The organism is Photorhabdus cinerea, from assembly GCF_011189575.1.
In the GTDB taxonomy this organism is placed as follows: domain Bacteria; phylum Pseudomonadota; class Gammaproteobacteria; order Enterobacterales; family Enterobacteriaceae; genus Photorhabdus; species Photorhabdus cinerea.
This window is the reverse complement of the sequence record NZ_PUJW01000024.1, coordinates 1-57,671: the sequence shown is the minus strand read 5'-3', so window position 1 is coordinate 57,671 and position 57,671 is coordinate 1. Positions and strand designations below refer to the sequence as shown.

Genomic DNA, 57,671 nt, shown 5'->3' with positions numbered 1-57,671 from the left:
TCGTCCCTGATGCTTTGCTTCACTTAATAGCTATTCCGGGTAACCATTTCAGCTTATTGGAGGATAACGAGAATAAAGTCATTTTAGTTAAAGCCCTTAATATGACACTGGCAATCAACGGTAACGGGGAGGTTTTGCCATACTAATATATTAAGAAATACTGAATAATTTAGCGTTGGTGTGATAATCCGGTATATATTGCTTATACCGGATTTTTTCTTTATTAAAATAGTATAAGGAAAGTGATAATTGCGACAGAATAACTTTCCCCACATAGGACCTGATCTGTTTATCTAATTCAGATAAATCATTGAGATAAGGCATGATGCGATCAATTTTTTATAAATAATCTGACCAGGAGGTAATGCCGTTATTATTTGTAATATAAGAAAGTTTAGATATCGCTAATCTTCTGAGTTGGAAGTTAATTTTGTATTAAGTGACAGTCAGATTGTTCACTTATTTTGTTATTTTGTTGATAGAACTAGCTTGGTGATTACAAAATCAGAACCCGTCAAATTTTATTTCACATTCAAGTAGGTCAATTTCAAACGTTATTGATGAATAATTATTTACTTATTCTTTTCATCTATATGCAGCAGGTTTAGTTTATTCACCATTTATTCCTTTGTTATTCACATTGAGTGCATAAACTGCGCATAAAAATACTTTTTGGAATTTTGAACGAGATCAAAAAGTATTTTTTTGTTTATAACTTGTGTTGACTTTGTTAAGCGCGAGCAACAGTATCTGTCCAATGACTGAGGGATTGTTTTTCGAAAATACTGATAAGAATTATAATATTAACGAAATCATGTAATCTTATTTATCTTTAAATCTTTTTAGAATTCAACTTAGTAAACCTTTCCCTCAGTATTTATTAATTAGTTATATCAGTACGAGCTGAAAAGTAGCGAAAGTTATATTTTTCTTTCGTCCAGACGCTCTCTATTTTAAGGGGAAATGATCCATGTTAGAAAATATTCAGAGAAGTTGGTTTGATCACTATATGGTACCTTGTTTCTCTCCTGCTAAGTTCATCCCTGTTCAGGCCAAAGGCTCGAAAGTATGGGATCAGGATGGAAAGGAATATATTGATTTTGCTGGTGGGATTGCGGTTAATTCATTAGGGCATGCCCATCCTGAATTAAAAGATGAGCTAATTTCTCAGATTGAGAAAATATGGCATATAGGAAATGGTTACACGAATGAGCCAGTTCTTAAATTAGCGAAGAGACTTGTGGCAAATACTTTTGCTGATAAAGTATTTTTCTGTAATTCAGGCGCAGAAGCTAACGAGGCAGCATTAAAGTTAGCCAGGAAATATGCTGCTGATAAGTATGGAAAAAATAAAAATGAGATTATCTCATTTAACGATTCTTTTCATGGCAGGACATTATTTACCGTTACAGTTGGAGGGCAACCAAAATATTCACAAGATTATGCACCTCTTCCTCAAGAAATTACTCATCTTCCTTATAATGACTTGTCTGCGATCAGGGAGCACATCTCTGAAAATACTTGTGCGATTATTGTTGAACCTATTATTGGGGAGGGTGGAGTTATTCCCGCAGATCCTGAATTTTTGCAGGGATTGCGTACCTTATGTGATCGCTTTCAGGCACTACTCATTTTCGATGAAATCCAAACTGGAGTAGGTCGTACCGGATATCTTTATGCTTATCAGGGGTATGGCGTGGAGCCTGATATTCTGACCAGTGCAAAAGGTCTTGGTGGGGGTTTTCCTATTGGTGCTATGTTGACGAAACAACATATTGCAGAAGCCTTTCAACCCGGCACGCATGGGACAACTTTTGGTGGTAATCCTCTGGCAGCGGCAGTCGCTAATAAAGTGCTTTCCATTGTTAATCAGACAGAACTTCTTACCGGAGTGCAACAGCGTCATGATTATTTTATGGATAGATTATCGAAACTCAATCAGCGTTATCAAATATTCAGTTGCTTGCGGGGCAAAGGGCTGCTTCTGGGGGCTGAATTACATAAGAATTGGCAAGGTAAGGCGAAGCAGTTGACCAATACTGCAGCAGAAGAGGGGTTGATTGTATTGATTGCCGGGCCGGATGTATTGCGCTTTGCGCCTGCATTAAACATTGAATTTGCTGATATTGATGAAGGTCTGGTTCGTCTTGAAAGTGCCATTATGCGGTTTGTCGGTTAATAGCAGATTGAAGGTGATCTTATGATGCTTTTCCGAACTGTCCAGAATAGTGATTTAAAGGGGATTCAGGCTTTATCCGAACGAGCTGGTATAGGTCTGACATCTTTGCCAAATAACCTGGATCAATTACGTTCACGTATTACACGTAGCGTCGATACTTTTGAAGGAAGATTGACCAGATCTCAACAAGGATTCTTTTTTGTGCTGGAAGATACCAGTGCGAATCGCGTAGTAGGCGTTAGTGCTATAGAAGCGGCGGTAGGATTGGAGGAACCGTTTTATAACTTTCGGGTACAAAAAACGATTCGCTCATCACGTGAGTTGGGCGTTTATAAAGCTATTGAAGCTTTAACTTTAGAACAAGATCAGACGGGTAACAGTGAATTATGTACCTTGTTCCTAGACCCGGAATATCAGAAAGGAAAAAATGGCACATTTCTCTCTAAAGCGCGTTTTCTCTTTATCGCCGCATTTAGGGATCTGTTTTCTAAAATAATATTCGCTGAAATGCGTGGCGTTGCTGATGAGCAAGGGAATTCGCCTTTCTGGAACGCATTGGGACAACATTTTTTTGGCATTCCTTTTTCTCAGGCAGATTACTTAACTGGTATTGGATCAAAAACTTTTATTGCGGAACTCATGCCTCTGCATCCGGTTTATATATCCTTATTATCTCCCGAGGCGCAGAAGGTGATTGGACAGGTTCATGAAAAAACTGTCCCAGCCCGTGCGATTCTTGAGAAAGAAGGTTTTTCCTATCAAGGCCATATCGATATTTTTGACGCAGGTGCTTTACTACAGGCTGAGATCGACCGGATACGCGCAGTAAAAGAGAGTCAGCTTGTTACTGTCAGCAAAGCTAAGTCAGTTATCCGCAATGATGGAATTCCTTGCATCGTTGCCAATCAGTACTTTAGTGAATTTCGAGCGCTTTTACTGAATATTGCGTATGACGGCGAGGAACTTTCTCTAACACCCGTTGAAATGGATGCACTTCAGATCAGTGATGGGGAGCAGGTGCGACTCGTCAGTCTCTTTCCAGAGGAAAACTAATTATGATGAATCATAAAGCACATTACATTGGGGGAAGATGGGTAGAGGGGCAGGGTGAATCGATAACCAAATTCTCTCCAATAGATCAACAGATCCTGTGGCAAGCTAACAGCGCCGATGCCTCTCAAGTCAGCGCTGCTTGTCAGTCTGCCCGCGAGGCGTTTTATTCTTGGTCACATTTGCCAGTCAGTGAGCGAATTAATGTCGTCCAGAAGTTTGTAGTTTTGTTGAATGAAGAGAAAGAAGTTCTCGCCCGTGTTATCAGTCAAGAAACCAGTAAACCATTATGGGAAACACGTACTGAAATACAATCCATGATAGGTAAAGCGGCTATTTCCATTGAAGCATGGGAACAGCGTACAGGAGAATCAGAAACCATTATGCCAGATGGTCGGGCGTTATTGCGTCATCGTCCCCATGGTGTGATGGCGGTTTTTGGTCCGTATAACTTTCCTGGTCATTTACCCAATGGTCATATTATTCCCGCACTGATCGCGGGTAATACGCTGGTGTTTAAACCCAGTGAGCTGACACCGATGACCGCTGAAGAAACCGTAAAACTGTGGGAAAAAGCGGGCTTGCCCGCAGGGGTGCTTAATTTGGTTCAAGGTGCGCGTAATACAGGGACCGTATTGCTGGAGGATAAGCAGCTCGATGGTGTGCTGTTTACAGGGAGTGCTAATACTGGCTTTCACTTTCACCGCGTGTTTGGCGGTCATCCAGAAAAAATGTTGGCACTTGAAATGGGAGGAAATAATGCACTGATCGTTGATGCCTGTGATGATATTGATGCCGCTGTTTATACCATTGTGCAGTCAGCATTTATCTCCGCGGGTCAACGTTGCACCTGCGCTCGCAGATTGTTGGTAAAAAATGGTGCACATGGAGACGCAGTAATTAAACGTTTGGTGGAAGTGACTAAACAGATTGTTCCATCCCATTGGGATGCACAACCTCAACCTTTTATTGGTGGAGTCATTTCTCTACAGGCTGTTCAGAATTTGTTGGAAGCGCAAGATCGGCTACAAAAACTTGGTGGGATTTCTTTGGTTTCGTTGGAGCAACTCGCTCCTCAATCAACGTTGCTGACACCAGGGATTATTGATGTTAGTCAGATAGTCGATCAACCTGATGAAGAGTATTTCGGGCCGCTGCTCATGTTGATGCGTTATGACACATTTGATGAAGCGTTAGCTATCGCCAATAACACCCGGTTCGGGCTGGCTGTTGGTTTAATTTCGCCAGATGCTGCACTGTTTCAGCGCTTATCAGAAGATGCGAGAGCGGGGATTGTGAACTGGAATAAGCCGTTGACTGGGGCTTCCAGTAAAGCACCTTTCGGTGGTATTGGTGCATCAGGAAACTTCCGGCCCAGTGCTTATTATGCTGCTGATTACTGTGCCTGGCCGATGGCATCCCTTGTTTCCGATGAACTTTTTTTACCTGAAACGCTGGCACCGGGAATTCATTTCCCTGATTAACTTAATACCATTTTTCCAGAGGTATCTATGTCTGGTTTTGAAGCAAATTTTGATGGGTTGGTCGGTCTGACCCATCATTACGCTGGGCTTTCAGTGGGTAATAAGGCATCTATCTATAATAGGGATAGTGTGTCTAACCCACGCAAAGCTGCGCTGCAAGGGTTGATGAAAATGAAGTCGCTGGCTGATGTAGGGTTTATTCAGGGAGTGCTTCCACCGCAACAACGTCCTAATATTCCCGCGTTGCGTAATTTAGGTTTTGCAGGCAGTGATGAGCAAGTACTCCAGAAAGCGGCTCAATATTCTCCTGTGTTGTTATCAAAGCTGAGTTCTGCGTCATCAATGTGGACAGCAAACGCGGCGACAGTGTCACCTTCAGCAGATAGTGCTGACCAGAGAGTGCATTTCACGGTAGCAAATTTAAATAACAAATTGCATCGTTCGCTGGAAACAGAAACGACGGCAGCCGCGTTAAAAGCCACTTTTGCTAATCAAAACTATTTTGTTCATCATCATGCTCTGCCACAACATGAGGATTTCGGTGATGAAGGGGCGGCAAACCATAATCGTCTCTGTGGTGACTATCATACGCCGGGCGTACAGGTATTTGTTTATGGGCGTAGCGTGCTGCGTGGTGGTCCGATGCCCCAGCTTTACCCCGCGCGGCAAACACGGGAAGCCAGTGAAGCTGTTGCACGGCTGCATCAGCTTAATCCGGCACAAACCGTCTTTGTGCAGCAAAAACCTGTCGCCATTGACAGTGGTGTTTTCCACAATGATGTCATTGCAGTGAGCAACCGAAATGTCCTCTTTCATCATCAATATGCTTACCTTAATCAGGCTCAGGCTCTCGCTGAAATTAAGGAAAAAATGGCGGTGTTGGGACATGATTTTGTCGCGATTGAAGTGCCTTCAGAGCGGGTAAGTATTAAAGATGTGGTTGATTCTTATCTCTTTAATAGTCAGTTACTGAGTAAAACTGATGGAAAAATGATGATCGTTGTTCCTGAAGAGTGCCGTCAAAATGCTGTCGTCTGGGATTATTTACAGTCATTGATTGCGCAAACTTCTTCACCCATTAATGAAGTCTGCGTTTTTGATCTTCGGGAAAGTATGCGTAATGGCGGCGGACCAGCATGTTTACGCCTGAGGGTTGTGTTAAATGATGCTGAATTCAGTGCTGTCAATCCTGCAACACTGATGAATACTCAGCTTTATGATCGTCTGACCAAATGGATAGAACAGCATTATCGTGATCAATTATGTTCCAGTGATCTGGCTGATCCCCAATTACTTCGTGAATTTTATACCGCTCTGGATGAGCTTACGCAAATCCTAAATTTAGGATCGATCTATGAATTTCAACGCTAAATTGGAGTGGATATGGATCTGTTAACGTTATTGCTTGAAAAGAAACTTGCTAATCATTTGACGTTTCCGGAAACAATCAGTGCGAGTTGGTTGGCAGAAGGGGTATTGCAACTTATTCCTTGTGAAGGGAAAAATCGATCTCTGGTGATTTCTGCGGGTATTCATGGTAATGAAACGGCACCTATTGAAATATTGATTCAGTTATTGGCACAGTTGGCTGATGGTACGCTAACACTAGAAAATAACTTGTTGATCATCTTCGGTAACCTGCCTGCTATGCGTGCGAATCGGCGTTACTTGCATAATGATTTGAACCGAATGTTTGGTGGTCGTTATCTGGATTTCCCGCAGGGAAATGAGCGGTCACGTGCGGCTGAACTGGAAAATGTTGTGAGTCGTTTTTTTGCTGAACCTTCGGTGTCTTCTACAAATATTCGCTGGCATATTGACTTGCATACAGCGATACGGGCTTCTCATCATGAGCAATTTGCGTTATTACCTGCTCAGGGCCGTCCTTTTTCTGCTGAGTTTATGCAATGGTTGAGTGATAGTGATATTGAAGCACTGGTTTATCACAAAGAAAAAGGAGGGACTTTCAGCCACTTCCTGGGAGAAAAATTTGGCGCAGACAGTTGCACGATGGAAATTGGCAAAGTAATGCCTTTTGGTAAAAATGATTTAAAAAGATTTCAGAAAATCATTGAGGCTCTTCATGGTTTAATCCCTTATTCGCAAATAACTGCACGCATTAAACCTGAGCTGAAACATTACCAAATAGTTGATTCGATTATTAAGAGTGATGACAGTTTTCAACTTCATATACCTGCCGATACCATGAATTTCACTGAGTTGCCTGAAGGATTTGAAATTGCCAGCCAACAGGATCGCTATTGGAAAATTACCTCCCCAGCAAAATTTATATTATTTCCTAATGCTGAGGTTGCTAATGGATTACGGGCGGGATTGTTACTTGCTCTAAATGAAAAAAATAACTAAATAAAATATTACGACATTTTCTTTCTGAAGCAGTGGCACTTTCTTCTTCAGAAAGAATTCCGCAATGTGCTTCTTCGCTTTAATGACGGACGGGTATTATCATGATAAAAAATAATAAAACTCAACAAAACCTTTCGACAGAGAAATTTACTGATTCGCAAGAGCTGCATAGAGGATTGAGTGCACGTCATATTCAAATGATTTCTATTGGCGGTGCTATTGGTACCGGTTTATTTATGGGGTCGGGCAAAACTATTGCCGTATCCGGAACATCAATCATTATTACCTATGCCATTGTCGGTTTTTTTGTGTATATGGTGATGCGAGCTATGGGAGAATTACTGCTCACTAAATTGAATTATCGCTCTTTTGCTGATTTCGTGTCTGATTATTTAGGGACGAAAGCGAGTTTTTTTCTCGGCTGGACTTACTGGATGAGTTGGATTGTATCCTGTATTGCTGATGTGGTGGTTTGTGGAGGATATATTCAATATTGGTTTCCCGGCGTTTCTCTTTGGGTGCCTGCGTTTTTAACCTTGGGTTTACTTTGTACTTGCAATTTGTTGTCTGTCCGGTTATTTGGTGAAGCTGAATTTTGGTTTGCGATTATTAAAGTCATTGCGATTTTAGCGCTAATTATTGTGGGTATCGGTATGGTGATGATAGGCTGGAAATCACCAGATGGTATGACGGCATCCATTAATAATCTGACTGATCCATCAGTATTCCTGCCGAATGGTATTTTTGGTTTTTTTGCCGGTTTTCAGATTGCGATTTTTTCTTTTACTGGGGTTGAACTTGTTGGCACCATGACCGCAGAAACAAAAGATCCAGAAAAGATATTGCCGAAAGCAATTAATAAGATCCCGATGAGAATTTTTATCTTCTATATTTTCTCAATGTTAAGCATTATTGCTGTGACTTCCTGGGGACGTATTTCATCTGAAACCAGCCCTTTTGTGACGTTATTTTCCCTGGCTGGTCTGCCAGCTGCTGCCGCAATTGTTAACTTTGTTGCATTAACGTCGGCAATGTCTTCTGCTAATAGTGGATTATATGCTTGTACACGTATGCTTTATGGGTTATCAACGGAAAGAAATGCTCACTGGAAATTTAAAATTCTTTCCCGTAATACTGCTATTCCGGTACATAGTCTGATATTTTCCTGTTTCTGTATGATAATTGGCACGTCACTTCTATTTATCGTACCAAATGTCATGCGGTTATTTACTATTGTATCAACCGTTGCTTCTATTATGGTGATTTATAGCTGGTGTGTGATATTAGTGGCCTATTTAGCCTATCGTAAACATCATCCTGAATTGCATAAACGATCAATATTTAAGATGCCTTTGGGAGTGTCGATGACGTGGATCACGCTGATTTTTTTCATCCTCACAGTAGTGATAATGGTTTTTGATCCCGATACGTTGGTAGCTCTCTGTGGTACACCTTTGTGGTTTATCGCGTTAAGTATTCTATGGCGCGTGAAAAAGAAAAATGAAGCACAGGAAGAACAAGATTATCAGGTAGCGAAAGAAGGTTTTCGTCCATAGTCAGGCGGGTGGCTTGCATTTAATATATTTAGCTATTTTGGCATTTAAACAGACTTCCTATGCTAAGTGCATCATTAGTTGAATCCAGCACCGAATGTTCATAACTTCGGTGCTTTTTATTGATAATAAATCTTAAGTGAACTTACCGTATTATTGGGAAATAAAAATTCATGATAATATTTATTTGAATTATGTAGATGGTCATAATTGCAATTGGATGATGTTTCTTATGTTATTGTAGAATAATAAATAAGTGATTTTATTATATATGACATTGTAATAACTGAAGAATTATTTATTTTATATGTTATTGAAATTATCTTTTTTTATGTTTTTTATTATTTTTAATTTAGTTATTATTGGGCTTGTTTTTTTCTATTTAATAATCTACCTTTATTTAATATGACTAATAATAAGATAAAATAATTGAATCATATGATTTATATTGTTAGCTTATTTTGTGATTTATTTGTGTGGCAACATTATCAATAAAGCAAGGAGAGAAATATGAATTTTAATAAAAAAGTTTTTCTGATTTCCCCTTTATTATTAGTTGTTAGTCAATTTAGTGTGGCATGTAATATTGATCCAATGGTAGAAAATATAATAAAAAGCTATGGATTACAAGAAACCAAAGTGATGTCTATGTATAAAAAATGCGAATTTTATGTGGTTAATACTGGAAATAGAATTATATTAACTAATAATGAATCCAGAAATATTGATGAGCGCGCAGAACTAGCGATATACTGGTATCGAGGAATGGGAATAGATGAATATAAACTATTTGATAGTAATAAATATACAAGAGTTCCTTGTGCTAACATTCCGAATCGCTTTTGCAGAATTTCTCCTGAATATACTTACGCGAAGAGCTATCCGATGAGAGAGGATAAAAAATTTATTATAGAATTTAGGACGATAGAACCTGGCTGGTTATATAATGAATTTACAACTAAACATAACTGCGAAATTAACGTTGAATCAAGAGGAGAATCATATGGGCTTGGTGAAATAACTACATTGATAAAAGATGAGTCAAATTGTGAGCCTAAAGGTTATAAGATGGGGGATGAATTCAATAAGTGGTTATCAGAAAAGCCAGTTAAAATAGAGACGACAATTTCTTATGTACAATTACCAATACCAAAATGAACCCTTTGCTGGGGGATATAGTGGATAGCAATCTGTATAATATTAAAGAAACAAATGTAAGTTACAGCCTTGCGCCATTAGATGGTAAAGAAAATTTTTACTAAGAAATGTTTTTCAAAAGGTATATTATCATATAATTATTGTTTTTTTTATTTTATGCCGTTATTATATTGTTTTTCATATATTCTCATAAAATATTTTTTAATTTAATTATACTGGAATTTGTTTTTGTTTTTTCTAATTAAATAATCTATCTTATTTAAGGCAGAGAATATAACAATAGAAATTAATGCAGTGGGTTAATTGATTATATATTATCTGTAATGGTGTTTATTTAATTAACATATAATAATGAAACCTGTTTTCATTTAATTAGGTGCCAAAAATAAATCAAGGAGAGAAACATGGGTTTGAATAAAAAAGTTTTCCTTATTTCCCCGATTTTATTAGCTATTAGCAGTGTCAGTATGGCATGTATGAAAGATCCGGAGAACATTAGAAATCAGGTAAAAGATGCAATAACGGCAAATGGATTGGCAAAAACCAAAGTAATGTCTTTATATACAAATTGTGTTCTTAGAGTTAAAGACAACACACCGAATAAACTTACGCTAAGGAGTAGTAAAACTGCAAATAGTGATAATGATGCAGAAAAATCGATGTACTGGTATCGAGGAATGGAGATAAAGGAATATCAAACATTTGATAAGAATAGGAACGAGAAAATTTCTTGCGTTCAAGAAAATAGTTTCTGTGGAATTGCGCCTCAATTCACTTACTCACAAAGTTATCTAACCAATAAAAAACCAGGTGTTGTTATTGAATTTAAGACGGAAAAGGCAGGTTGGTTATATGGTGACTTTACAACTAAACATAAGTGTAAGACTAAAGCTGAAGGTGGAGGAACATACGGGCTTGGTGTAACAGGAACATCGGCAAGTTGTGATCCTGCATATAAGCAACGCGGAATAGGAAATATATTTAATGAGTGGTTATCAAAGAATAAAATACAAGCCCAAGTCGCTTATGTATTATTACAGAAACAGAAAAAATAGGCTTCCCTGTGCTGTAATCATCAATCTTAAATCTGCGTAAATAAATATAAAGTGCCGCATATATGCGGCACAATTAAATTGTTTTTTGTAGTTCATTACGTGCGGCCTGAGCCAGAAAACCACTTCTGCTGCCATATTCAGGATGATCATGAACAATCGTATCAATACGATACAATAAACGATGTGGCAAGGTAATATTGATCCGTTCTGCTCTGCCATCGAATTTATCCATATTGACATCAACCAAGATCCATTGGCCATCAATATATTTACCCATGTTTTCAGTGAGATGTTCTTGCATTGTTCTGGCTTTCGGCCGCTCTGATTCATTTTGCGTTAATAATTCAAAATGTACCTTAATAGCACTTTTAGCATCTTGCCAGGCTTCTTCAAGTGTATCGCCAGCAAAATAACAGCCGGGTACATCAGGAAACCAGCCGCTTGCACTGCCGTCTGTATCAACTTCAATAAAAGCGGGATATAACATATTTTTTCTCCTGATTTGAGTGTTTCTGGTTACTTCATTTGAGAACACTATATTTAATAAGTTGGCATAATTTTCCAATCTTATATCTTTCCGGAGATAAAAAGAAAATAAAAAGGCCGAATCCAGTGAAGTATAGGATTCAGCCTTTATTAGTCATTAATCTGCTATGGATAAGAAACGGTTACGCCTCTCCCTGTGCTGATTGAATCGCAGTCAGTGCAACGGTGTAAACGATATCGTCTACTAAAGCGCCACGGGACAAATCATTCACTGGTTTACGCATACCTTGCAACATTGGCCCGATAGAAACCAGATCCGCAGAACGTTGTACGGCTTTGTAGGTGGTGTTACCGGTGTTCAGATCGGGGAAGATGAACACGGTAGCTTGACCGGCAACCGGTGAGTTTGGTGCTTTGGATTTCGCCACGTCTGCCATAATAGCAGCGTCATACTGCAATGGACCATCAATGATCAGGTCTGGACGTTTTTCCTGCGCCAGACGGGTTGCTTCACGAACTTTCTCAACATCACTACCTGCACCAGAGTTACCGGTAGAGTAGGAGATCATAGCAACACGCGGTTCGATACCAAATGCTTTAGCTGAATCTGCCGATTGAATAGCGATTTCAGACAGTTGTTCAGCCGTCGGATCTGGGTTGATCGCACAGTCACCGTAAACCAGAACTTGTTCTGGTAGCAGCATAAAGAATACGGATGATACCAATGAGCTACCCGGTGCAGTTTTGATTAACTGCAATGGTGGGCGGATCGTGTTTGCTGTGGTGTGTACTGCACCGGAAACCAAGCCATCAACTTCGCCCTGTTCCAGCATCAATGTGCCCAGAACAACGTTGTCTTCCAGTTGTTCACGTGCAACGACTTCGGTCATGCCTTTGTTTTTGCGCAGTTCAACCAGACGTGGAACATAACGCTCACGTACTGCAACCGGATCAACAATTTCGATACCGGTACCCAGTTCTACTCCTTGAGCAGCGGCAACCCGACGGATCTCTTCTGGATCGCCCAGCAGAATACATTGCGCAATACCACGGTCAGCGCAGATAGACGCTGCTTTCACGGTACGAGGTTCATCACCTTCCGGTAGCACAATCCGCTTGCCTGCTTTGCGTGCCAGTTCTGTTAATTGATAACGAAATGCTGGTGGAGACAGACGGTGTGGACGTTCAGAATTCGCTGTCAGGGAATCGATCCACTCTTTGTTGATATGTTGGGCAATATAGTTTTGTAGCTTTTCGATACGTTCATGGTCATCGGCTGGCACTTCCAGGCTGAAACTTTGCAGGCTCAGGGAAGTCTGCCAGGTGTTGGTGTCAACCATAAAGACTGGCAGACCCGTTCCGAAAGCACGTTCACACAATTGTTTAATTGGTTCATCGATGGAATAGCCTCCGGTCAACAGAATTGCACCGATTTCAACGCCATTCATGGCAGCCAGACAGGCTGAAACCAGAACATCTGGGCGATCAGCAGAAGTGACCAGCAGGGAACCCGGACGGAAATGTTCCAGCATATGTGGAATGCTACGTGCGCAGAAAGTCACGGATTTCACCCGACGAGTTTTAATTGCACCTTCATTGATAATACGGGCATTCAGGTGTTTGGCCATATCGATTGCGCGTGTCGCAATCAGATCAAAACTCCATGGAATGCAGCCAAGAATTGGCAATGGGCTATTTTTGGATAAATTGTTTGGATCGATGTTAGCTACGATGGCTTTCGAAGATTCGTCAAAGATTTCCGACAGATCAGGGCGGGTACGGCCCTGATCATCAACCGGTGCATTCAATTTATTGATAATAACACCGGTAATGTTCTGGTTTTTACTGCCACCAAATTCAGCACGAGCCAGTTCAACACGTTCTTTCAACTGTTCTTGGGAATCATTACCCAGCGCCAGTACGAACACAATTTCAGCGTTCAGTGTCTTGGCGATTTCATAGTTCAGAGACTGGGCGAACGGATGTTTACGGGTTGGAACCAGACCTTCAATCAGGATAACTTCTGCGTCTTTGGTGTTTTCGTGGTAAAGGGCCACGATCTTTTCCATCAGTACATCTTTCTGATTTGTCGTCAGTAAAGATTCCACATAGGTCATATCCAGTGGTTCAGAAGTTTTAATACTGGAATGAGAGCGGATGATTGCGGTGGTCTGGTCTTGTGAGCCACCGCAACGAGCTTGGGCGATGGGTTTGAAAACACTCAGGCTGACGCCTTTTTGCTCCATTGAGCGGATCACACCTAAACTAACACTGGTCAAGCCGACGCTGGTGCTGGTAGGGATCAACATAATTGTACGGGACACGGAAACCTCTTTACGGTTGCTCGTTGGTCAAAAGAGTACCGCCAGCAGTAGCTGGCGGTCGGCAAACAAAATATTTTACGCGGTCAGGCGTGCTGCGTCTTGAGCGATCACTAATTCTTCATTAGTTGGGATCACCAGAGCAGGGCGACTGTTGTCGGTAGTGATAGGACCGGATTTACCGAAACGGGCTGCCAGGTTACGTTCGTGATCATATTCAAAACCTAACAGAGCCAGCTTTTTCAGTACCAATTCACGAACCAGCGCTGAGTTTTCACCGATACCACCGGTAAAGATAATTGCATCCAGATGACCTTCCATCAATGCGGAATATGCACCAACGTATTTAGCCAGACGGTGGCAGTAGACATCCATGGCGCGTTTAGCATCGGCTTTGGTTTCGTAGTTATCTTCTATATAACGGCAGTCACTGGTGACTTCAGTCAGACCCAGCAGGCCAGATTCTTTGGTCAGCAGTTTGTTGATTTGTTCAACGCTCATGCCCAGAGAATCATGCAGGTGGAAAATAATAGCCGGATCGATATCACCGCTGCGGGTACCCATTACCAGACCTTCCAGCGGCGTCAGTCCCATAGAAGTGTCAACACATTGACCATTAACGATAGCAGAGATGGAACCACCGTTACCCAGATGGCAAACAATGACATTCAGTTCTTCAACCGGTTTGTCCAGCGTTTTTGCTGCTTCACGGGAAACGAAGAAGTGGCTGGTTCCGTGAGCGCCATAACGACGAATGCCGTGCTCTTTATACAGATTGTATGGTAATGCATACAGGTAAGATTCTTCCGGCATTGTTTGATGGAAAGCGGTATCGAAAACGGCAACATTTTTGTCAGCCAAGTGTGGGAACCCTTTTTTCGCTTCTTCAATACCAATCAGGTGAGCCGGGTTGTGCAATGGTGCGAATGGAACCGCATCTTTAATTCCCTGAATAACTTCCTCATTGATGGTGACAGAAGAGGTGAATTTCTCACCACCGTGAACAATACGATGACCGATTGCGGCGATTTGGGCAGAAAGTTCTGGTTTTTCGGCCAGAATAGTATTAACAATAAAGTTCAATGCTTCACTGTGGGCTGCACCAGCACCTAAAGCGGCTTCATGTTTTGCGCCATCCATTTTCCACTTAATACGGGCTTCAGGCAGGTTAAAACATTCAGCTAGACCAGAAAGATATTCTTCACCGTTAGCAGGATCGATGATAGCAAATTTCAGAGAAGAGCTACCGCAATTGAGGACCAGTACCAGCTTACTTGACATGGAAATACCTATATCGTGTTTGTCAATGAGTCTTACAGATAAGACATGTGATTAATAAAACGTCAATTACTCATCAGCGTAGTGCATAATAGTTGATGACATTAAATGATTAACATCATGCTAAGTGCAAAGGGCATGATGATAAGGTTTAAATTTTCAAAAAAACCTTTTTTCGCTGCCCTAATGTTAATGTATAGGGTAATTTGTTAACAAAATGAGCCTAAATGCAGTGAAAAAGGTAAAATATGCCGCTTTACCGCTGTGTTCAGCATAAAAGTGGGTGTAGGATACCGATAGCCAGCAGTAAAGACAAAATATACTTAATCCTACAAAAAATATTTTATCATTTACAATGTTTTTTTAAAAATTATGTTTTCAATTGATCGAGGTCATGATGAACGCAATGCCTCCTGCCAGTGGCGGATGGATAAAGAAGATACAACTGGGGCAAAAATATATGAAGACCTGGCCGATTGAGAAGCAACTGGCGCCAGTGTTTCCTGAAAACCGGGTTATTAAGGCAACCCGTTTTGGTATCCAGTTTATGCCACCATTGGCTATTTTTACTCTGACGTGGCAAATCGCTTTGGGTGGTCAACTTGGTCCCGCTATCGCGACTGCACTATTTGCGTGTAGTTTGCCGATACAGGGGTTATGGTGGTTGGGAAAACGGGCATCAACACCATTACCTGTGGCATTGCTGAAATGGTTTCATGAAATCCGTGATAAATTTGCCGAAGCAGGTATTGCAATGGCACCTGTGCAGCAAACGCCTACTTATCAATCTCTTGCTGAAATTCTCAAACGGGCATTTAAACAACTTGATCGGTCGTTTTTTGATGATATTTAGCTGGAAAATATCACGAGATTGGATCAGGTCGATTGGTGTTTGAAATCAGTGATTGAGAAATCAACAGATAAAATAGCGGTTCATGGCAAAAAAACAGGCATGTTGTTGATCGTAACTAGAGATTTTCCCCCAATAAAATAGTCTACTAATCAAGATGATGTTTCCGACACTGTATCTTCTTTTTCGTTGATAGAGGCCATTTTGAATAGTGAACTCTTGTGGGTATTGACCCTGTTATTGATAGCTATTGTTCTTTTTACCACCAACAAATTGCGCATGGATATTGTTGCGTTATTGGTGATTATTGCATTTGTCATGAGTGGAACGCTGACACTGGGTGAAGCAACCAGTGGTTTCAGTGATCCCAATGTCTTACTGATAGCGGCCTTGTTTGTTATTGGCGAGGGGTTAGTGAGAACCGGTGTTGCTTATCAAATGGGAGACTGGCTGGTAAGAGTTGCTGGAAACAGCGAAACCAAAATGTTGGCTTTGCTGATGATGACTGTTGCGGGGCTTGGTGCTTTTATGAGCTCCACGGGGGTAGTCGCGATTTTCATTCCCGTTGTGCTCAGTGTTGCGGCAAGAATGAAAATTTCTCTAGGGCGGTTGATGATGCCTCTGAGTTTTGCCGGGCTTATCAGTGGGATGATGACGTTGGTAGCGACGCCGCCTAATATGGTGGTTAACAGTGAGTTGATCCGTGAAGGGCTTCCTGGTTTCAAATTTTTCTCAATTACACCTATTGGCTTTCTGATTCTGTTTGCTGGTATTGGCTATATGTTGATTGCTCGTCATTGGTTGGGAAGCAATCAGCCGGATAATGGTCGTGACAAATGGAACCGCCGTACTTTCCGTGATCTTATCCGCGACTATAAATTATCCGGTCGCGCTCGTCGTCTGGCAATCCGGCAAGATTCCCCGTTGATTGGTCTCTCTCTGGATGAATTGAATTTGCGCGCCCGCTATGGGGCTAATGTCGTTGGTATTGAGCGTTGGCGGCGCTTCCGGCGTGTTATGGTTAACGCGACTGGGAATACAGAACTGAGAGAACGAGATATATTGCTGATTGATATGTCAGGCAGTGAAGTGGATTTGCGGGAATTTTGCAGTGAGCAATTATTGGAGCCGATGGTGCTGCGTGGAGAGTATTTTTCTGCGCAATCCCGTAATGTGGGTATGGCTGAAGTATCGTTGATCCCGGAGTCAGATTTACTGGGTAAATCTCTACGCGAGATGAGTTTTCGTACCTGTTATGGTTTGAATGTTGTCGGCATCCGGCGTGATGGTGAACCGTTGTCGGGCAAACTGGTGGATGAGCCGCTACAACTTGGGGATATTTTACTGGTCATTGGTGACTGGAAATTGATCCGCATCCTGAAAACCAAAATGCGCGATTTTATTGTACTCAATCTGCCTGTTGAGATTGAGGAGGTGGCACCGGCAACATCGCAGGCTCCACATGCACTTTTTAGTCTGGTGCTGATGGTTGCCATGATGCTGACTGATGAAGTCCCTAATGTGATTGCCGCATTGATAGCTTGCCTGTTGATGGGAAAATTCCGTTGTATTGATATGGAAAGCGCTTACCGATCCATTCACTGGCCCAGCATAATTCTGATTGTCGGCATGATGCCATTTGCATTGGCGTTACAGAAAACGGGTGGGATTGGTCTTATTGTCCGCGGCTTGATGGATATTGCAGGTGACATGGGGCCAAGAGTGATGTTGTTATGTCTGTTCGTGCTTTGTGCCGTTATTGGTTTGTTTATTTCTAATACGGCAACGGCGGTATTAATGGCGCCGATAGCCATTGCAGCTGCGCGTGAAATGGCTGTATCACCCATGCCATTTGCCATGATTATTGGTGTGGCAGCTTCTGCCGCATTTATGACTCCAGTTTCATCACCCGTTAATACTTTGGTTCTTGGCCCAGGTGGTTACAAATTCTCTGATTTTGTCCGTCTGGGAGTGCCATTTACCATGCTGGTGATGGTGATAAGTGTACTGGTTATTCCTTGGTTGTTCCCATTTTAATGGGGGATATCGAGGCTAATTTCGTCTAGTGACAGGCTAAACCCCGGTACAAAAACTTGCATAAAGTAATCCATCTCTTGGCTGTGGCGATCAGCCAGAGTTTTTTCAAGCCGGGTTTTTGCCAGATTGAATTCACTGTTACCTGCTGATAGTTCTTCCAGACATTTGAGATAAGCACACAGGGAATCGGCCTGTTTGACAATAAAAACTTCTTCTTCTGTATGCAGGCTGTCATCCAGTATTGAACGGAAATCTTCTTGCAACTCTGTTGGTAGCATTTCCAGTAATCTCTTTTGTGCGATTTTTTCTATCTTTTTGTATTCACGGGCAATATGTGGATTGTGATATTTGACCGGGGTCGGTAAATCTCCGGTGATAACTTCGCTGGCGTCGTGGTACATAGCCAGTAATGCAATGCGTTCAGCATTCACATTGCCATTAAATTTGCGGTTTTTGATAATAGCTAAAGCGTGTGCGACGAAAGCAACCTGGAGACTGTGCTCGGAAACATTTTCTATACGCACATTACGCATGAGCGGCCAACGGTTAATCAGTTTCAAACGGGAAAGGTGGGCAAAAAAGTGGCTCATAATTATCTCTTACAATGGAATATCGCTTTTGTTGTGAGTGGTTGGCAGGGATAAGTAAATTTTGAAGTCGCTTCTTAATTTTTATCCCTGACTTTAAGGAGGAAATACTCTTTTAGCTAACGTATTAACGATATTCGTTAACTGACGTCCAGACAGTATAACATCCCCAGGATGACGGGTTAATTTACATTTATATTACCGGAAACGTTATAATCTTAATGGAAATATTTTTTAAAAGAAATTTATTCTTCTATTCCATTTTACATACAAATTGTATACAAATATTTCACCTAATTTACAATAGGTCACTATTACTTCAAGCACTCTCTTTTATCAAATTTAACAAATGCAATGTTTAATTCTTTTTTGTCCTTAAAAATCCTTATATAATCACTATAAGACCCCTCTAAAATAAAAAAATTAACCCTTGTTACCGGTAAAAAAATGAAAATTTACTGGCTTTACTCTGTAAAGAACTATCATCTTATGTCAGTAAAGAAAGTATTGGAAATTACTATCAAGGACTTCTATCTGGTAGGTGATGCTTTTGTCAGTGAGGAAGAATTAAGCAGACTAATTTGTTAGTTGTAGAAGAAATGGGTTTTCTTCTACAACGGATAAAACTCATGGTGTGAATAATGTTCGTTATCGGTAAGATTTACGTTTTAACAAACGGCTCTGATTTTTTTACTGATGATATTTGCCAATAAATCGGGCGAATTTCTGAATCGCCATTTCCAATTCATCAAGTCTTGGCAGTGTCACTATGCGGAAATGATCAGGTTCTGGCCAGTTAAATGCGGTTCCCTGCACTAACAAAACCTTCTCCTGTAACAAGAGGTCAAGCACCATTTTCTGATCATCGTGAACGTTAAAACGCTTGGCATCAATTTTCGGGAACATATATAAAGCGCCTTTGGGTTTCACACAGGAAACTCCAGGGATTTGATTAATTAATTCCCATGCACGGTTACGCTGCTCATATAAACGACCACCAGGTAAAATGAACTCGCTGATACTCTGATAACCCCCTAAAGCGGTTTGAATCGCGTGCTGCATTGGCACATTTGCACATAAGCGCATTGATGCCAACATTTCTAAGCCTTCAATATAACTTTTAGCGTGCTTTTTCGGGCCGTTTAATACCATCCAGCCTTGACGAAAACCTGCAACGCGATATGTTTTAGATAATCCGTTAAACGTTACCGTTAACAGATCTGGGGCGAGAGCGGCAATTGAATGATGCTCTGCATCGTCATATAAGATTTTGTCGTAAATCTCATCAGCAAAAATGATTAAATTATGCTGACGCGCTATTTCAACAATTTCCAATAGCAATTCTTTGCTATATACAGCACCCGTTGGATTATTAGGGTTAATAATCACAATTCCACGTGTACGGGGAGTAATTTTGTTACGGATGTCATCCAGGTCAGGAAACCAATCTGAGTTTTCATCGCACATATAATGTACGGCTTTACCGCTAGAAAGTGAAACGGCTGCGGTCCAGAGAGGATAATCAGGAGCAGGAACCAGCATTTCATCGCCGGTATTCAGTAATGCTTGCATTGCCTGAACGATTAATTCAGAAACACCATTTCCAATATAAATATCTTCAACACTCACATCCAGCATATTGCGGGCCTGATAATGTTGCATGATGGCTTTACGCGCAGAATACAAGCCTTTTGAATCTGAATAACCCTGTGCTGTTGGTAAGTTACGGATAACATCTACCAAGATTTCATCTGGCGCTTCAAAACCAAAAGGTGCTGGATTACCAATATTTAATTTGAGGACTTTATTACCTTCTTCTTCCAGGCGTTTAGCTTCTTTGAGTACGGGTCCGCGGATGTCATAACAAACATTATCGAGTTTGCTGGATTTTTTAACTGTTAGCATTGAGAGTCTTACCTTAAATCTTGGTAGAAAATGGGGTTCGTTAGCCTATAGCGTGTAACATTTAATGTACTCTTCCCTCTTGGTGTTTTGAAGACGTGTTGATATATTTGGTCAAAATGATTGTTTTAGTAAGGATGTTGTTGTTTTAGTGTCTTTTTATGCTTGTTAGGTTGGTGTTAAATTCTTTATTTTTAAATATTTTTGGATTTATATTCTTGAATGTTATCTTTTTTTAGTGTGGAAATGAGATGTTTTTAACGTTAAAGCAGTGAGTCGGGTGATTATGGGGAGAAAATGTGCATAGCTCAATTTGCCAATAAAAATTATTATGTTTGTATAATTTATTCTTATGTATAAGATTTGGCTTGAATTGGCAATTCAGTACTATATATTTTAGAAAGTTCGAACAATATTTTTGAGCATTTCTGGAAACTAGTTGTAAATTTATCTGAATAGGATTATTAAACATTAACAATATTGAAGATTTTTACTTTATATTTAGTTTTTCTGATATAACTTATGTTATTCTTTGACGTGAGTCAGAAAACAAAATAATCAAACTAGAAATCACATATAGGGTGTTGTAAATAGGGATTGTCCTCAGTTCTATTTAGGAATCCGAGTAACTTTTGCTAAGAAGAGGAGAAAATAAAACCCACAATGGGTTCAATAGGTAAAAAAACAGCAGTAAATCTTTGCCCTATTTAATAGAGTAGAGTACTGTCTAATCGATGTTATTTAATTTGATAGTGCTTACGTAAAAACACCAGGTTAGTTAGTAATTAAAATCAAAAAAAAGTGATGAATAAACAATGATAAATGCAAATCGTCCGATAATGAATCTCGATCTCGATCTGCTAAGAACTTTTGTTGCTGTTGCTGATTTAAATACTTTTGCAGCAGCAGCAGCAGCAGTATGCAGAACGCAATCGGCTGTAAGTCAGCAAATGCAACGTTTGGAGCAGTTGGTAGGTAGAGAGCTGTTTGCCCGCCATGGCCGTAATAAGCTTCTTACAGAACATGGTCTTCAACTTCTTGGTTATGCAAGACAAATTCTGCGCGCTAATGATGATGCCAGCGCATCATTGACCTATAGCGATGCAGAAGGTGAGTTGAGAATCGGGGCATCCGATGACACTGTGGATACACTGCTCCCTTTTCTGTTAAATCGTATTGCTTCTGTTTATCCGCGTATGGCAATAGATGTTCGTATAAAACGAACTCAATTTATTGAAAGTATGTTGGATAACCATGAGATCGATTTGGCACTGACCACCGCGAAGATCAGTCACCACCCAAGGACTGTTTTGCGCTCAACCCCAGTATTATGGCATTGCGCTCCAGATTTCCAGCTACAGCCAAACGAACCTGTTCCGCTGGTTGTGATGGATGAAACTAACCCATTTCGCCAGTTAGCATTAGATACGCTGGATGAAGTGGGAGTGTCGTGGCGGATTGCTTATGAAGCAGCTTCTTTGTCTGCGGTTCGCACAGCAGTCAATGCGGAAGTGGGGATTACTGCCCGTCCTTTAGAAATGCAAAATGCTGATCTGCGTATTTTAGGTGAGAGTGAAGGACTTCCTCGTTTGCCTGAAACCCAGTTCTCTCTATATAGACATAGTAATGAACAAAATGAATCTGTTCTGACTGTTTTTAGTGCAATAGAGAATAAGAAGACACCATACACGATATCTAGTCTTGCTGAAGAGCCTTCTAATGGTGACGATAATATCGATGAGTAATATCTGAAACACTCACCCTTAGCTAATGCCTCCATTATGGATGATCAGGAGGTATTAGCATCTCAAATATATTTATAAGTAATTATCAACTAAACACACCTTATTTTACCGTTATGCTAATTGCTGAATATACGATAGCTTTTTTCCTAATTTCCTTATGATTTGGTTAACAAATTGTTACTTTGTTAACAAGGTAATAATTTGTTGAATTGATAAAATAAGAATTTCTATAGTTAATTAGAGCATTCCTCTTATCGATGTGTAAGAAAATATAATTTCTTCAGATTTGAATGAATTATCATCAGCATTCAAATTTTTTTCTGCCAAATTGTGTACTTGATCAAAGAAATATTCCCTATGAGACAGTGGAAAGGCAGGTTTTTCCTGAGATAATGATGTAGTAAAAGCGAGTTATCAGTTAAACTAGTTTCCGCTGCTGTTTATGTGTCAACTGACTGACACGTTTTAGCAGCTTGGTAGCACAATCCGTTAAGATCAAGTTTGCTGTTTGTAAATAAATGTTAGATTAATTTTGTCATAACAGACAAAATATTGTTGAGAGGAGTAAAAACCAAGAAGATCCACTCCATCAATCATTGATTAGTAGTGTTTCAGATTTGGTTGTTACCCCTTCCCTTGAATCGATGTGGTGCAACACTGCCAGACAAAAGAGCAGACATTTTTGACACCACTTTTGATGAGTAAGCAATGAGTATGTCAACATCCACTGAACTCTTTGCCCATCACTGGGCATTCGCGGTATTTCTTTTAGGTGCTTTCGGTCTGTGTGCTTTGATGCTGTTAGGGGCGTTTTTCTTGGGCGGGAAAGCTAAAGCCCGGGCAAAACACATCCCTTATGAATCAGGTATTGATTCTGTTGGCAGTGCTCGTCTCCGCATGTCGGCAAAGTTCTATCTGGTCGCCATGTTTTTCGTCATCTTCGATGTTGAAGCTCTGTTCTTATATGCATGGTCAGTCTCCATTAAAGAGAGTGGCTGGTTAGGCTTTATCGAAGCAAGTATTTTCATTTTGGTGTTACTGGCAGGCTTGTTCTATCTGGTACGTATCGGTGCGCTGAATTGGACGCCATCCCGATCAAGTCGCCAGGTAAATAAACCAAGTGTTGTAATTAACACTAATAACAGTCATCCGCAGTAATAGCGAGGCATTTAAAGATGGATTATACGCTCACCCGCATAGATCCGAACGGTGAGAATGACCGTTATCCCCTGCAAAAACAGGAAATTGTCGCTGATCCACTAGAACAACATGTCCACCGTAGTGTTTACATGGGCAAACTGGAGCATGCTCTGCATGATTTGGTGAATTGGGGGCGTAAAAACTCCCTATGGCCCTACAACTTCGGTCTTTCCTGTTGTTATGTGGAAATGGCGACATCATTCACTGCTGTTCATGACGTTGCCCGTTTTGGGGCTGAAGTTTTACGTGCATCGCCTCGTCAGGCAGATTTTATGGTGGTAGCTGGAACCTGCTTTACCAAAATGGCTCCGGTTATTCAGCGCCTTTATGACCAGATGCTTGAACCGAAGTGGGTTATCTCCATGGGAGCATGTGCTAACTCTGGTGGTATGTACGATATCTACTCTGTGGTGCAAGGAGTCGATAAGTTCATCCCCGTTGATGTTTATATCCCTGGTTGTCCTCCCCGCCCTGAAGCTTATATGCAAGCTCTGTTGTTGTTACAGGAGTCTATCGGCAAAGAGCGCCGTCCATTGTCGTGGGTAGTGGGAGATCAAGGGGTTTACCGTGCCAATATGCAGTCAGAAAGAGAACGTAAGCACGGGGAACGTATTGCAGTGAAAAATCTGCGTACACCGGATGAAGTTTAAAAATCTGCTTTTTAGGCAGTAGGCGTTATTGGTACATGACAGACAAAACAGCCTAATGAATGTGACCAGAGCAATGTGTTGCGATACTAATCCTGATCAAAACAAACACTGATCAAAGCGTTGTGGTGAAAAATGATGATAGATCAGATAGCGCAAGAAAGCGCCCGGCCTGCGTGGCAAACTCATGACCATCTTGATGATCCGGTAGTGAGCGAACTGCGTAACCATTTTGGCCCGGATGCCTTTACTGTTCAGCCAACTCGTACCGGTATACCGGTTGTCTGGGTGAAGCGTGAACAATTACTGGAAGTAATGACTTACCTGAAGAAGCTGCCTAAACCTTATGTCATGCTATTTGATTTGCATGGCATGGATGAACGTCAGCGTACTTACCGCCAGGGTCTGCCAGATGCAGACTTTTCTGTGTTTTATCACCTGCTTTCTATTGAGCGTAATCGCGACATCATGTTGAAGGTTGCGCTCAGTGAGAAAGACCTGAACCTCCCGACTGCAACGCCTCTATTCCCAAATGCCAATTGGTATGAGCGCGAAACATGGGAAATGTTTGGGATTGTCTTTAATGGTCATCCGAACTTACGCCGCATTATGATGCCACCAACTTGGGAAGGGCATCCGTTGCGTAAGGATTATCCGGCTCGTGCGACAGAGTTCAATCCTTTCGAGCTGACCAGGCAGAAAGAAGATCTGGAAATGGAAGCATTGACTTTCAAACCAGAAGAATGGGGGATGAAACGTGGTACTGAGAATGAGGATTTCATGTTCCTTAACCTTGGGCCTAACCATCCTTCTTCTCATGGTGCATTCCGTATTATTCTTCAGTTGGATGGTGAAGAGATTGTCGATTGTGTACCTGATGTTGGTTACCATCATCGCGGTGCGGAAAAAATGGGTGAGCGTCAGTCTTGGCACAGCTATATCCCTTATACCGATCGCATTGAATACCTTGGTGGCTGCGTCAATGAAATGCCTTATGTACTCGCGGTGGAAAAACTGGCTGGTATTGAAGTGCCGGACCGGGTGAAAACCATTCGTGTCATGTTATCGGAGCTATTCCGTATTAACAGTCACCTGTTGTATATCTCGACTTTTATCCAGGATGTTGGCGGGATGACGCCAGTGTTCTTTGCCTTTACTGACCGTCAGAAAGTTTATGATCTGGTGGAAGCTATTACAGGTTTCCGTATGCATCCGGCATGGTTCCGCATTGGTGGTGTTGCTCATGACTTGCCGCGGGGGTGGGATAGATTATTGCGCGATTTGCTGGACTGGCTGCCTAAACGCCTTGATTCCTACGTGAAAGCGGCGCTGAAGAACAGCATCCTGAAAGGCCGTTCTATAGGCGTTGCTGCCTATAATTCCAAACAAGCTCTTGATTGGGGTACGACTGGAGCAGGCTTACGGGCAACGGGTGTTGCATTTGATGTGCGCAAATGGCGCCCATACTCAGGTTATGAAAACTTTGATTTCGAAGTGCCAATTGGTAATAACGGTGATTGCTATGATCGTGTGATGTTGAAAGTAGAGGAAGTGCGTCAGAGCCTACGTATTCTGAGGCAGTGTCTGGACAATATGCCTGAAGGTCCATTCAAAGCAGATCACCCACTAACGACTCCACCACCAAAAGAACGTACTTTGCAGCATATTGAAACCATGATTAACCACTTCCTACAAGTGTCATGGGGGCCGGTAATGCCAGCAAATGAGTCTTTCCAGATGATTGAAGCAACCAAGGGTATCAACAGTTACTATCTGACCAGTGACGGCAGTACCATGAGTTATCGTACTCGTATCCGTACACCGAGTTATCCGCATTTGCAGCAGATTCCTTCGGTAATCCGCGGTAGTTTGGTCTCTGACCTGATCGTGTATCTGGGCAGTATCGATTTTGTTATGTCTGATGTGGATCGCTAACTATGCAAAGAGAAATTAACGCGAATGAGCAACAGGCGCGCCTTGATGTGGTTAACGTGACAGAGTCTCAGGCAAAAGCAGATTTTGTGCTGAGCACCGAAGAGCACGATGCTATTGAGCAGGAAAAACACCACTATGAAGATCCGCGCGCTGCTTCGATAGAAGCACTGAAAATTGTGCAGAAGCATCGTGGTTGGGTGCCGGATGGTGCCATTTATGCGATTGCTGATGTTCTTGGTATTCCAGCCAGTGATGTTGAAGGTGTGGCAACGTTCTACAGCCAGATTTATCGCCAGCCAGTGGGTCGTCATATTATCCGTTATTGTGACAGTGTGGTTTGCCATATTACCGGTTATCAGGATGTTCAAGCTGCAATTGAAAGACATTTGAATATCTGTCCAGGGCAAACTACACAAGACGGGCGTTTTACGCTGTTGCCAACGTGTTGTTTGGGTAACTGTGACAAAGGTCCGACCATGATGATCGATGACGATACTCACAGTTCTGTAAAACCTGAAGAGATCGAGAAGTTATTGGAGCAGTATCCATGACAGCATATTCAGGAATAAAAGAAATTATCCGTACTGCGGAGACCCATCCTCTTACTTGGCGTTTACGTGATGACAAACAGCCGGTATGGTTGGATGAATACCGTAGTAAGAACGGTTATCGCGGTGCTGAAAAAGCACTGAAAAGCATGGCTCCAAATGAAGTGGTTTCTCTGGTAAAAGATGCCGGGTTGAAAGGCCGTGGCGGTGCAGGTTTCTCCACTGGCCTTAAATGGAGCCTGATGCCAAAAGATGAAAGCATGAATATCCGTTATCTGTTGTGTAACGCAGATGAAATGGAGCCGGGTACTTATAAAGACCGCTTGCTAATGGAGCAACTTCCTCACTTGCTGGTGGAGGGGATGCTGATCAGTGCATTTGCCCTGAAGGCTTATCGTGGTTATATCTTCCTGCGTGGTGAATATGTGGAAGCGGCTGTGCATCTGCGTAAAGCCATTGAAGAAGCCAAAGCAGCAGGTTTGCTGGGTAAAAACATTATGGGCAGCGGTTTTGATTTTGAACTGTTTGTTCATACTGGGGCAGGACGTTATATCTGTGGTGAAGAAACTGCACTGATTAATTCACTGGAAGGCCGCCGGGCTAACCCTCGTTCAAAACCTCCATTCCCAGCAACTTCTGGTGCATGGGGTAAGCCAACATGTGTCAACAATGTTGAAACCTTGTGTAATGTTCCCCCAATTTTAGAATACGGTAAAGAGTGGTATATCGGCTTGAGTGAAGGCAAAAGTAAAGATGCCGGTACTAAACTGATGGGATTCTCCGGCCGGGTGAAAAATCCGGGGTTGTGGGAACTGCCATTCGGTGTGACCGCCCGTGAAATTCTTGAAGATTATGCCGGTGGTATGCGTGACGGCCTGAAATTCAAAGCGTGGCAGCCGGGTGGCGCAGGAACAGACTTCCTGACCGCTGAACATCTGGATCTGCCAATGGATTTTGAAAATATCGCTAAAGCGGGTAGCCGTCTGGGGACTGCACTGGCAATGGCGGTTGACCATGAAATCAACATGGTTTCTCTGACCCGTAACCTTGAAGAGTTCTTTTCCCGTGAATCCTGCGGCTGGTGTACACCGTGCCGTGACGGATTGCCGTGGAGTGTGAAAATTCTGCGTGCAATAGAACGTGGGGAAGGGCAGCCAGGGGATATCGAAACGCTGGAACAGCTCTGCCGCTTCCTTGGGCCGGGGAATACATTCTGTGCTCATGCACCCGGGGCGGTAGAACCCTTACAGAGTGCCATCAAATATTTCCGTGATGAATTCGAAGCTGGAATTGTGACCCAAGACTATGGGAACACTCACCTGATTGCGGGTATCCAGCCAAACCTGCTAAGGCAGCGTTGGTAATGGATTTTTCACGAAATTAGCAGAATTTTTGATTAACACTTGCTGAAAAGCAGGTCACTTGGAAGCATGCTGACTATGGCTACGATACATGTAGACGGCAAAAAATATGATGTAGACGGGGCTGATAACCTGTTACAAGCTTGCCTCTCTTTAGGGCTAGATATTCCTTATTTTTGCTGGCATCCAGCGCTGGGAAGCGTTGGCGCTTGCCGCCAATGTGCGGTAAAGCAATACCAAAACGCGGATGATACGCGCGGTCGTCTGATTATGTCCTGTATGACTCCGGCAACGGATGGCACTTTCATCGCTATTGATGATGAAGAGGCCAAACAATTCCGTGCGAGTGTGGTTGAGTGGCTGATGGCCAACCACCCGCATGATTGTCCCGTGTGTGAAGAAGGGGGCAACTGTCATTTGCAGGATATGACCGTGATGACCGGCCATACATTCCGTAAATACCGTTTCACTAAGCGAACTCATAATAACCAGGAATTAGGGCCGTTTATTTCTCATGAAATGAACCGCTGTATTGCCTGTTATCGTTGTGTGCGCTACTACAAAGACTACGCTGACGGCTCTGATTTTGGTGTCTATGGCGCTAACGATAACATCTATTTCGGTCGCCCTGAAAGCGGCACGCTGGAAAGTGAATTCTCCGGTAACTTGGTAGAAATTTGCCCAACCGGGGTATTCACTGATAAAACCCATTCCGAGCGTTATAACCGTAAATGGGATATGCAGTTTGCGCCAAGCATCTGCCAGCAGTGCAGCATCGGTTGTAACACCAGCCCGGGGGAGCGTTATGGTGAATTACGCCGTATCGAGAACCGTTATAACGGTACGGTAAACCACTATTTTATGTGTGACCGCGGTCGTTTCGGTTATGGTTATGTGAACTGTAAAGATCGGCCTCGTCAGCCACAGCAATTGCGTGGTGATCACTGGATCGCACTTAATGCTGAACAGGCAATGCAGGGTGGGGCAGATATTTTGCGCCAGGCCAAAAATGCTATTGGTATCGGCTCACCTCGTGCCAGCCTGGAAAGTAATTTTGCACTGCGTGAGCTTGTGGGTGCGGAAAACTTCTATAGCGGAATCTCTGCCGCTGAACAGCACCGCCTTGATATGATGCTAGAAATTCTTCAGCAAGGTGGTGTTTATACGCCATCACTGCGTGAAATTGAAAGCTATGATGCGGTGCTGATTTTGGGTGAAGACTTAACTCAGACGGGTGCTCGTATGGCACTGGCTGTTCGTCAGGCGGTGAAAGGCAAAGCCCGTGAAATGGCGGCTGCCCAGAAAGTCGCTGACTGGCAGATTGCGGCTGTGATGAATATTGGTCAGCGTGCTAAATATCCCCTGTTTGTGACTAACGTAGATGACACTCGTCTGGATGATATCGCTGCGTGGAATTACCGTGCACCGGTTGATGATCAAGCTCGTTTTGGTTTCGCAATCGCTCATGCACTGGATAGCACTGCGCCGGCGGTTGAAAATCTGTCGGATGAACTGAAAGCTAAAGTGGATATGATTGCGCAGGCATTGATTGGCGCGAAGAAACCACTGATTATCAGCGGTAGTAACGTTGGTAATGACGCTATCATTCAGGCGGCGGCCAATGTTGCCTGGGCACTGAAAGACAAAGGTTCAGATGTGGGGTTATCGTTTGTTGCCATTTATGCGAACAGCATTGGATTGGCAATGATGGAAGCTCAGCCATTGGATGCTGCTTTGCGACGTATAAGCAGTGGTAAATCTGATACGGCTATCGTGATGGAAAATGATCTCTATCGGCATGCCGCAGCGGATCAGGTAGACAATGCTCTGAACAATTTGAAAAACTTGGTTGTAGTTGACCATCAGCGCACTGCTATCATGGATAAAGCCCATTTGATTCTTCCGGCTTCCAGCTTTGCAGAAAGTGACGGAACATTGGTGAATCAGGAAGGCCGAGCACAGCGTTACTTCCAGGTTTTCGAACCTTCTTTCTATGACAAATCAGTGGTGATGCTGGAGAGTTGGCGTTGGTTGCACTCCCTGCATGCAACCTATACCGAACGTCATTTGGACTGGGCTCAGCTTGACCATGTTATCGATGCCTGCGTTGCAGTGATGCCACAACTTAAAGGCATTGTTGATGCGGCACCAGATTCTACATTCCGTATTCGTGGTCAGAAGTTGGCGCGTTCACCGCACCGTTACAGTGGTCGTACCGCTATGCTGGCAAATCTTAGTGTACATGAGCAACGTCAGCCACAGGATATTGACTCGCCGTTTGCTTTCTCAATGGAAGGTAACAATAGCCCTGATGCATTTCGTCAACAGGTGCCGTTTGCATGGGCACCGGGCTGGAACTCACCGCAGGCTTGGAATAAATTCCAGTCGGAAGTAGGGGGGCATCTGCGCTTTGGCGATCCCGGTGTACGCTTGATTGAAGCAACTGACGGTGGTCTGAACTATTTTGATCAGATTCCGGCGGAATTTACTGTACAGGATAACCAATGGATAGTGGCTCCTTACCACCACCTGTTTGGCAGTGAGGAATTAACCCAGCGTTCTGATGTGATTCAGGAACGTATGCCGGAGCCTTATGTGATGCTCAATAGTAAAGATGCGGATCAACTGGGTGTGAAAATCGGTTCTATTCTGGAGTTTGATTGTTTTGGTCAGCAGCTGCGTCTGGCAGTCCGTCTGAGTGACAATCTTGCTCAGGGGCAGATTGGTTTACCAATGGGAATGCCGGGCATTCCTCCAGTCATGGCAGGTGTTTCAGTGAATAATTTGCGGGAGGTTGTATGATGAATTGGCTAACCCCCGAAGTTATTGATGTGCTGATTGCTATTCTGAAGGCAGTGGTGATCCTGTTAGTGGTGGTTGCCTGTGGGGCTTTAATGAGCTTTGGTGAACGTCGCTTGCTGGGGTTGTTCCAGAACCGTTATGGACCAAACCGCGTAGGTTGGGGGGGATCATTACAGATCGTCGCTGACATGATCAAAATGTTCTTTAAAGAGGACTGGGTCCCCCGTTTTGCTGACAGACTGATCTTTACCTTAGCGCCAGTGATTGGTTTCGTTTCTCTGTTGCTAGCGTTTGCCATTGTACCGGTAACCCCGACTTGGATGGCCGCAGATCTGAACATCGGCATTTTGTTCTTCATGATGATGGCAGGTCTGGCTGTCTATGCGGTGCTGTTTGCCGGATGGTCAAGTAACAACAAATACTCGTTACTGGGGGCGATGCGTGCTTCTGCACAAACCCTGAGTTATGAAGTGTTTATCGGCCTCTCTTTTATGGGCGTTGTTGCTCAGGCAGACTCCTTCAATATGGTGGATATCGTTAATGCACAGGAACATATGTGGAATATCATTCCTCAGTTCTTTGGTTTTCTGACTTTTGCTATCGCTGGTGTAGCGGTGTGTCACCGTCATCCATTTGACCAGCCGGAAGCAGAGCAGGAGCTGGCTGACGGTTATCATATTGAATACTCTGGTATGAAGTTTGGCCTGTTCTTCGTTGGTGAATATATCGGTATTGTCACGGTTTCTGCCCTGATTGTGACAATGTTTTTTGGTGGTTGGCATGGTCCATTCCTGCCGCCGTTTGTCTGGTTTGCGCTGAAAACAGCATTCTTCATGGTGATGTTCATCCTGATACGTGCATCTTTACCGCGCCCGCGGTATGACCAGGTGATGGCATTTGGCTGGAAAATCTGTTTGCCGCTGACCTTACTTAACCTGCTGGCGACTGCGGCAGTGATTTTGTACAACGCTCAATAAGGGGGGAATGAACCATGACATTGAAAGAGTTAGTGGTTGGTTTTGCCACCCAGGTACGCAGTATTTGGATGATCGGCTTGCATGCCTTTCATAAGCGCGAAACCCAAATGTATCCAGAGGAACCGGTTTATCTGCCACCCCGTTACCGTGGCCGTATTGTGCTAACGCGCGATCCGGATGGTGAAGAGCGTTGTGTTGCTTGTAACCTTTGTGCGGCAGTTTGCCCAGTGGGGTGTATCTCATTGCAAAAGGCTGAGCATAAAGATGGCCGTTGGTATCCGGAGTTTTTCCGCATTAACTTCTCACGCTGCATTTTTTGCGGTCTGTGTGAAGAGGCTTGCCCGACTACTGCGATCCAATTAACACCAGATTTCGAAATGGGTGAGTTCAAGCGTCAGGATTTGGTGTATGAAAAAGATGACCTGACGATTTCAGGTCCAGGTAAATATCCTGATTATAACTTTTACCGTAAGACAGGTATGGCAATTGACGGCAAATCAAAAGGTGAAGCCGACAACGAAGCGAAACCCATCGACGTTAAAAGTCTGTTGCCGTAAGGAGCGATATTCATGGAGTTTACGTTTTATACCGCTGGACTGGTTGCTATATTGGCAACTATCAGGGTAATTACCCACACCAATCCGGTACATGCGCTTTTGTATCTGATTGTTTCTCTGCTGGCACTTTCAGCGGTGTTTTTTTCGCTGGGTGCTTACTTTGCCGGTGCGCTGGAAATCATCGTCTACGCCGGGGCCATTATGGTGCTGTTCGTTTTCGTGGTGATGATGCTTAACCTTGGCAAGTCCGTTGCTGAACAAGAACGTGTTTGGCTGAAGCCGCGTACCTGGATTGGTCCAGGTATATTGTCAACTGTGCTGCTTGTCATACTTGTGTACACCATTATCAATGTCTCTCATGGCAATATTTCTGACAATATCACGGGTGAAGTTGTCAGCGCTAAAGAAGTGGGTATCAGTTTGTTTGGTCCGTATGTACTGGCTGTTGAACTGGCTTCTTTACTGTTACTTGCTGGTATGGTGGTGGCGTATCACATTGGTCGTGAACACAAACAAGGTGAAGTGCTCAGCAACCGAAATTCGGAGGAACAACCATGATACCTCTTCAACATGGCCTGATTTTGGCGGCAATTTTATTTGTTCTGGGCCTGACCGGACTTATCATCCGCCGCAATCTGTTATTTATGTTAATTGGGCTTGAAGTGATGATTAATGCTGCGGCGCTGGCTTTTGTTGTGGTAGGCAGCTATTGGGGCCAGCCAGATGGTCAGGTGATGTTCATTCTGGCTATTAGTTTGGCGGCAGCAGAGGCGAGTATCGGCCTGGCGCTGTTATTACAGCTCTATCGTCGTCGCCAGAATCTGAATATTGATATAGTCAGTGAGATGCGCGGATGAACTTACTCTATTTAACAATTCTGCTGCCACTGCTGGGATTTTTGCTGTTGGCATTTTCCCGTGGCCGCTGGTCTGAAAACACATCAGCCACCGTCGGGGTTAGTTCTATTGGCTTGGCTGCGTTGGTGACTTTGTGGGTTGCTATCGATTTCAACAGCCAGAATGTGGCGGGGGATCTGGTTTACAGCCAGAACTTGTGGAACTGGATGGAAGTCGGGAATTTCAGCATTCCTTTTACTCTGGTTCTTGATGGCTTGTCTCTTACCATGTTGAGTGTGGTAACAGGCGTTGGTTTCTTGATCCATATGTATGCCTCATGGTATATGCGCGGTGAAGAGGGGTATTCCCGTTTCTTTGCTTATACCAACCTGTTTATTGCCAGCATGGTAATACTGGTTCTGGCAGATAACTTGATGCTGATGTATCTCGGTTGGGAAGGGGTAGGGCTGTGCAGTTATTTGCTGATTGGCTTCTACTATACCAACCCGGCAAACGGTGCCGCCGCAATGAAAGCCTTTGTCGTTACTCGTGTGGGTGACGTATTCCTGGCTATCGGCATGTTTATTCTGTATGACAATCTGGGAACACTGAACTTCCGTGAGTTAGCGGTTTTGGCTCCGCAACATCTGGAAGCGGGTTCTTCTGTGATTACCTGGGCAACGCTGATGTTATTGGGTGGTGCAGTAGGTAAATCGGCTCAGTTGCCGTTACAAACTTGGTTGGCCGATGCGATGGCAGGCCCGACACCGGTTTCTGCGCTGATTCACGCTGCAACCATGGTAACAGCAGGGGTTTATCTGATTGCTCGCAGTCATGGGCTGTTCCTGATGGCACCGGAGATTTTACAACTGGTTGGTACTATCGGTGCTATCACTCTGGTGTTAGCTGGTTTTGCTGCGCTGGTGCAGACAGATATTAAACGTGTGTTGGCTTACTCAACGATGAGCCAGATTGGATACATGTTCTTGGCGTTGGGTGTTCAGGCGTGGGATGCAGCGATTTTCCACCTGATGACTCATGCATTCTTTAAGGCGCTGTTGTTCCTGGCATCAGGCTCTGTCATCTTAGCGTGTCACCATGAACAGAATATTTTCAAAATGGGTGGACTGCGTAAATCCATTCCGTTGGTTTATATCTGCTTTTTGGTCGGTGGCGCGGCGTTGTCAGCACTGCCAATTGTCACGGCTGGTTTCTACAGTAAAGATGAAATTCTGTGGGGGGCAATGTCACATGGTCATATCAACCTGATGTTGGCGGGTTTGGCTGGTGCATTTATGACATCTCTGTATACCTTCCGGATGATTTTCATTGTGTTCCACGGTGAAGCGAAAACCAAAGCTCACCCTGTTAAAGGTATTACCCATCATCTGCCATTACTGGTATTACTGGTACTCTCCACCTTTGTGGGTGCACTGATTGTACCACCATTGGCAGGTGTGTTGCCGGAAGACCATGTAACGAGTGATACAGGAAAAATGATGCTGGAAGTGATTTCCGGTGTGGTTGCTGTTGCCGGTATTTTGCTGGCGGTAGCCCTGTATCTGGGTAAACGTCGATTAGTGGATAGTGTGGCACAAAGTGCTCCGGGTCGTTTCCTGGCTGTATGGTGGTTTAATGCCTGGGGCTTTGATGTTTTGTATGACTGGGTATTTGTTAAGCCGTTCAAGAACATTACACATTTATTGCGAAACGATCCGCTAAATTCACTAATGAATATTCCCGCGGTGTTATCACGCTGGAGTAACAAAGGTCTTAGCCTGAGTGAAAACGGACAGGTCCGTTGGTACGTTGCCTCTATGGGGTTGGGTGCAGTGCTGGTTTTAGCTCTGCTGCTACTGGTTTAATTTAAGGGACTCATTGCGCCATGCTATTACCTTGGCTAATTCTTATGCCCTTCATCGGTGGTCTGCTGAGTTGGCAGGCTGAACGCTTTGGTACCCGTGTACCGCGTTGGATAGCGTTAATCTCGATGGGGTTGACTCTGGTGCTCGCTCTGCAATTGTGGTTGCAGGGGGGCTATACCTTGGCTAATCCGCAGGGAATACCTCAATGGCAATCAGAATTTCTTATGCCGTGGATTCCACGTTTTGGCATCAGTATTCACCTTGCTCTGGATGGTTTATCTCTGCTGATGGTGGTATTGACCGCACTGCTGGGCCTGATGGCCATTCTCTGTTCCTGGACAGAGAATCAGCCTTATCAAGGCTTCTTCCACTTGAACTTGCTGTGGATACTCGGTGGTGTGATGGGGGTGTTCCTCGCTATCGACATGTTCCTGTTTTTCTTTTTCTGGGAAATGATGTTGGTACCGATGTACTTCCTGATTGCATTGTGGGGTCACAGAGGCTCAGGCGGTAAGACCCGTATCACTGCGGCGACTAAGTTTTTCATTTATACCCAGGCGAGTGGTCTGGTGATGCTAATTGCGATTATGGCACTGGTACTGGTCCACTATAACGCGACGGGCGAATGGACATTCAGCTATGAAAAACTGCTGAATACGCCGATGTCACATACCGTTCAATATTTGCTGATGCTGGGTTTCTTTATTGCTTTCGCAGTAAAAATGCCAGTTGTGCCTTTACATGGCTGGTTACCTGATGCTCACAGTCAGGCACCAACAGCGGGTTCTGTTGACCTGGCAGGTATCTTGCTAAAAACTGCGGGTTATGGTTTGTTGCGTTTCGGTCTGCCACTATTCCCGGAAGCTTCCCATGAGTTTACTCCCATTGCTATGTGGTTAGGTGTACTTGGGATCTTCTATGGTGCATGGATGGCATTTAGCCAGACAGATATTAAGCGCTTGATTGCTTATACCAGTATTTCCCATATGGGATTTGTGTTAATAGCGATTTACTCTGGTAGTCAGCTTGCTTACCAAGGGGCAATTGTTCAGATGATTGCTCATGGTTTGTCAGCTGCGGGTCTGTTTATTCTGTGTGGTCAGCTTTATGAGCGCTTACATACCCGTGATATGAATCTTATGGGTGGCTTGTGGAAACGTGTGCAGTTCTTGCCTGCGTTATCGCTGTCCTTTGCGGTTGCGACACTGGGAATGCCGGGAACCGGTAACTTCGTCGGTGAATTTATGATCCTGTTTGGTAGTTTTAGTGAATTTCCGTTAATTATAACGATTTCTGTGTTTGGTCTGGTTTTCGCTTCTGTCTATGCGCTGTATATGATGCAGCGTGCTTATTACGGCACGCCAAAATCAGATGAACCACTAAGACGGATGGATATGCGAGAAATATCCATTGTAATGGTGCTGTTGGTATTACTGGTGATTATGGGTTTCTACCCACAACCTATCCTTGATACTTCAGCGGCAGCGATGGATAACGTCCAGACCTGGTATTCAGCTTCAATTTTAACTACAAGGCCGTAATTCGCCATGACAATAACTCCTCAACAACTGATCGCGCTGTTACCGCTGTTGATCGTCGGATTGACGGTAGTCGTTGTGATGCTGTCCATTGCGTGGCGACGCGATCACTTTATTAATACCACTCTGACTGTGATAGGTTTGAACCTGGCTCTGCTATCCCTCTATTTTGTTGGTCAGCAGGAAGCTATGGATGTCACCCCGCTGGTTCATGTGGACAGCTATGCTATGCTCTATATCGGTATGGTGCTGGTTGCGAGCCTGGCAACGTCTACTTTCGCCTATTCCTGGCTGGAAAATTATCCGGATAATAAAGAAGAGTTCTACCTGCTGGTGCTGATTGCAACAGTGGGCGGTATTCTACTGGCCTGTGCAAACCACTTGGCATCATTGTTTATCGGTATTGAGTTATTAACTTTGCCGCTGTTTGGTTTGATTGGCTATGCATATCGTCAGAAACGCTCTCTGGAAGCGGCTATTAAGTATATGTTGCTGTCCGCGGCAGCCTCTTCTTTTATGCTGTTTGGTATGGCATTACTGTATGCGGAATCGGGCGATCTCTCTTTTTCTGCACTGGGGCATCGCTTGTCTGACAGCTACATCTATCAACCATTGATATTAGCGGGTTTAGGTATGATGGTTGTTGGCCTTGGCTTCAAGTTGTCTCTGGTACCATTCCAGCTCTGGACACCAGACGTCTATCAAGGAGCACCTGCACCGGTTTCTACCTTTCTGGCAACCGCCAGTAAGATAGCGATTTTTGCCGTAGTGATACGTCTGTTTGTTGAAGCACCAATGGCAGACAGTGAAGCATTGCGTACGGTATTAGCTGTCATTGCGATTGCTTCTATGCTATTCGGTAACTTGATGGCGCTGACCCAGACGAATATTAAACGCCTGCTCGGTTATTCTTCCATTGCTCATTTAGGTTATCTGCTGGTGGCGATGGTGGCAGTACAGAACCACCAACTGTCAGAAGAAACGGTGGGTATCTATCTGGCCGGTTATCTGTTTAGCAGTATCGGGGCATTTGGCGTCGTTAGTCTAATGTCCAGCCCATATAAAGGGCCAGATGCAGATTCCCTCTACTCATACCGTGGTCTGTTCTGGCATAAACCTATTCTGTCAGCGGTCATGACGGTGATGATGTTGTCACTGGCGGGTATCCCAATGACGTTTGGCTTTATTGGTAAGTTCTACGTGATTGTATTGGGTGTGAAAGCGGAACTATGGTGGTTGACTGGTGCTGTGGTGGTGGGTAGTGCTATCGGTCTTTATTACTACCTGCGGGTGATGGTTAGTTTGTATTTGCCTGCGCCGAAAGCCCTTAACCGTGATGCTCCAAGGAACTGGGCATTGACTGCCGGTGGGATGGTTGTTCTGATTTCTGCATTACTGGTATTAGCGCTAGGTATCTGGCCTCAACCGTTGATTGATGTGATACAGCAAGCGAAAATTATTCTCTAATCGTTAGCCTGTTGTTACATTCGAAACATGAGAACCCGGTAAGGTTATTCTTACCGGGTTGTTGTAAATTTTAATAACGCTTTCTACTTCCTGAACTGCACTTTATAACGAGTTTTATTCACTATCGTACTGACTACTTGTATTTCTTGATGAAAATCAGGGGCGAACTGTATTTATTTCAGCAGAAACCCGCTGTATTGCAACTCCAGATTGTCAAGGTAGCTGAGCTGAGCATGTATAAGCTTAGTCAGGTTTTTCTGACTAGCTTGATCTTTGATTGTCTCCTGTAATTGATTGGCAAAGATAATCCATATTTGTTCTAGTTTAGTTGCCTGGAGTAGTAGGGTAGTGCGTTCTTTATCGATTTGATGCGCATTTTCTATACCGGCAATCCGTTGCTCTACACCTTTTAATTGGGTTTTTAAATCGTCGCAATCTTTGCCTAACTGAGAGATTTGTGTGTCCAATCTGATTCTGGCATCAGCCAGCTCAATGTACTTCAGTCCGGTGGAAATATGACCCAGGATTTTTTTAGCGATTTCGATGCCTTGCTTGATCGCCTGTTTGATAAGCTCTTTTTTAGGGCTATCTAGGTTCAGTTTGTCCAGCTCACTGGCATTGGGAATATAGTCCTTAAACATATCGGCCAGATTATATTGGCGAATAATATCTTGGCTTTCGATGATTTTGTTGCGATCTGGGAGCAGTTTGGCCTTATTCTGCTCTTTCAGGGCGATATCGGCTTGTAGCTCCGCTTTTCTTTCCTGCTCTTCTTTCAGGCTCTCCTCCAGGCGCTCTACAATAATGACATTACTAACATCGGCAATTTTGCTAGCCATTATGTTAGCTTCTTTGTGTAAGTTGGAAATGACGTTCTTGACATCTTTGTTCAGACTGTGGAGCTGCTCTGAACGGGCCTCCAACAGGGTATTTCGCGTCTCCTCATCCAGTTCAGGGTTTTCCAGAGCTGTATCAATTTCGATGATGGTTTGGAAATAGTCTTGAGGAGGAAGTTGTCTAAAGATGGTTTGTAGGTGAGGTATAGAATCGCGAGCGGCTTCATCGATATCACGGCTGTATACGCCTACCCGCAGAATTTTTTCCTGGATGATTTCAATGCCCGATTTTTGCTGGTGTGCTAAACGCCAGATGTTTTTCACCGCTTGGCTCAAAGTTTTTACGCTAACTTCTGGATAAATAATAGTTTTCTGAGGGAAAGTGATGACTTCAGTCATTTTAGTACTCCTTTTTCTGTAATCCTGAGTAATACGAGGAACGATTAGTTATAGCGATGTTTGTATTCTTTCAATGCTTGATCGAAAACCTTGACTAATTGTTTAGCGGAACCTTCTACCTCTTTCCAGGGGCTTATTACTTGCTGGAATTTAGTTATAAAAGAGGTCAGGTTCAGTGCATCGTTAATTTGGCCGAATTTATCTTTAGAAGCATTGAGCTGGGTCAGCATGGATTGCCACATGTAATCCAAATGGTTCAGAGCTACTTCTGCATCCAACAAGCGGGTATCAATATCGCTGAAATCAAGGGATAAATTAGTAATAGACTTTTGCAATGAGCGTTTACCTTTAATGTTTTCTTCCAGGCTACGTACTTCTTCGAGCAGCATGTTTTTTCGTTTTCGTACTTCTTCTGCCTTGGAGCCAAAGATGCCACCGGTAATCGCGAGACCTATAAGCCCTCCGGCGATACCGGAAAAAGCCAGACCCACAAATTTGTTGTAATCTTGCCTAAGTTGGTCGATTTCTGCTTTTTTCTCGATGATTTTTTCGTCTAGATCTTCAATGTTGACTGACATTTTATTGTCTTTCATCAGCTTTCTTTTACTTTCAACCTGTGGTTGTAAGCCCATAGCAATCCTACCGTTTGTCAGTCTGCCGCCGATAAGTTTTAATTTGAAATCGGATACTTCGTTTTTGACCTTTTCGGTTTTCTGTCGTTGTTTCTCAATATCGCTTTTCATGGTGTCGAGGATCTCTGCCAGAGCATACGATACTTCTCTATCTTCATGGGTGTAAGTTATCTCTGAAAGTTGTTTATTTGAGATATCTCCCAATTTTCTCTTGATGCGTTCAATAATTGGCATCTCATTGATGATACTGAGTATATTCTCTCCGGTTTCGGTAATTTGTTTACCAATGATTTCTAGATCTATGCTTTGTTGTAAAACATCTCTTTCTACTTCACTCCAGCTAAGTGAATGGATACGAATTTCTTCAAACAAAGTATGAATATCCTCTGGTTCCAGTCCAGCGATATTGACTTTTTGGTAGCCAAGATAGCTTTTTACTTCCTCAATATTAAAAGGTAGTGATAGCCCTTTCTTAACATACAGTTTGATATTAATCAGGTCTTCTTTGGTAAATATTCCTCCGGGGCGTGCAACACCTTCTTGTTTACCAGTCAGTAATTGCAAGGTAGCCAAGGGAATATCTGTTTCGTTTAGTGTTTTTTCCGCTGGAAGTTGAGCTAATAACATATATTTCTCCATTAATGGTTCTTGCTTTATTGAAAAATTATTAAATACATCAAGGCACAACCGGACGCCATAATACTCATATTGCTAAATTGATGTTGTATTTTTTATTGAATAATCTTAATTAAAAATACAAATATTACCGTGATTGATTGTTTGAAAAATAGTTTAATTCATGAGTTTTATTAAATATTTTTTTACATTACTATTAATTTTAAACAAAATTATTTATGGTTTTTGTATGTCTGATATATGAAATTAAATATCGTGAATTATTATTGTTTTAGTAATTAAATGTAAAAATACCACTTTGGTTTTCTTGTTTATATGTCTTAAATATTTGTTTTTTTATTGGCATTAGGATGTTGGAATATAAGTTATTTAAAAGTGTTTTTTAAAAATCACATTTAAAACAATTGGTTGTATTTGTTTTGATGATGTGATGATTATATGATTCTTACCTTTTTAATTTAAAAGGTAGTTAATGTGGTATTCTTGTAAAGAATAAGTCAGATGTTTTTTGATTTGTCATTTATAGCTTGTTTGAAAAATAGATAGAATTGTATTCTATTTACCTTATGTCATTGAATTAATGTTTTGATTTATATTTTAATTGAAGTCTTAATTATTCATATAATGGTTAGAATTAACAAATAAGGTGGATGTTTTTATAATTATATTTAGCTATTGTGCAAATAAAATATGTTTTTTATAGAAAATGTTTTTTCAAAAGATAAATATTTATTTCTTGGTTGATAATAACGGTATTTATTTAGTAAACTTTTCGTAGTAAATGAAAGAACCGTTTTTTTGTAAATTGCATATACCCAATGGGTATATCATGTCTTTTGGGGCAGGAATTGTGAATCAAAATACATTGAATAATGAACAAGCTAGAGAAGTTGGTATCCAACAGATTTCATTTCCTTTGACAACCGATTGCCGTACTTACTGGCTGCAAGTCAGTTTCCACAGATGCGGATCTGGGGGCTGAATGCCTGGGATCGTTATTGAAAGGCGAGTGAGTTAGCAAAAATGGTTTCCGATTAATTGTCAATTCATTGAACTAGGATAAAGAAATAATTATCCGTGTCGTTAGGATACTGATAGTCAGCTTTTATAAATATTTTCTGAGTAAAGTATGTCAAACAGCGCATTTAACCGCCGCTGGGCGGAACTCTTATTGGAAGCACTTACTCGCAACGGATTACGTCATGTTTGCATTGCGCCAGGTTCACGTTCCACGCCTTTAACAATAGCCGCAGCGTCAAATAACAAACTGATTTGCCATACTCATTTTGACGAACGCGGGTTAGGACATCTGGCACTGGGATTGTCTAAAGCAAGTAAAGAGCCTGTTGCTATTATCGTTACTTCTGGGACCGCAGTGGCAAACCTCTATCCTGCATTAATTGAAGCCAGTTTAACGGGTGAACGAATCGTTTTCCTTACTGCCGATCGGCCTCCGGAATTGATGGATTGTGGTGCGAATCAGGCTATCCGTCAGAATGATATTTTTGCTTCTTATCCATGCCAAACAATTTCTTTGCCAAGACCGACAGCTGATATAACAGCGAGCTGGTTAGTTTCTGTTATAGATCATGCTATGGCGAATTTGCAACATGGAGCCTTGCATATTAATTGCCCATTTGCTGAGCCATTATATGGCAATGAAGAACCTCCTTATGATGAGTGGTTGCAGCAGTTAGGCAATTGGTGGAAAAGTAACAAGCCTTGGTTGAGTCAGCCAGTCACTAATGTTGTGCCAGAAGTTCCGGATTGGCATTATTGGCAACAGAAACAAGGCATTGTATTGGCGGGTCGAATGAGTGCTCAAGAGGGCGTTAAGGTGGCTAAATGGGCAAAGACATTGGGCTGGCCGCTGATTGGCAATGTGCTTTCACAAACTGGACAACCATTACCTTGCGCCGATTTATGGTTGAATAATCCCCATGCACAGGAAATTTTAGCTCAGGCGCAATTGGTGGTGCAGTTTGGTTCCAGCCTGACAGGAAAACGTTTGTTACAGTGGCAGGCTAAATGTCAGCCAGAGGAGTTTTGGATTATTGATGCCATACCAGGGCGGCTTGATCCTGCTAATCATCGTGGCAGAAAATTAACCTGTAATATTGCTGACTGGTTATTGGCTCATCCGGCACAATCGCGTACACCGTGGGCAGAAGAGCTTATAATCTGGTCAGAGAGAGCGGTTAATTGCGTCAGGACAGAACTGGCAGGGAAATTCAGTGAAGCAGCTGTAGCTTATCGATTGAATGAATTATTGCCTGAATGCGGACAGTTATTTGTGGGAAACAGCTTGATTGTTCGTCTGATAGATGCACTTGGACAATTGCCAGCAGGGTATCCGGTCTACAGTAACCGAGGTGCAAGCGGCATTGATGGGTTAATTTCCACTGCGGCGGGAATACAACGAGCAACAGCAAAGCCAACCTTGGCTATTATCGGTGATTTATCTGCCCTTTATGATCTGAATAGCTTGGCACTATTGCGCCATCCTACCTCTTCAACGGTATTAATAGTCGTCAATAATAACGGTGGACAAATTTTCTCTTTACTGCCAACACCAGAAGAGGAAAGGCAACGTTTTTACTGCATGCCTCAATACGTCAATTTTGATCATGCGGCGGCTATGTTTGGCCTGAAATATGTTAGCCCACAAAGCTGGACTGACTTGAAACAGTGTACTGAACAAGCATGGCAACAAAATGAAACTACATTGATTGAACTGAAAGTACCAGATAGAGAAGGCGCTGAGTGTTTGCAACAGCTTTTAAAACAGGTGGTTATGCTGTGAATCTGGTTTGCCATAAGTTCAACAGTCACAATGATCGCCCGTGGCTGGTTTGGTTGCATGGATTATTGGGCCGTGGTGATGAATGGCTGCCATTAGTGAAGCGGTGTGCTCTGTATCCTTCATTGATAATAGATTTACCTGGTCACGGCGATTCCGCAGAGGTGCAGATAAAAGATTTCACAGATATGAATCGTCTTTTGTCGGAAACGTTAAGAGAACAGCAAATTGATCAATATTGGTTACTTGGCTACTCTCTGGGTGGGCGCATTGCCATGAATTATGCCTGTTATGGTGATATTCAGGGGCTATGTGGGTTGCTGGTTGAAGGGGGAAATCCGGGCTTGTTTTCCCGGCAGGAGCGCAATGATCGTCTTGACCACGATAGAGGTTGGGCCAGACGTTTTCGTTCCCAGCCGATTGAACAAGTTTTGTCTGACTGGTATCAGCAGACAGTATTTTCTGATCTATTACCTGAACAGCGCCAGCAACTGATTAAAGTACGTAGCCAGAATAATGGCAGTTGTGTGGCTGATATGCTGGAAAATACCTCACTTGGGCATCAACCTTGGCTGGTTCCTGTACTGCAACAACTCACATTACCTTTTATTTATCTGTGTGGTGAAAATGACGAGAAATTTCAGCAATTGGCAAAACATTATGCCTTACCCCTGCAAACTATCCCGCATGTTGGGCATAATGTTCACCGAGCAGATGCGGCGGCGTTTGCTGCGGCAATAAACCATTTTTTATCACTCTTTGATTGTAAGGAATTATGAGTATGATTTACCCGAGCGAAGAAGAACTTTATGCCCGAATTGAATGGCAGGACTGTTCCGAAGGATTTGAAGATATTCTTTATCACAAATCCACCGATGGCATTGCGAAAATCACCATCAATCGCCCGCAAGTACGTAATGCGTTCCGTCCACTGACAGTTAAAGAGATGATGCAGGCATTAGATGATGCTCGTTATGATGGTTCTATCGGTGTGATTATGCTGACTGGTATGGGTGAAAAAGCCTTTTGTGCTGGTGGCGATCAGAAAATCCGAGGTGACTACGGGGGTTATAAAGATGCCAACGGCATGCATCACCTGAATGTATTGGATTTTCAGCGCCAAATCCGTAATTGTCCAAAACCTGTGGTTGCTATGGTTGCCGGCTATGCTATTGGTGGCGGTCATGTATTGCATTTGGTGTGTGATCTAACTATTGCTGCTGATAACGCTATTTTTGGTCAGACCGGGCCTAAAGTCGGCTCTTTTGACGGTGGTTGGGGGGCGTCTTATATGGCGCGAATTGTCGGTCAGAAAAAAGCGCGTGAAATCTGGTTCCTGTGTCGTCAGTATGATGCTAAACAAGCCTTAGAGATGGGGCTGGTTAACACGGTTGTACCTTACGCGGATCTGGAAAAAGAGACAGTTCGCTGGTGCCGTGAAATGTTGGAAAATAGCCCAATGGCTTTGCGTTGCTTGAAATCTGCTCTGAATGCTGACTGTGATGGTCAATCTGGATTGCAGGAACTGGCAGGTAACGCCACGATGCTTTTCTACATGACAGAAGAAAGTCAAGAGGGACGTAATGCCTTCAATGAGAAACGCAACCCTGATTTCAGCAAATTTAAACGTAACCCATAATGCGTACCGCAACTTTATACCGATTCAGCTTGCCGATGGAAACAGGCGTTGTCCTGCGATATCAGCGGCTTAAAACCCGTGATGGCTTTCTGGTTCACTTGCAGGAAAATGGTCAACAGGGATGGGGTGAAATTGCACCTCTGCCCGAATTCAGCAAGGAAACGCTTGAGCAAGCGGGTGAAACTGCGATGACATGGCTTAAACAGTGGTGCCTTGGTGCTGACCCTGACGAAAGTGAATTACCTTCTGTGGCATTCGGGATTAGCTGTGCAGTAGCTGAATTACAGAGTAAATTGCCGAAGGAAGCTGATTACCGAAAAGTGCCATTGTGTAATGGTGATCCTGATGAACTGATTGTTCGTCTTAGTAAAATGAGTGGACAAAAAGTCGCCAAGGTAAAAGTCGGGCTGTATGAAGCTGTACGTGACGGTATGGTGGTTAATGTTCTGTTGGAAGCAGTACCGGACTTAGCTTTGCGGCTGGATGCTAACCGTAGTTGGAGCCGTGTTAAAGCGGGTGGCTTTGCTAAATATGTGAATCCTGATTACCGCAACCGAATTGCCTTTTTGGAAGAGCCTTGTCAAACCGCGAAAGAGTCGCTTGCTTTTGCCCGTGATACAGGGATCGCCATTGCATGGGATGAAAGTGTCCGTGATGAAGGCTTTAAAGTAGAGGCTCAGAAAGGGGTTGCCGCTATTGTTATCAAACCCACGTTAGTTGGCAGTCTTGCCCGTTGCCGTCAGTTGATTTCAGCAGCACACAATGCTGGATTAGAGGCGGTGATCAGCTCCAGTATTGAAACCAGTTTCGGCCTGACTCAGCTTGCTCGCATTGCTCATTGGATGACACCTGCGACTATTCCGGGATTGGATACGCTGGAATTGATTCAGTGTCAGTTAGTGCGTTGTTGGCCGGGTAGCACGATTCCAGTAAAAGGATTGGACGAGTTAGAAATCGCATGGTGCAGTTAAATCCATTTACCCAGTGGCCGTGGCGCTACTGGGCATCACTTAATCCTGAAAATATTGCCATTAGGTTGCCGGATCGCTCTCTAAACTGGCATCAGTTGGTTGCTTCTTTGGATGCAATAGCGGCCAATTTTCGCCAACAGGGGGTAGTTGAAGGGAGTGGTGTAATGTTGCGAGGGAAGAATAGTGAAGAGATGCTGTTTTGTTATCTTGCAGCACTACAGTGTGGTGCGCGGGTATTACCGTTGAATCCTCAATTGCCTGAAATACTCTTGTCTGAATTACTGCCACGTTTGAAGATTGATTTTGTTGCTGATTTCTGTGGTGATGATTTGCCCGTTATAAATGCCAGTCCCCTTAATTGGCAAAGTAACTCACTGAATTATGATGATAGTGCTGCCGCATGGGATGCAATGCGCCCAGCCAGTATGATTTTGACTTCTGGCTCTTCCGGATTGCCTAAAGCGGCTGTTCACTCAATCTATGTCCATCTTGCTAGTGCGCAAGATGTACTTTCTGTGATGAATTTCCAGCAGCAAGATAGTTGGTTGCTTTCATTGCCGCTGTTTCATGTCTCTGGTCAGGGGATTATTTGGCGCTGGTTAATGAAAGGCGCTTCTCTGGTACTGAGAGATATTAATCCCCTGGAACATGCTTTGGCAGATTGTACTCATGCTTCATTGGTGCCGACTCAGCTCTGGCGGTTGCTGGAGCAATCACAAAATCAGCTACCAAATTTGAAAGAAGTGCTTCTGGGTGGTGCGCTGATCCCGGTTGAGTTGACTCAAAGGGCAGAACGGAGAGGCATTCGTTGTTGGTGTGGTTATGGCTTGACGGAACTGGCTTCAACGGTATGCGTTAAACGGGCAGATAATCTCCCCGGTGTCGGTAATCCCTTACCGGGTAAGGAAATTCGGTTGATAAATGAAGAAATTCATATTCGTTCTGATAGCCTTGCCAGTGGATATTGGCTGGATGGTAAATTACAACCATTGACTGATAGTAATGGTTGGTTTCACACCCGAGATCGGGGAGTGATACAAAATGGTGAATTACGCATACTTGGTCGAATGGATAATCAATTTTTCAGCGGTGGAGAAGGTATTCAACCGGAAGAAATTGAACGGGTGATTAACACTTATCCACAAGTAGAACAAAGCTTTGCTGTTCCTGTACCCGATCCTGAATTTGGTTATCGTCCCGCTGTTGTCATCGACAGTAATTCGTCTGAAGTCATTGATTCATTGCCCGAATGGCTGATTGATAAACTGGCTTCTTTTCAGCGTCCAGTGGCTTACTATCTGTTGCCTCAGCAGTTTAAAAATAGCGGCATTAAAATTTCCCGTCAGCAAATCAAAAACTGGGTGTTGGATTTGCCTGGTTTTTCTTGAACTAGATTAACTAACCTATCATAGTGATATGTATCTTTTTGATAGGATACTTCATGGAAGAAAATGAATTGCCTATGATCAGAGAATTTCCTCTGAGTTCTGTATCAGCAAAGAGAATTATCAATGAGTTAGCTGAGAATCACACGGGACGTATTAAATATACGCATCATGTTAAACAAAGAAGGATTGAGCGAGGAGTGACGATTCGGCAAATCATTAACATATTAAAGAGCCGATATAACCATATAACAGAGCAACCACATCAAACGGCAGGTGGTGACTGGAAGTTCAATCTTCAAGCATTGCCGCGGGAGAATTAATCGAAGCCGTTATTGTTTTAAAAAGATGTGATTATGCCCCGTCTTGTTTTGTGATTACGGTGATAGTTAAATAAGGATAATATTATGTATCATTATGTTGAAAGTGGATTATCAAATATTTGGTTAGAGAATGGATTTCAACAGGAAATAACTGATGGTGAAGTTTATATCAGTATCGATAATCTTGATGAATTACATCGTCTAATTTCTAAAGTATTAGTTTCATTGAAACGCCCACTATCAGCAGAAGAAATGCGTTTTTTACGCATTGAAATGAATATGTCTCAAAAGCTCCTATCAAATCTGCTGGGAGTCGATATTCAGACAATTGCCCGCTGGGAAAAGGGGCAGTCCAGTATTCCAAGAGTGGCTGATGTTGCTTTGCGTTCTCTTTATGCAGAATCAATTGATGAACAAAATTATATCGGTGAAATGCTGAGAAAGTTGTCAGAAACCAGTATCCAGCAGCAAATAGAAAAATTGGTTTTTGCTGAAAAGGGTAAGATGTGGCAAAAGCTGATGATGTAAATAAAGCATTGAACTCTGCGTACTGCCCATTATTTATTATGTAATAATGGGCAGAGACTGTTAAAGAACGGTGTTGTTAGAAATTAGCCTTTGATTTTTTTCAGGGCTTTTTCAACACCATCGCCGTATTCTGGGTGAACTTTTCTAAATAGCTCAACCTGACGACGTTGAGTATCTTCATGTGCTTGCGATAGCTCACTGGCGATACGATCAAACATACGTTGATGCTCTTTACTGTTTATTAACATAAACAGTTTACGAGGCTGGCTGAAATAATCTTCATCTTGACGATGGTTCCAGTTGTCAGCATCTCCTTCTAAAGCTAATGATGGATGTTTGAATTCAGGTTGTTCCTGGAACAACCCTGCGTTGTTTGGTTCATAAGTCACAGTATTGCCGCTGTTACCGTCGACACGCATTGCACCATCACGGTGATAATTATGGAACGGACAACGAGGAGTATTGACCGGAATTTGATGGTGGTTAACGCCAAGACGATAACGCTGAGCATCACCATAAGAGAACAGGCGACCCTGTAACATCTTATCAGGGGAGAAACTAATACCGGGTACGACATTAGCAGGGTTAAACGCGGCTTGTTCAACTTCTGCGAAATAGTTTTCAGGGTTACGGGTCAGCTCGAAATAACCGACTTCGATCATTGGATAGTCGCCGTGAGGCCATACTTTTGTCAGATCAAATGGGTTGTATGGTACTTGAGCCGCTTCTTTCTCTGGCATTATCTGAACTTTCAGTTTCCAGCGGGGATAATCGCCTTGTTCAATGGCTGTAAACAAGTCGCGCTGAGAACTTTCACGATCTTTACCAACTAGCGCTTCCGCTTCTTCGTCCATCAGGTTTTTGATACCTTGTTGGCAACGGAAATGGAATTTCACCCAGAAACGTTCATTATCTGAGTTGATAAAGCTGAATGCATGACTACCAAAACCGTGCATATGGCGGAAAGATTTAGGCATACCACGGTCACTGAAATCAATGGTTAGTTGGTGCAGTGATTCAGGCTGGTAAGAGAAAAAATCCCATTTATAGGCAGGATTACGCAAGTTGGTATGTGGATCACGTTTAACAACATGGTTAAGATCTGGGAATTTCAGGGGATCACGAAGGTAAAATATGGGTGTATTGTTACCCACTAAATCCCAGTTACCTTCTTCTGTATAGAATTTAAGTGCAAAACCACGAATATCACGTTCAGCGTCGGCTGCTCCGCGTTCACCGGCTACTGTTGAAAAACGGGCAAACATTTCTGTTTTTTTGCCTATTTCAGAAAAAATCTTAGCGCGGGTATATTTGGTGATATCGTTAGTGACGACAAAGGTTCCATAAGCTCCAGAGCCTTTGGCATGCATACGACGTTCTGGAATAACTTCACGGTCAAAATGGGCGAGTTTTTCTAAAAACCAAACATCCTGCAACATCATAGGGCCGCGTTGTCCCGCGGTAATAACGTTATTGTTGTCAACGACGGGAGCTCCTGCAACCGTTGTAAGTCCTCTCTTTTTCATCACACTTCTCCTGTTTTACATGAAAAAAAACAGCGGGATCGCTGATAAGGAAAATGTTTTGGTCAACAGATTAAAATTTTTTCCTGATATTATTTTTTTCTCTATTGTTGAGTAGAAAAATTATTTTATATGAGTAATGATTGCATTAAATAAATTCAATAAAACAAATCCACACATATTTAGTAAGTATAGATGATTCATTTGTTTTTGTTGTCTCTAGATTTAATTGTGTTTAAGTAAAATACTTAAGATTAAGTAAATAAAGGGGAAATATAATGAAGGCTTATCTTATTGCGGGAACGACCAGTTTGTTATTAATCGCTGGATCAGCAAATGCGATTTCTATTAATCTTCAAGCGGGTCGTCATTTTACCAATACTTCAGCTGCAATTGGTGATAATAGTGCTGGATTATCTTTTAATGGTAACTGGGCACGCAGTGATCATAATGGGCACCTGGGAAGTTTTGGCACCGCATTTAGTCTGCCTGTTGGTCCGTTAACCGCCAGTGTTGGCGGTAAAGCGCTCTATTTATCACCTAAAGATGGAAAAGATGGCGGGGCACTGGCTGGAGGCGTCGGTTTGAGCTGGGCTGTTACACCGTCTTTATCCCTGTATGGTGAAGTTTACGGTGCTCCGTCTGGTTTAACTTCCGGTATTGATTCTTATACTGAGGCGAATGGGGGTTTGCGTTTTACAGTATTTAAACCGCTGACAGTGGATGCAGGTTATCGAATGATGAATATGAGAGGGAAAGAGGGGTATCGGGATAACAAACTGGCTGATGGATTTTATGTTGGTGTCGGTTTGAATTTCTGATCCAATTTTATGAAATTGTCCACACTATTTCTGATGTGGACAATTTCAATTCCTGATTAACCCACTTCTGGCAGTAATCCGCTAACAATACCAATCTGGATAGCAATAACAGCAATCCCGCAAAGAAACACCAGAACCAAAGCGGGCTTTCCGCCTTTGACCCGATAAGCAGTTTGTTCAATTTGGCGGCTGCGCCATGCCAGCATTGAAGGTAAAAGCAGCGCAAGAATAGACAGCGCTACCGCCGCGAAAGTCAGAGCCATAACAAAGTTTGGGTAGTATAAAGCGCAAAGTAACGGTGGAACAAAAGTCACTACACCTGTTTGCAGGCGGCCTGTTGCATTTTTGCGGCGTTTGAACAGATCTGCTATGTAATCGAACAAACCTAAAGAGACACCAAGAAATGAGGTTGCCAGTGCTAAGTCGGCAAATAGATGGACAGCAAGCTCTACTCGCGGAGTCGCGACAACTTCTCTCACCGCTTGTAATAGTCCATTTAGCCCAGATTGTTCTGCCAGAATGCCGACAAAAGTATGGGAAGAAATTGCGCCCAGCGTAGTTAATTGCCACAGGATATAAGCCGCCAGTGGGATAGCACTACCGATAACAAATATCTTGCGTAATTTACGGGTATCGCCGCCCATATAACTCACAATACTTGGCACACTGCCGTGAAAGCCAAAAGAGGTGAATACCACAGGAATGGCTGATAATACTAAGCCTTGCTCTACAGGCATTGAGAGCAAGTTAGTGCTTTTGATATGGGGCATCATGACTGCCAGCATAATAATCAGGAAGATGATTTTTGCGGTAAACAACAGGCGGTTCACCATATCAACAGATTGCGTACCGATAGAGACAACACTACCTGCCACAATGGTGAAAGTCAGTATCCCAAATGATACGGAAACAGGTTTATCCAGCCATGAAGAGAGGCTGCCGGATAGCAATTCACCTGCACCACTGATATAAGCTGTTGTCAGGGCATACATCAGGAATAGCATACTGAAACCGGTAAGCCATTGACCGCCACGTCCCAGATAGCGTTTTGCCAGTGTTCCCAACCCCGTATTTGCCGGGTTGTACTGGTAAACTTCCACCAGCAATAAAGCGGTATAGCTCATCAAAACCCAAAGAGCGACTAACATCACGAAAGTTGTACCAAAGCCAACACCAGCTGCCGCCAGTGGCATAGCCAGCATTCCTGCACCAATTGTTGTTCCCGCTACGATAAAAATACTGCCAAGAGTGCGATTCTTCACGCTTTCCTCTGTTTCTGAATTGATTGAAATCGTTATAGAAAGGTAGGCTAAAGGATCAATTTATTTCTGTCAAACAAGGGTTACATCAAGTGTAAATAAATAATTGCATTCTATATTTTTGTATTAATCTGAGTTATGTATTTCATTAAATATAAACAGTTACTTGTTTTGTTAATTTATAACAGATAGGGTTATTGATCACATTTAAAGGTAATTCTTATTATTATTATCTGAATTTGTAGGTAGGATAAGACATTATTAATTCTTTTAACAATTGGTTTATTGTGAAATAAAGATTATCAATGGAAAGAATATTTGTTTGTCTAAGAAGGGTGGTGGTATCTGTTTCGTTAGTTATATCAGCGGAGGCTTATGCTTCAGAGTTTATTAGTCCTGCAGATCAGGAAATTATCACTCAACAACAGAAAGCATTATTGCAGCAAGCTCAACAGCAACGGGAGGCGTTACGTAACAACATCACTTTGTCTCCAGCTTTAGAGCCCAAAACTGATGGCGCTGAATCTGTTTGTCATACCGTTCACCATATTCAATTTGAAGGGGCTGAGAGTCTTTCCCAGTCAGTAAGGGAAAAACTAATACAGCCTTATTTATCCCGTTGTTTAACCTTGCCAGACATTAATGAGCTGGTGCGTAAAGTATCGAATGCCTATATCGAGCGAGGTTATGTCACTTCTCGGGCTGGGCTCAGAGCACAGGATTTATCCACCGGTATGCTCGTTATTACCGTGAGTGAAGGCAAAGTTGAATCAATCACACTTGATGGTGAGACATCACTCTCATTGAAAATGGTCTTTCCGGGAATGGTTGGTAAGACACTGAATCTGCGGGATATTGAACAGGGGATGGAACAACTGAACCGGCTTCCTTCCCAACAGATAAGCATTGATATTCAGCCGGGAAAACAGCCCGGTTATTCTGCGGTTATCTTAAAACGAATATCGACTCGTTTGCTGGTTGGTGCCAACTTGGGGGCAGATAATAGTGGTCAAAAAAGTACTGGCACCGGGCAAATCAACGCCAGTGTGAACCTGGATAATCCATTACATCTTGCTGACCAGTGGTCATTATCCGCTAGTCGCAACAGTGATTTCCGCAATAACCACCAGAGCCGGAGCCTTTCTGCCAATGTGACGGTTCCTTATGGCTACTGGTTGTTCAGTTATCAATATGTGTGGAACGATTCTTTTCAGAACGTTCCGATCGGTTTACAAATCTATCGTTATGAAGGTGACAACCAGACTCACCGGCTAGCAATAAACCGGACGTTGTATCGTGACGGTGAACAGAAACTGGTTCTGAATGTAGGAATAACACATCGTCAGACGACTAATTTGTTTGCAGGAAAGAAATTATCCATCAGCAGCCCGATCTTAAGTGTTGCTAATCTTGGTGTTAATTACAGTTCGGTACTGGCGGGTGGCTATATCACTTTCAACCCTGCATTGAGTTATGGCTTACCCGTGTTAGGTGCAACAAAATATGACCCGCATTTCCCGGATGCTCCACGTAGCCAATTTCGCAAATTCAGCCTGAGTGCTAGCTATTTTATCCCGGTTACCGACTCCGTCTATTACCTTTCATCCATTTACGGCCAGACCACACTGGACAACCTTTACGCCAGCGAACGCCTCTCATTGGGAGGGCAATACTCCGTTCGGGGGTTTAAAGAGCAATATCTTACCGGCAATCGAGGTGGATATTTGCGCAACGAATTAAACTGGCGGGTGTCAAAGCTTCCTGCGCTGGGTGAATTGGCCTTAACCGGTGCGTTGGATGCCGGTTGGTTACAGGAAAAAACAGGGCAAATTGATGGTGGTAACGTTGCAGGCACCGCGCTTGGTGTCTCACTGATCAACCACAGGTTCAACCAGATGATGACTTTAGGAACGCCATTGATCCACCCTAACCATCTGAAACCGGATAACTGGGTGGTTTACTGGTCTGCATCACTGACTTTTTAGCGATGCAATACAGGGAGTAATACCAATAACCTTGTACTTAAATGAAAAAAGGATGGAACGATGGATAGATATAACAACCCTATGGCAAAGGGTGCTTGTTATTTTTTAATTTATCTGACTGCGATATATCCCCTGCATCCGGCTATAGCGGCTGGGATCACACCTGATAATAACCGAACACAGGTACAAATTCAGGGAAATGTGCCGGTTGTTAATATTGCTACTCCTAATAGTGCCGGAATATCTCACAACACCTATAAAGAGTTTAATATTGCCGCTCAAGGAGCAGTGCTCAATAACGCTACTCAGGCGGCTAAGTCACAATTAGCCGGGCAATTAAATGCAAATAGCAACTTAAAAGGTAAAGCTGCCGAATTAATTATTAATGAAGTCACCGGTAATGGGCGGTCTGACCTGCAAGGCAAACTGGAGGTATTGGGTAATAAAGCCAATGTGATGATTGCCAACCCTAATGGCATTACCTGTGATGGCTGTGGTTTTATCAATACCGGCAGTGCAACATTGACTACCGGTAAGCCTCAATTTGATAAACAGGGCGCGTTGGAAGTATTGGAGGTTAAAAAAGGCCAGATTACTATTGGTGGCAAGGGGCTGGATGGTAAGACAACGGATTATATCGATATTATCAGCCGGGCGACTGAATTAAATGGAAAAATTCAGGCTAATCATTTATCCCTTACACAAGGTGCTAACCGGATTGATTTTAATGATGGCACAGTGAAAACAATCACTGGAGAAGGCGCTAAACCTCAATTAGCGGTTGATACCAAAGCATTAGGTGGAGTGACCAGCGTGATATTACCTTAAACGTTAATGGTAAAATTGAGCTGGGAAATGTCAAAGCTAAAACGGATTTTAATCTTAGTGCTAAAGAAACCCATATTGCGCCAAATATCAAGGTACAGGCAGAACGGGATATGACTCTGGCAAGTACCCAACTGGATAATAAAGGCAGTGTGATTGCCAGTCGGGATATGCGGGTATTGAGTGATACTGTGCGCAATACCGGAGATAAAGCACTTCTGCAAGCCAATAATCATATGTGGATACAGAAGGATGCTCAAGGGAATAAAAGTTCTCTGATTGAAAATAAGTCTGCAACAATAAAGACCGTGAAAGGGGATTTGGTTGTCAGGACTCATAAACTAGAGAATGTCAGGGAAGTATTGACCCCAGTCTGGCGGGAAAGTGAGGCGAACTCAACCTCTTTTACCGAAAATTTTATAGGTGGAACGATTGAGGATCACAGTATCTTTCTTTTTCTCTTAACACCTTATTTTAACAACGCGCCTCCAGGAAAATGGTTTGGGCATGTTAATATCAAAGAGCACCCTTATGTTAACCATAGTCGAAAAGAATTAGTGATAGGAAAAAATGCTCATGAAGGAAATATTACCTCCGGAAGTAATCTATATATCAATAGTGATAACCTGCTGAATGCAGAAAGCAAAATAGCCGCGGCAAAAGATATTATATTGACAGGTAAAACGTTTAATAATTATAACACAATCCTGGGGAGAATTGATGGATATACAAAATACAGACTCCCTGATAGTCAAGATTTAATGAAGTTAGGCCACTCCATGGATGATATTAAGAAAAATTACCAGGGGTTTACTATTGATGATCCAAAATACCGGAGTTTAATCAAGGAAAAAGAGTATTCTGGCTTCTCACAACTTCAGATTATCCCGGCAATAATCTCAGCCGGACAAAATTTGGTTGCAGACTTTAAAGATAATATCCATATTGGTCATTCGTCACTGCCTTATGATCCCAAAATGATTCAGGAAGTTGTGGTTACAGAAACCCCGGAGTCCATTAAAGCCAAAAATATTCTTCTGCATGCGGGTAAAATTAATGTCTCCGGTCTTATAAAGACCGTAGAAAATATAACTTTTGTCGCGGAAGATTCTATTAAAATAGGAGAAGGAATACTGAAGGCAGCTAATAATATTTCTATTAGTGCACCTAATAATATAGAGCTGAACCAAAGTGAACTCAAAAGTAACGATATTACACTCATCAGTCGTCTTGGTGAGGTAAAATCATATACCAGTCAATCGCTCCACTATTTTCATTCTGATGGTCTTCGCTGGTTGGGGAGTATTGAAGCCAGCAGGGACTTAACTGTTTCAGCGGGGAGCAATCTTTATCTGCACAACACATTACTGGCACCGCAGAGCCGTAATATATCGTTGAGTGCGAACCGCGGCATCAAGATAGAAAATGACAATGCGGTGTTGAGCAGTCTTATGCTTTCCAGACCGATGACTGCTCAAACAGAACAAGAGTTATTTAACCGTATGCTGTCCGCCGGGAAGATTAAAGCCACGGGTTCAATCACGATGAATTCTGGCAGCCTTCCGCTGGAATTGCGGGGCGCAAATATGACGGCAGGGAAAGATATCAGTCTCACTTCCGCTCTCGATATCAACCTTAATTATCGTGAACTTGACCCTAAATTTAAGCCTCTATTTTCTTCTACCCGCACATCAGAACTGGTCAGTAAGATTCAGGCAGGCGGTAATTTGCTGATTAATTCAGGGCGTAATCTGAGTGCACAGAGCGCCATACTGTCTGCGAAGGGCAATACATTGTTACTGGCCGGACAAGATATGCTGATCGGCGGGCTTCCTTATTCCGCTATTGAAAACCCGGATGACAACCGGAAAGATGAACGTCATTTAGTGGCTAAAATCAGCGGAGATAAGAGTCTGACTTTGGCGGCAGGCGGGGCCTTAACTACCCAAGGCGCGAGTCTTAATTCTGGTGGTGATATCACTTTGACTTCCGGGGGCAATATGCGTTTTGAATCCGTGCAGAACCACGCCTACCGGGAAGGTAACAGGGAATTCACGGAATCTGTGACTCAGCAAGGCACCGAACTGACCGGCGGCGGCGTACTGACCGTGATCTCAAACGGCAGTATTCTTTTCCAAGCCACCAAACTGGCGGCTAAAGGGGCTATGGATGTCGCCGCAAAAGGCGGTTATCTGTACGCGCAGGCAATGGAAGAATCCAGTCATTATGAGAAAACAGAAACAAGTCGTAACTGGTATGGCAAGAAGAAAACCCATAAACGCACCCGTCATGATGTCACCAACAAAGTCACTGAATTTATCGCTGGTGGTGATATTAACTTGTTAAGCCGGGATGACAGCACTTACGAAGCCAGCAAAATTGCCACCAATAAAAATGCCAAATTGACCAGCACGCACGGTAAAGTCAATTTTAAAGCAGTAAAAAATACTACCTTTGAACAGACTATTACCCACTCAAAAGGCTTTTATATCAAACATAGGGATAAAGGTTATACCAAAGACACGTGGGTTCTTCCTGCTATTCATATTGGCGGAAAACTTACCGTAGATGCAGCAAATGGTGTTAGCGCTGATATCAAAGCAAAAAATGGTCAGACATTACAGAATGCCATATCAATCTTCGGTAATACGCCGGAAACGGCTTGGCTGAAAGGACTCAGTGAACGTAAAGATGTTCAATGGAATTTGGTCAAGGATGCTTATAACAGTTGGGATCATAAGAGCCAGCATTTAAATCCGGTGGTTTCTGCGGTGATTGCTATTGCAGCGGCGGCGGCAACAGCCGGCAGCTCTCTGGTAGCATCTGTTACATCTTCTGTGGGTAATAGTGTTGCGGGTGGGGCGTTAACTGCGGGTATGTCATCACTGGCTGCACAGGCGGCAGTCGCTATTGTGGATAATCAGGGGGATATATCCAAAGCGCTAAAAGTATTAGGTAGCAGTGATTCTGTTAAATCAACAATTACCTCAATGGCGATTGGTGGTGCATTGGCCGGATTTGATTCCTATATGGGATGGGATAAAGCGGCAGATGGCACTAAATTAGATCCCACAAAAGCGAAATTACCTCAAATCAGCAATGGTGATTGGAATAAAGTCGTCCAACGGGTAGCAGGCCAATCCATTATTAGTTCCAGCCTGAATACCGCTATTAACGGTGGCAGCTTTAAAGATAACTTGACTACGGCTCTGTTGGCTAATATTGGCAGCCAGATTCATGCTGAAGGTGCCAGATTGATTGGTGATAATGGCGAAGTGCTAGGAGTGCCGGGCAAAACGTTAAGCCACGCAGTTGTGGCAGGCA

The 57,671-nt window shown here is 43.0% G+C and carries 43 protein-coding genes and 1 pseudogene (1 of these 44 running past the window's edge); 35 read left to right on the top strand and 9 right to left on the bottom strand.

Translation table 11 applies throughout. The annotated features are described in order from the left end of the window. The 9 genes from C5469_RS18600 to C5469_RS18560 all read left to right on the top strand — a co-directional run. The coding region annotated (locus C5469_RS18600; RefSeq protein WP_166309765.1) for a non-ribosomal peptide synthetase crosses the window boundary (this coding region is incomplete at its 5' end): on the top strand, window positions 1-146 show 146 of its 1,679 nt. Its footprint begins 1,533 nt before the window's first position. Between the two features lie 824 nt (window positions 147-970). Then, a complete protein-coding gene (locus C5469_RS18595) occupies window positions 971-2,179 on the top strand; it encodes an aspartate aminotransferase family protein (protein WP_166309763.1) in 1,209 nt (402 codons plus the stop codon). Window positions 2,180-2,203: 24 nt separating this feature from the next. Next, a complete protein-coding gene (gene astA, locus C5469_RS18590; RefSeq protein WP_242689526.1) occupies window positions 2,204-3,232 on the top strand; it encodes an arginine N-succinyltransferase in 1,029 nt (342 codons plus the stop codon). A gap of 5 nt (window positions 3,233-3,237) precedes the next feature. Further along, entirely contained in the window at window positions 3,238-4,713 is a 1,476-nt protein-coding gene (astD, locus tag C5469_RS18585) for a succinylglutamate-semialdehyde dehydrogenase (protein ID WP_166309774.1), read from the top strand. Between the two features lie 27 nt (window positions 4,714-4,740). Further along, complete coding sequence (gene astB / locus C5469_RS18580; RefSeq protein ID WP_166309759.1) at window positions 4,741-6,084, top strand: N-succinylarginine dihydrolase; 1,344 nt, start codon at window positions 4,741-4,743, stop codon at window positions 6,082-6,084. A gap of 12 nt (window positions 6,085-6,096) precedes the next feature. After that, window positions 6,097-7,080 carry a succinylglutamate desuccinylase gene (gene astE / locus C5469_RS18575; RefSeq protein WP_166309757.1) on the top strand — a complete coding sequence of 328 codons (984 nt, stop codon included), beginning with the start codon at window positions 6,097-6,099 and terminating at the stop codon, window positions 7,078-7,080. Between the two features lie 101 nt (window positions 7,081-7,181). Next, window positions 7,182-8,636: an amino acid permease gene (locus C5469_RS18570; RefSeq protein WP_166309755.1), complete on the top strand. Its 1,455-nt coding sequence runs from the start codon at window positions 7,182-7,184 to the stop codon at window positions 8,634-8,636. A 507-nt stretch (window positions 8,637-9,143) separates the two neighbouring features. Beyond that, on the top strand, window positions 9,144-9,791 hold the full coding sequence (locus C5469_RS18565) for a hypothetical protein (RefSeq protein ID WP_166309753.1): 648 nt from the start codon (window positions 9,144-9,146) through the stop codon (window positions 9,789-9,791). A gap of 404 nt (window positions 9,792-10,195) precedes the next feature. Further along, window positions 10,196-10,846 carry a hypothetical protein gene (locus C5469_RS18560; RefSeq protein WP_166309751.1) on the top strand — a complete coding sequence of 217 codons (651 nt, stop codon included), beginning with the start codon at window positions 10,196-10,198 and terminating at the stop codon, window positions 10,844-10,846. A gap of 73 nt (window positions 10,847-10,919) precedes the next feature. Here the strand turns inward: C5469_RS18560 and C5469_RS18555 are convergent, their stop codons facing one another. The 3 genes from C5469_RS18555 to ackA all read right to left on the bottom strand — a co-directional run bounded on the left by C5469_RS18555 (window position 10,920) and on the right by ackA (window position 14,934). Further along, complete coding sequence (locus C5469_RS18555) at window positions 10,920-11,333, bottom strand: type II toxin-antitoxin system HicB family antitoxin (protein ID WP_166309749.1); 414 nt, start codon at window positions 11,331-11,333, stop codon at window positions 10,920-10,922. A gap of 181 nt (window positions 11,334-11,514) precedes the next feature. Then, on the bottom strand, window positions 11,515-13,641 hold the full coding sequence (pta, locus tag C5469_RS18550; RefSeq protein ID WP_166309772.1) for a phosphate acetyltransferase: 2,127 nt from the start codon (window positions 13,639-13,641) through the stop codon (window positions 11,515-11,517). Between the two features lie 90 nt (window positions 13,642-13,731). Then, a complete protein-coding gene (ackA, locus tag C5469_RS18545; RefSeq protein ID WP_166309747.1) occupies window positions 13,732-14,934 on the bottom strand; it encodes an acetate kinase in 1,203 nt (400 codons plus the stop codon). A gap of 394 nt (window positions 14,935-15,328) precedes the next feature. Here ackA and yfbV point away from each other — a divergent pair, with 394 nt between their 5' ends. Together yfbV and C5469_RS18535 are read left to right on the top strand one after the other, a co-directional pair. Beyond that, on the top strand, window positions 15,329-15,784 hold the full coding sequence (yfbV, locus tag C5469_RS18540; protein ID WP_166309770.1) for a terminus macrodomain insulation protein YfbV: 456 nt from the start codon (window positions 15,329-15,331) through the stop codon (window positions 15,782-15,784). A gap of 201 nt (window positions 15,785-15,985) precedes the next feature. Next, window positions 15,986-17,818: an SLC13 family permease gene (locus C5469_RS18535; RefSeq protein ID WP_166309745.1), complete on the top strand. Its 1,833-nt coding sequence runs from the start codon at window positions 15,986-15,988 to the stop codon at window positions 17,816-17,818. Here C5469_RS18535 and yfbR read toward each other — a convergent pair. Both yfbR and C5469_RS18520 read right to left on the bottom strand, forming a co-directional pair. Further along, window positions 17,815-18,408 carry a 5'-deoxynucleotidase gene (yfbR, locus tag C5469_RS18530; protein WP_166309744.1) on the bottom strand — a complete coding sequence of 198 codons (594 nt, stop codon included), beginning with the start codon at window positions 18,406-18,408 and terminating at the stop codon, window positions 17,815-17,817. The two genes, C5469_RS18535 and yfbR, sit on opposite strands and share 4 nt — an antisense overlap. Before the next feature lie 687 nt (window positions 18,409-19,095). Continuing rightward, a complete protein-coding gene (locus C5469_RS18520) occupies window positions 19,096-20,310 on the bottom strand; it encodes a pyridoxal phosphate-dependent aminotransferase (protein WP_166309740.1) in 1,215 nt (404 codons plus the stop codon). A gap of 812 nt (window positions 20,311-21,122) precedes the next feature. Here C5469_RS18520 and hexA point away from each other — a divergent pair. The 14 genes from hexA (at window position 21,123) to nuoN (ending at window position 37,785) form a co-directional block, all read left to right on the top strand. After that, entirely contained in the window at window positions 21,123-22,052 is a 930-nt protein-coding gene (gene hexA, locus C5469_RS18515; RefSeq protein ID WP_166309738.1) for a transcriptional regulator HexA, read from the top strand. A gap of 708 nt (window positions 22,053-22,760) precedes the next feature. Then, complete coding sequence (locus C5469_RS18510; RefSeq protein WP_072161882.1) at window positions 22,761-23,210, top strand: NADH-quinone oxidoreductase subunit A; 450 nt, start codon at window positions 22,761-22,763, stop codon at window positions 23,208-23,210. Window positions 23,211-23,227: 17 nt separating this feature from the next. Beyond that, window positions 23,228-23,902: a NuoB/complex I 20 kDa subunit family protein gene (locus tag C5469_RS18505; RefSeq protein WP_015833663.1), complete on the top strand. Its 675-nt coding sequence runs from the start codon at window positions 23,228-23,230 to the stop codon at window positions 23,900-23,902. 132 nt (window positions 23,903-24,034) lie between these two features. Further along, complete coding sequence (gene nuoC, locus C5469_RS18500) at window positions 24,035-25,834, top strand: NADH-quinone oxidoreductase subunit C/D (protein ID WP_207629196.1); 1,800 nt, start codon at window positions 24,035-24,037, stop codon at window positions 25,832-25,834. 2 nt (window positions 25,835-25,836) lie between these two features. Continuing rightward, on the top strand, window positions 25,837-26,385 hold the full coding sequence (gene nuoE, locus C5469_RS18495; RefSeq protein WP_166309736.1) for an NADH-quinone oxidoreductase subunit NuoE: 549 nt from the start codon (window positions 25,837-25,839) through the stop codon (window positions 26,383-26,385). Beyond that, window positions 26,382-27,746, top strand: a complete 1,365-nt coding sequence (gene nuoF / locus C5469_RS18490; protein ID WP_166309734.1) for an NADH-quinone oxidoreductase subunit NuoF — start codon at window positions 26,382-26,384, stop codon at window positions 27,744-27,746. Before nuoE ends, nuoF begins: the two co-directional genes overlap by 4 nt. Window positions 27,747-27,821: 75 nt before the next feature. Continuing rightward, window positions 27,822-30,545 carry an NADH-quinone oxidoreductase subunit NuoG gene (gene nuoG, locus C5469_RS18485; protein WP_207629195.1) on the top strand — a complete coding sequence of 908 codons (2,724 nt, stop codon included), beginning with the start codon at window positions 27,822-27,824 and terminating at the stop codon, window positions 30,543-30,545. Beyond that, the gene (nuoH, locus tag C5469_RS18480) at window positions 30,545-31,522 is read left to right on the top strand and encodes an NADH-quinone oxidoreductase subunit NuoH (RefSeq protein WP_166309766.1); all 978 of its coding nucleotides are present in this window, start codon (window positions 30,545-30,547) and stop codon (window positions 31,520-31,522) included. The genes nuoG and nuoH overlap by 1 nt, the downstream gene beginning before the upstream one ends. Before the next feature lie 14 nt (window positions 31,523-31,536). Further along, window positions 31,537-32,079: an NADH-quinone oxidoreductase subunit NuoI gene (gene nuoI, locus C5469_RS18475; protein ID WP_015833669.1), complete on the top strand. Its 543-nt coding sequence runs from the start codon at window positions 31,537-31,539 to the stop codon at window positions 32,077-32,079. Between the two features lie 12 nt (window positions 32,080-32,091). Next, a complete protein-coding gene (gene nuoJ, locus C5469_RS18470) occupies window positions 32,092-32,637 on the top strand; it encodes an NADH-quinone oxidoreductase subunit J (RefSeq protein ID WP_166309730.1) in 546 nt (181 codons plus the stop codon). After that, complete coding sequence (gene nuoK / locus C5469_RS18465; protein ID WP_015833671.1) at window positions 32,634-32,936, top strand: NADH-quinone oxidoreductase subunit NuoK; 303 nt, start codon at window positions 32,634-32,636, stop codon at window positions 32,934-32,936. The genes nuoJ and nuoK overlap by 4 nt, the downstream gene beginning before the upstream one ends. Beyond that, window positions 32,933-34,780 (top strand): NADH-quinone oxidoreductase subunit L, encoded by a 1,848-nt coding sequence (gene nuoL, locus C5469_RS18460; protein WP_166309728.1) that lies wholly within the window; start codon window positions 32,933-32,935, stop codon window positions 34,778-34,780. Before nuoK ends, nuoL begins: the two co-directional genes overlap by 4 nt. Window positions 34,781-34,800: 20 nt before the next feature. After that, a complete protein-coding gene (gene nuoM, locus C5469_RS18455) occupies window positions 34,801-36,321 on the top strand; it encodes an NADH-quinone oxidoreductase subunit M (protein ID WP_166309726.1) in 1,521 nt (506 codons plus the stop codon). 6 nt (window positions 36,322-36,327) lie between these two features. Beyond that, complete coding sequence (nuoN, locus tag C5469_RS18450) at window positions 36,328-37,785, top strand: NADH-quinone oxidoreductase subunit NuoN (protein ID WP_166309724.1); 1,458 nt, start codon at window positions 36,328-36,330, stop codon at window positions 37,783-37,785. A 173-nt stretch (window positions 37,786-37,958) separates the two neighbouring features. Here nuoN and C5469_RS18445 read toward each other — a convergent pair whose 3' ends face one another. Continuing rightward, complete coding sequence (locus tag C5469_RS18445) at window positions 37,959-39,020, bottom strand: alpha-xenorhabdolysin family binary toxin subunit B (RefSeq protein ID WP_166309722.1); 1,062 nt, start codon at window positions 39,018-39,020, stop codon at window positions 37,959-37,961. A 44-nt stretch (window positions 39,021-39,064) separates the two neighbouring features. Continuing rightward, window positions 39,065-40,291, bottom strand: a complete 1,227-nt coding sequence (locus C5469_RS18440) for an alpha-xenorhabdolysin family binary toxin subunit A (protein WP_166309720.1) — start codon at window positions 40,289-40,291, stop codon at window positions 39,065-39,067. 1,126 nt (window positions 40,292-41,417) lie between these two features. Here C5469_RS18440 and menD point away from each other — a divergent pair. The 7 genes from menD (at window position 41,418) to C5469_RS18405 (ending at window position 47,934) form a co-directional block, all read left to right on the top strand. Then, a complete protein-coding gene (menD, locus tag C5469_RS18435; protein ID WP_166309718.1) occupies window positions 41,418-43,091 on the top strand; it encodes a 2-succinyl-5-enolpyruvyl-6-hydroxy-3-cyclohexene-1-carboxylic-acid synthase in 1,674 nt (557 codons plus the stop codon). Next, window positions 43,088-43,867 carry a 2-succinyl-6-hydroxy-2,4-cyclohexadiene-1-carboxylate synthase gene (gene menH, locus C5469_RS18430; protein WP_166309716.1) on the top strand — a complete coding sequence of 260 codons (780 nt, stop codon included), beginning with the start codon at window positions 43,088-43,090 and terminating at the stop codon, window positions 43,865-43,867. Before menD ends, menH begins: the two co-directional genes overlap by 4 nt. A 2-nt stretch (window positions 43,868-43,869) precedes the next feature. Beyond that, the gene (gene menB, locus C5469_RS18425) at window positions 43,870-44,727 is read left to right on the top strand and encodes a 1,4-dihydroxy-2-naphthoyl-CoA synthase (protein ID WP_166309714.1); all 858 of its coding nucleotides are present in this window, start codon (window positions 43,870-43,872) and stop codon (window positions 44,725-44,727) included. Then, complete coding sequence (gene menC / locus C5469_RS18420; RefSeq protein WP_166309712.1) at window positions 44,727-45,698, top strand: o-succinylbenzoate synthase; 972 nt, start codon at window positions 44,727-44,729, stop codon at window positions 45,696-45,698. Before menB ends, menC begins: the two co-directional genes overlap by 1 nt. Next, window positions 45,686-47,086, top strand: a complete 1,401-nt coding sequence (menE, locus tag C5469_RS18415; RefSeq protein WP_166309710.1) for an o-succinylbenzoate--CoA ligase — start codon at window positions 45,686-45,688, stop codon at window positions 47,084-47,086. Before menC ends, menE begins: the two co-directional genes overlap by 13 nt. 53 nt (window positions 47,087-47,139) lie before the next feature. Further along, the gene (locus C5469_RS18410) at window positions 47,140-47,406 is read left to right on the top strand and encodes a hypothetical protein (RefSeq protein ID WP_242689524.1); all 267 of its coding nucleotides are present in this window, start codon (window positions 47,140-47,142) and stop codon (window positions 47,404-47,406) included. 84 nt (window positions 47,407-47,490) lie between these two features. Continuing rightward, the gene (locus C5469_RS18405) at window positions 47,491-47,934 is read left to right on the top strand and encodes a helix-turn-helix domain-containing protein (RefSeq protein WP_166309708.1); all 444 of its coding nucleotides are present in this window, start codon (window positions 47,491-47,493) and stop codon (window positions 47,932-47,934) included. A gap of 83 nt (window positions 47,935-48,017) precedes the next feature. On the opposite strand, the gene C5469_RS18400 is transcribed toward C5469_RS18405, so the two are convergent. Beyond that, a complete protein-coding gene (locus C5469_RS18400; RefSeq protein ID WP_166309706.1) occupies window positions 48,018-49,460 on the bottom strand; it encodes a catalase in 1,443 nt (480 codons plus the stop codon). A gap of 275 nt (window positions 49,461-49,735) precedes the next feature. Here C5469_RS18400 and C5469_RS18395 point away from each other — a divergent pair, with 275 nt between their 5' ends. Then, complete coding sequence (locus C5469_RS18395; protein WP_166309704.1) at window positions 49,736-50,278, top strand: YfaZ family outer membrane protein; 543 nt, start codon at window positions 49,736-49,738, stop codon at window positions 50,276-50,278. A gap of 56 nt (window positions 50,279-50,334) precedes the next feature. Here the strand turns inward: C5469_RS18395 and tyrP are convergent, their stop codons facing one another. Then, window positions 50,335-51,540, bottom strand: coding sequence for a tyrosine transporter TyrP (gene tyrP, locus C5469_RS18390; protein ID WP_166309702.1), 1,206 nt, complete (start codon window positions 51,538-51,540; stop codon window positions 50,335-50,337). A 302-nt stretch (window positions 51,541-51,842) separates the two neighbouring features. Between tyrP and C5469_RS18385 the strand changes: the two genes are divergently transcribed. Together C5469_RS18385 and C5469_RS18380 are read left to right on the top strand one after the other, a co-directional pair. Further along, the gene (locus C5469_RS18385; RefSeq protein ID WP_166309700.1) at window positions 51,843-53,522 is read left to right on the top strand and encodes a ShlB/FhaC/HecB family hemolysin secretion/activation protein; all 1,680 of its coding nucleotides are present in this window, start codon (window positions 51,843-51,845) and stop codon (window positions 53,520-53,522) included. A 60-nt stretch (window positions 53,523-53,582) separates the two neighbouring features. After that, window positions 53,583-57,671 (top strand): annotated as a pseudogene (locus C5469_RS18380) (DUF637 domain-containing protein); the annotation flags it as partial.

Bases quoted from the DNA above. Each gene is read 5' to 3' on its own strand.
- nuoL (WP_166309728.1), top strand. From the start codon at position 32,933: ATGAACTTACTCTATTTAACAATTCTGCTGCCACTGCTGGGATTTTTG.
- menC (WP_166309712.1), top strand. From the start codon at position 44,727: ATGCGTACCGCAACTTTATACCGATTCAGCTTGCCGATGGAAACAGGC.
- nuoH (WP_166309766.1), top strand. From the start codon at position 30,545: ATGAATTGGCTAACCCCCGAAGTTATTGATGTGCTGATTGCTATTCTG.
- C5469_RS18520 (WP_166309740.1), bottom strand. From the start codon at position 20,310: ATGCTAACAGTTAAAAAATCCAGCAAACTCGATAATGTTTGTTATGAC.
- C5469_RS18555 (WP_166309749.1), bottom strand. From the start codon at position 11,333: ATGTTATATCCCGCTTTTATTGAAGTTGATACAGACGGCAGTGCAAGC.
- pta (WP_166309772.1), bottom strand. From the start codon at position 13,641: ATGTTGATCCCTACCAGCACCAGCGTCGGCTTGACCAGTGTTAGTTTA.
- hexA (WP_166309738.1), top strand. From the start codon at position 21,123: ATGATAAATGCAAATCGTCCGATAATGAATCTCGATCTCGATCTGCTA.
- menD (WP_166309718.1), top strand. From the start codon at position 41,418: ATGTCAAACAGCGCATTTAACCGCCGCTGGGCGGAACTCTTATTGGAA.
- menE (WP_166309710.1), top strand. From the start codon at position 45,686: ATGGTGCAGTTAAATCCATTTACCCAGTGGCCGTGGCGCTACTGGGCA.
- ackA (WP_166309747.1), bottom strand. From the start codon at position 14,934: ATGTCAAGTAAGCTGGTACTGGTCCTCAATTGCGGTAGCTCTTCTCTG.
- C5469_RS18440 (WP_166309720.1), bottom strand. From the start codon at position 40,291: ATGGAGAAATATATGTTATTAGCTCAACTTCCAGCGGAAAAAACACTA.
- C5469_RS18410 (WP_242689524.1), top strand. From the start codon at position 47,140: ATGGAAGAAAATGAATTGCCTATGATCAGAGAATTTCCTCTGAGTTCT.
- yfbV (WP_166309770.1), top strand. From the start codon at position 15,329: ATGAACGCAATGCCTCCTGCCAGTGGCGGATGGATAAAGAAGATACAA.
- menB (WP_166309714.1), top strand. From the start codon at position 43,870: ATGATTTACCCGAGCGAAGAAGAACTTTATGCCCGAATTGAATGGCAG.
- nuoK (WP_015833671.1), top strand. From the start codon at position 32,634: ATGATACCTCTTCAACATGGCCTGATTTTGGCGGCAATTTTATTTGTT.
- astB (WP_166309759.1), top strand. From the start codon at position 4,741: ATGTCTGGTTTTGAAGCAAATTTTGATGGGTTGGTCGGTCTGACCCAT.
- nuoF (WP_166309734.1), top strand. From the start codon at position 26,382: ATGACAGCATATTCAGGAATAAAAGAAATTATCCGTACTGCGGAGACC.
- astA (WP_242689526.1), top strand. From the start codon at position 2,204: ATGCTTTTCCGAACTGTCCAGAATAGTGATTTAAAGGGGATTCAGGCT.
- C5469_RS18560 (WP_166309751.1), top strand. From the start codon at position 10,196: ATGGGTTTGAATAAAAAAGTTTTCCTTATTTCCCCGATTTTATTAGCT.
- nuoG (WP_207629195.1), top strand. From the start codon at position 27,822: ATGGCTACGATACATGTAGACGGCAAAAAATATGATGTAGACGGGGCT.
- astE (WP_166309757.1), top strand. From the start codon at position 6,097: ATGGATCTGTTAACGTTATTGCTTGAAAAGAAACTTGCTAATCATTTG.
- C5469_RS18570 (WP_166309755.1), top strand. From the start codon at position 7,182: ATGATAAAAAATAATAAAACTCAACAAAACCTTTCGACAGAGAAATTT.
- nuoN (WP_166309724.1), top strand. From the start codon at position 36,328: ATGACAATAACTCCTCAACAACTGATCGCGCTGTTACCGCTGTTGATC.
- nuoE (WP_166309736.1), top strand. From the start codon at position 25,837: ATGCAAAGAGAAATTAACGCGAATGAGCAACAGGCGCGCCTTGATGTG.
- C5469_RS18510 (WP_072161882.1), top strand. From the start codon at position 22,761: ATGAGTATGTCAACATCCACTGAACTCTTTGCCCATCACTGGGCATTC.
- nuoJ (WP_166309730.1), top strand. From the start codon at position 32,092: ATGGAGTTTACGTTTTATACCGCTGGACTGGTTGCTATATTGGCAACT.
- C5469_RS18395 (WP_166309704.1), top strand. From the start codon at position 49,736: ATGAAGGCTTATCTTATTGCGGGAACGACCAGTTTGTTATTAATCGCT.
- C5469_RS18505 (WP_015833663.1), top strand. From the start codon at position 23,228: ATGGATTATACGCTCACCCGCATAGATCCGAACGGTGAGAATGACCGT.
- astD (WP_166309774.1), top strand. From the start codon at position 3,238: ATGAATCATAAAGCACATTACATTGGGGGAAGATGGGTAGAGGGGCAG.
- C5469_RS18405 (WP_166309708.1), top strand. From the start codon at position 47,491: ATGTATCATTATGTTGAAAGTGGATTATCAAATATTTGGTTAGAGAAT.
- C5469_RS18445 (WP_166309722.1), bottom strand. From the start codon at position 39,020: ATGACTGAAGTCATCACTTTCCCTCAGAAAACTATTATTTATCCAGAA.
- C5469_RS18385 (WP_166309700.1), top strand. From the start codon at position 51,843: ATGGAAAGAATATTTGTTTGTCTAAGAAGGGTGGTGGTATCTGTTTCG.
- C5469_RS18595 (WP_166309763.1), top strand. From the start codon at position 971: ATGTTAGAAAATATTCAGAGAAGTTGGTTTGATCACTATATGGTACCT.
- nuoC (WP_207629196.1), top strand. From the start codon at position 24,035: ATGATGATAGATCAGATAGCGCAAGAAAGCGCCCGGCCTGCGTGGCAA.
- nuoM (WP_166309726.1), top strand. From the start codon at position 34,801: ATGCTATTACCTTGGCTAATTCTTATGCCCTTCATCGGTGGTCTGCTG.
- C5469_RS18565 (WP_166309753.1), top strand. From the start codon at position 9,144: ATGAATTTTAATAAAAAAGTTTTTCTGATTTCCCCTTTATTATTAGTT.
- C5469_RS18400 (WP_166309706.1), bottom strand. From the start codon at position 49,460: ATGAAAAAGAGAGGACTTACAACGGTTGCAGGAGCTCCCGTCGTTGAC.
- nuoI (WP_015833669.1), top strand. From the start codon at position 31,537: ATGACATTGAAAGAGTTAGTGGTTGGTTTTGCCACCCAGGTACGCAGT.
- yfbR (WP_166309744.1), bottom strand. From the start codon at position 18,408: ATGAGCCACTTTTTTGCCCACCTTTCCCGTTTGAAACTGATTAACCGT.